Here is a 57,671-nt window from a genome sequence, read left to right as displayed (position 1 = left end):
GTAACTCGAAGCGAAGCGCTCTCGGATCTCGCAACTAAGCTTCTATCTTTTCCGAGAGACGAGCAACGAAGTGCCCGACAAACGAGTCACGTTTTTTCTTCTTTTTTATCCTTGCTTCAATATCTCATCCCAACCAATACTCTCATCACCCAACACAATAAAGTTCGGATTTTCTAACGTATCACGTTCGTTATACGACAACGGCTCTAAGCGAGTAGTGAGAATTCGGCCACCAGCTTCTTCTACGATACATTGGGTTGCTGCGGTATCCCATTCTCCAGTTGGTCCTAAGCGGATATAGCAATCCACCGCACCTTCTGCAACTAAACAGGCTTTTAAAGCGGCCGAGCCTAGTGGTACTAATTCATAATTACGCGCTGGAGAAAGCTTTTCCGTAATACGGTTGATATTTTGGCGACGACTGATCGCAATGGCAATCGGTTGTTCAGGTTGTTCGTGCTTTAAGGTGTGGATACGTAAGCTGTCATCCATTTCAGGGATCTTCCAAGCCCCTTTACCTTGATAAGCAAAATAGGTCACGCCTGAAACGGGTGCGTAGACCACGCCCATCACTGGATGATTATTTTCAATTAGCGCAATGACCGTTGCGAAATCACCACTACGGGCGATAAACTCTTGAGTACCATCAAGTGGGTCAACTAACCAATATCTCTGCCATTGTGAACGTTTTTTGAGGCTAATATCGGCATCTTCTTCTGATAGAATCGGGATGTTTGGCGTCAATTCAGCCAATTGTTGCATAATGATTTTATGGGCAGCTAAATCGGCGGTCGTGACGGGCGTATCATCGGCTTTGGTGAATTCCTGATATTCTTTATTTTGATAAATTTCTAAAATTCGCTGACCGGCTTCGCGGGCAATGCTGATCACTTGAGGAATAAGATGAGAGAGATCGCTTTGCGTTGCAGCCATGATTAGCCTTCCTTATTTTTATCACTTGAGAGTATTCGTAGTGCCAGCATTAAAGCCGTGATGCTGCGAGCTTCGCAAAAATCCATATGAGTCAGTAACTCTTCAGCTTGTTTCAATGGCCAACGGATCACTTCTAATTCTTCAGGTTCATCACCTTGTAAGCGTTCTGGGTATAAACCTGTGGCGAGAAATAGCGTCATTTGACTAGAAAAATAGGATGGCGCTAAAACGACCTGTTTAAGTGGTACGAATTTTTCTGCCCCCATGCCGATTTCTTCTTTTAATTCACGATTCGCTGCTTGCTCTGGCGTTTCCCCCGGATCAATTAACCCTTTAGGAAAGCCTAACTCATAACGATCGGTTCCAGCGGCATATTCACGAATCAACAATAAATCACCTTGCTCTGTAACCGGTACTGTCATGACACCACCTCGGTTACTTGGCTTCATACGTTCGTAAGTACGCTCTTCACCATTTGAGAAACGAAGCTCTAAGGATTCAATGGCAAATAAACGTGATTGTGCCACCACTGAACTTGATAAGATCTCTGGCTTTTTATGCTTTGTCACTTCATCTCTCCATTATAATTTTCCGGCAAAACTAAATTGATAACGGCCTTGTGCATTCGGCTCACCTAACCATTTTAGTTGCTCTGTCATTGATGATGGGAATTCAGCACCCGGCTTAAACCATGCCAAAGATTCATAACGAGCTTGCTCATTTAAACTCGCTTTAAACTCACTCATCACTTGCGGATTATTTTGCTTACCCAGCACTTCAATGTTTTGTGCCTGGCAAGTAATGTCTGCAATCACTGGGCCGGGCGTTAATTGACCAATCGGTGAGATAATGTCACTACCAGTCCAAGCAAGACTACCGGTCGCTTCTTCACACCATGGTTGTGCATACTTTAGTGAGGCAAGTGATAACTCTAAACGGCCTTTTAGCTCTACCGGTACTTGAGTTGGTATATAAGCCAGTACTTGCTGTATCGGTAATGACGCTAGAACATTATTAGCATACACACCAGAAAAACCAACCCCAACAAAACCTTTTCCATCCAGTTTAATGCTACTACCTCGGCCAAAGCGAATTTGGTATTCCAACTTAGCGGCCAATAATTTACTGGCTTGAAAATCCCAAGAAAGGCTACCGTATGATTGACGGTTTATTTTAAGTTGTTGAACTTGTCCCTGCCAAATCGTACCACTAATTCCAGTCACTTCTACGCCACGTTGAGCTGGCAATTGAGCGTAAACCCAAGACGCAGGAATATGTACCACTAAACTTGTAATCAGCATCAATACAAAAACCAGTAGGTACCATTTCATACTTTTCACAAATCTAATCCTTTCACAAACGTATCGCTATTAGCTATGTTTACAAGAGCTCTGAATACAAGAGCCATGCAAAAGCAGCTAACCACGCTGAAACTGTAAGCGGTTGACTTCAACCATACCGGCTTTATCTGAACGGTTAATATCTAAAAATAACACTTGTAGGCCATACTGATCACGCAGCTGAGCTAACCAATTGATTAAGTTATTAAATGGCACCGGTTGAATCCATACTTGCAGCATATCATCACGCGGTTGCATACGGATAAGTTCGATATTAAAACGAGTAGCGGTCGATGAAACCACTTGGTTTAATGGTTGACTACGTTGTACACCTTTAGAGCCAGTTTGCGCACGCAATGTGACAATATGATTGGCAGATTGAGTCACCCAACCCAACAATTGTTTTTCATTATTTAAACGCATCTGAGCTTGTTCTGTACGATCACTTAATGGTTGTAAGATCCCCCAATACAGAAAGCCTACAGCAAATAATCCACAGCAAACTAATACGAGTCGTTGCTCCCTAACAGAAATACTGTGCCACCAGCGAAGTACCGGAGTTATAAGAGCGGTTAATTTGTCATTCATGAGCCACTCCCTTTATTTTTAATGACATAGCTGCCTTGAACTAAATCACCATTTTTATTCAATTGACCTTGGCTTACTTCAAACTGCTTAGCCAACTCTACTCTCAAACGCTCAAATGATTGGAAATCATCACTTTGGGCATTTAAACGAATTTCTTGACGAATACCATCAAATTGCACGCTTTGTATTGTGACCGATTTAACAGTCTGTAATGCTGGCGGCAACTTGGCCATCCAACCCAACATAGAAACCCCGCCGCCTCCAGAACCCGATAAAGCATTCTCTTCATCTTGCATTAAACGTTTTAAATAGCTAACGGTTGGAATGCGTTGTCTATCAGGAAATACGCTACGAAAAATCCGTTCACTCTCGGCTCGATAAGCTTGAGTTTGCGCTTCTATTTGTTGAACTTGCACCGTTTGCTGCACCAGCAATAATACCAATAGAATACTCGCGGCAATCGCCACCTTACGCCACACTCGTATATGCTTAAACCATGACGATTGTGCTTTAAATGATCCCGTTAATAAGTTGGCTTGTGATTGAATGGCTCCTTGCGCTAACGTCAACATTGCCATCTCTTGCGGTGCAGAAATCCACCGCCCCGGTAAATCGGCATGTTGCTCAGGCAGTTCGCTATAACTATAAATAGTGAAATGCTCACCGGTAGAATGGACATGCTCTAAAGCATCAACACTAGACTGTGCTTCCGCAATAATTTCTTCGCTCGATAACATAGCATTGTCAGCAGAGTCACCATCTTGCGCTTGATCCTCAGGTTGCTCACTATCTTGCAGTAAGTTTTCAAAACTTAACGCATCACCATCGGGATCGAGCCAACCTGACGCTAAAAATACATCTAACCAATCATCATCAACCGCCGCACCCTTCACATCGCTTTTACGCATTAGCCATTGATGATTAATGTGCATTGCGCTGATGTAGTTATCTTTTAATGGTAAAGCTAGGCAATCTGGCAGTACTTTTTTCAGCTCAATACCATGCGATTTAAATTCATCAACCCAATCAGCCAAATATTGCTGCTCAATCGTGGCAACAATCGCCTGATCTCCTTGCTTTTTAATCACACTAAAGTGCATACGCTCAATATCTTGCGTTAGCTCATCTTCCATTAAGAATGGCAACATCGATTGTAATTGACGCCCAGCACCCGATGGAATTTGAATCGGGGTAATTAATACATCACTACTTGGCAAGAGCGCGATCACACTACGTTGAACGCTATAATCGACTAATTCACCTAATTGCTCTCGGTTAGATAATTCACCCGAAGCAATCACTTCTTGTAAGCTTGGCGACCAAACTAACCAAGGTATTGGATCAGTTGGATTACTGCTCAGCTTGATTGTCAGAAACTCGTTCACTGATCCCTCCGAAACGACGACGTATTACTTGCGTCGTTTTTTTATCTGAACTGTAGATTAAGCTACGCAGCCTAACCCTTGAATCTTCTACTTTAATTTGCGCATCTAACTCAAAATATTGACTAGTCACCGAGAGAAAAGGACTGACTTCACCGGTAATATTGGCAGGTACTCGGGTAATTTGTGGCTCATTTAAGAAGCTTTCCACATCTTGCCAACCGTCATGTGGTCGATTTTCAATGAGTTGTTGCGCGTCACTTAGGCTCAATGAAGGTTGAAACATCCCAGCGAGCAACAAGGCTTGCTGAGGCTTTAAGGTATTCACATTAATATACAAATCGGTACTCGGTAGTGCGCAAGCCACTCGATTTAAAATCCTCATCGCCGGAGCGGTAACTTGATTAACGGCTCTTAATTCACTGCTATCAGCAATCAGGCCATCTGGAGCATCATAGCTAGGTTGAAACCCTTGATAGGTAGCACCTTCCACACCACTTTGAGTACTCACTTGACTATCACTATCGACATACTCTTTAATCGAATCAGCGATCACTTCCGCTTGGTAATTATCAATGCCTTCTTCTTGCAGCATGTAGGCCAATGCTTTTAGTAAATATGGTCGCTCGGAAGTATTGGTTGCAGGCAATGCCGCTAGCGCATTAACATTAAAGCACGCCTGTTTATCCACTATGCTACCGAGTGCCTCGCCATTTTCTAATGGATACCGAGTATCTTCAATTGCCCAAGCCTGACTTAAATTAATATTATCATCACTGTCTTTATAACTTTCTTCGATGGCAACTTGAGCAAGTGCTTCTACTCCCATGCTATACCAGTAAGCTTGTTGGTGATTTAATAAGTTGCTGGCACGATAAAATTGTGTCGACATTCTTTCTGTCATGGTTGCCGCAATTGCTACTAGCACCGCCACCAGCAATAACACAAATATAAGCGCTACGCCTTGCTGACGCTTAATACTCCTAAATGAACTACGGCCAAATGAACCTCGGCTAGATAAATTACGAGAAGAAACCAACATTATTGCGTTACCTCCTCATCCGAACTATTGGCTGTTGAAGCCTGACCTTGCGCGGTTAAATACACCCGTCGGATCTTGGTGTAATCCTTTAACTCCAGCGTGACTTCCACCGCTTGTGGCAGTTTGTCTTCTACTTGCCAAGTTTCTTGCCAGGTATTGTTATCGCTGCCGTAAAAACGAAAACTTAATTCTTCAACATCGGCTAATAGTGATTTATGTAATGGCTCTTGCCCTTCTGGTGTATCAGGATAACGCCACCATACTCGCTCTAATTGGTTGTCTACCACCCGATAACCAACCTTAACAATCTCACCTCGAGGGAAAGCTTGCTGAGGGTTCTGCCAACCAAGCCGTGTAAACAAAATCCCTTGTGATTGAGAATCCAATAAATATTGATCGGCATACAATAAACGGTTGCCATTTGAATTAGCGCGTCCTTTAAATGAACGGGCCACCATTTGGCGAAAGTCACTGTCCATAATAATCATCGCTCGTTGCATTTCTTGCAGACGAGCTGTTTTCTCAGCCGACTGTTGATTACTACGTTGAACTTGATTCACTACTTGATAGGCTGCAATGCTCAAACTAGCAAACACCATGATGGCAACCATCACTTCTATCAAGGTAAAGCCCTTGTGGAATGCTTTATGGTTTAACTTCTTCTTACGGCTTAACATAAGTCCTCACCGTCATCAGAGTATTTTTACGCTGTGGATCCAAAGAAACACTCACATCCACCGCTTTGATTAAATCTAATCCTGTTTTAACGGGAGTTGCTGTCCAATACCAGGTTTGTCCGGCAAATTCTTCTTCGCCCTTTTTTGTCGCAGTAAACGATTCGGACAAATGCACCATCGCTAGTTGGTTATCTACCACCATACTGGCAAAGGTTTTTTCTTCTAAGTAGCTTAGAGTATTGATATGTTGAGTCACCGCACGAATTACACTAATCGCGGCAGTGGCGAATATCGCCAACGCAATCAAGACTTCCAATAAAGTCATGCCTCGAACTTGCTTACGACGATTCATTACCCTCTCCCGGCGCCAATAGTTGCACGACCCCTGCTTCTGAAACTTTGACTCGCCAAGTTTGCTCTGATTTTTGATTAGGCTCTGAGGTGAAAGTTAATAAAAATGGTGTCACATCACCACTAGATAATACATAGACTTGTGGTGGTTTAGATTTTTGTTCAGCATCTTCAAAACGGTCTTCGTAAAAATCCTCTTGCTTAAAAAGGCTATCGCTATCGCCCCACGCTTCACTACCTAACTCAAAACTAAAGGTTAAGTCTTCTGGCAATGTGGTTTCAGTAAAATATTTACTGTTTTCTACTTTCTGCCACCCGTCTTCACCTAATTGCATGTAGGTATAAGTCCGTTTTTTCTCATCGAAACGTAAACCATAATCTTGGCCATTGAGAATCGCATCATCACTGAGTAACTGCAGCCGTTGGAAGAATCGTGAAGCCTCTTCCTTAGCTTGGTCGTTATTACTCTGCGGTAAAGTTTGCACCACCGCTAACGCACTTAGTGACATTAACACCACGACTAACAGTACTTCGAGTAAAGTAAAACCACGCTGACGCTGCATTGTGTTCCTTAGGTTTTGTTGCGGTTTTTTAGCCGTCATTCTATGCATGAGCCTAAGCGAAGAAGATACGGAATCTTCCTACAGCAGTTGATAAACAAAATGTTGTAGGAGATCCTGAACTACGCTCCTACGTCGCTTTTCAGGATGACGGATTCGAGCTACGAGAAGAGAAGCGACCGTAACCCGAGCAACCGTTTTATAATTACTGAAAATCTTGAATATTCCAGTTACCAATATCTTTTTGTGAGCCATCATCACCGCCTTCTTGACCATCTGAACCTAGAGTAAAGATATCAACCGTACCGTGATCGCCCGGGCTTAAATATTGATAATCGCCACCCCATGGATCACTAGGAAGACGCTTAATATAGCCACCTTCGCGGTAGTTACGTGGCTCAGGGCTACCAGTTGGTTTACTCACTAGTGCATCCAAACCTTGATCGGTAGTGGGATAAACGCTGTTATCTAACTTGTACATATCCAAGGCATTTTCTAGCGCCACAATATCCGTCACGGCTTTTTGTTGATCAGCTTTTTCTTTGTTACCTAATAGATTCGGGACAACGAAGCTGGCTAAAATCCCCAAAATAACGACGACAACCATCACTTCAAGTAAGGTGAAGCCAGATTGTTTTTTCGTCGATAAATTTAATTTTTTACTCATAATGACTCCTAAATAGATGAGTTTATTTCTCAAATTTTGATTTTCGTAATTCGTATTGCGTCTCTCGTGATGTAAATAAAAGTTCCTAGTTTCGAGTTCCTAGTCCCTAGAAAAAGCAGACCGTGATCGTTGTTGCTTGTACACCTGACTGACAACACCTCATAATCTTTTCGTCTCCCGATCGCAGCGTCGTAGAGCCTCGATTCAATGCTCTACCTAGAAACTAGGGACTAGGTACCAGGAACCGCTCTTTATTTTACTTAGTCACCAAATTATTCAATTCCAATATTGGCATTAAGGTTGCGGTAACGATAAACAGTACAATACCCGCCATAGCAACAATCAATAATGGTTCAAAAATACCTAAGGCCATATTGACCAAAGATTCAAAGTCTCGATCTTGGTTGTCAGCGGCGCGAATCAACATAGGCTCAAGTTCGCCACTTTGTTCCCCACTGGCGATCATGTGTAGCATCATCGGCGGGAATAAACGAGTATTCTCAAGAGATTTACGCAAGCTCGTCCCTTCACGAACTTTATCCGCGGCATCTAAAATCTGCGCTTTAAAATATTGATTGCTCATCACATCTGCCGCCACTCGCATCCCATCTAAGAGAGGAATCGCACTCGATGAACAAATCGCTAAGGTTCGAGCAAAACGAGAAGTATTCAGCCCTTTGGCCACTTTGCCAATAACAGGTAGGGCTAATATTCGTTTATCCCATGCCATACGAAAATCAGGTTTCTTCAATGCAACTTTTAAGCCTATGATCATCAAGACAATCAAGCCAAGAACTAATAAGCCCCAATGTTGCACAAAGTTACTGGCAATCAGTAAAAACTCTGTCGACATTGGCAAGCCTTGGCCCATTTGCACAAATTGGTCGACAATTTTAGGCACAACTGCCGCAAGTAAGAATGCCACTACGCTAATAGCAATTAACGTCAGCATCATAGGGTAGATCATGGCTTGTTGTAGCTTAGAGCGCATCTTTTGACGATTTTCAGCGTAGTCGGCTAAGCGATCAAGAATTGCATCCAAATGACCCGATTTTTCACCTGCTGCAACCATGGCACAAAATAGATCATCAAATACCGCAGGGTACTCAGCCATGCTGTCTGATAAGGTATAACCCTCAACGACTCGTGAACGAATACTAACCAACATATTACGAATATGGGGCTTTTCTGATTGGTCGGCTACTGCACGAATGCACTCTTCTAGCGGCATGCCCGCTTGTACTAGGGTGGATAATTGACGAGTAACTAAAGCTAATTCATTGGTACTGATACCACGTTGAAAACTAAAACTACTTGATTTTGTTCGTTGTGATTTGGCTTTAGTTTCAATCACCTCTGTCGGCATTAAACCTTTTTCTTTAAGGCGTTGACGCACTTGGCGAGCATTATCCCCTTCCAGTACGCCTTTCTTCTGCTTACCTTTTGCATCGAGTGCTTTATATTCAAACGCCGCCATTGATTACACTTCCTTGGTCACGCGTAGCACTTCTTCCAAAGTGGTCATTCCGCGACGTACTTTAGCTAAACCATCGTCACGAATACTTGGCGTTTTGGCGCGAACCGCTTTTTCGATCACTTGTTCGCCCGCTTCCGCGTGAATCAATTCTTGGGTTTCATCATCAATTAGCAATAGCTCATGAATACCAGTACGGCCACGATAACCTTTATGGTTACAATGCTCACAGCCATGTGGTTTATAAAGCTCTAATGGCTCATCGGCACTCACCCCAAACAACTGCTTTTGTTGGCTATCAGCTTGGTAAGGCTGTTTACAGCTTGGACATAGAGTCCTAACCAAACGCTGCGCTAACACACCGAGTAACGAAGAAGAAATTAAGAAAGGTTCAATCCCCATATCACGTAAACGGGTGATCGCACCAATCGCGGTATTGGTGTGTAGTGTCGACATAACTAAGTGGCCCGTTAAGGAAGCTTGTACTGCTATTTGCGCCGTTTCTAAATCACGTATTTCGCCGACCATCACCACATCTGGGTCTTGACGTAAGATCGCACGCAAACCACGAGCAAAGGTCATATCGACTTTTGGGTTTACTTGAGTTTGACCGATTCCATCAATATCAAATTCAATCGGATCTTCCACGGTTAAAATATTACGTTCACTACTGTTTAACTCTTGCAAACCAGCATACAAAGTCGTTGATTTACCCGAACCCGTAGGACCGGTCACCAAAATAATACCGTGTGGCCTAGCAATTAAATGACGAAATGCCTCGTGGTTTTTAGGGGTCATGCCTAGGCTATGTAAATCTAAGCGAGTGGCGTTTTTATCCAATAAACGCATTACTACTCGTTCACCATGGGAAGATGGCATAGTCGATACACGTACATCAACCGCGCGGCCACCGATGCGCAATGAGATCCGGCCATCTTGTGGGACACGCTTTTCAGCAATATCAAGTTTAGACATAACCTTAACGCGAGAGACCAAAATCGGCGCGAGTTTACGGCTCGGCGATAATACTTCACGCAACACACCATCAACTCTAAAACGAATCGATAATACTTTCTCGAAGGTTTCAATATGGATATCTGAAGCGCCTTCTTTAATCGCTTCACCTAGCATGGCGTTAATCAATTTAATGATAGGTGCATCATCTTCTGATTCTAATAAGTCTTCGTTCTCTGGCAATTCTTCTGCTAATGAAAAGAAATCATCATCCGCACCGATATCTTCCATCAACTGACGAGCTTCTGATGAATCACGTTGATAAGCATCCGTCAGTCTATTTTCAAACTCATTGGCTGTCAGTTTCTGTGGCTTAAATGATTGCCCAGAAGCACGGCGTATTTCGAGTAACACTTGCGGAGTAAGCGCCCCACAATAATACAAAATACTTTGTTGTTGCTTGTTATAATCCAACACCACTTGATGACGTTTAGCATAAGCAAAAGGCAGACGAAACTTAGGACGAGAGTCTTGCTCATCCATCAACTCTGGCGCCATATCTTGTGCTGAATCGACCATTATTGATTACCCTCAGCCTGAGTGCTTTCACTGTCATTCAATTGTTCAAGGAAAGCTTGAATTTCAGCAGGTTGACGACCACCTTGACCAAATTTAGGCAACACAGGTGTTTCCGCATTTGGAAGCAATTTTAAGCCTTTTTGCGCTTTATATAGCTGTTCAGCGCGGATGTAATTGTATTTACGGCGCGACAGACCATCGATCGACATTCCGTCGCGAATAATGGTTGGCTTAATAAACACCATTAAGTTCTTTTTCTCTTTGGTGGTATTGGTATAAGAGAATAATACGCCTAAATAAGGAATATCCCCGAGTAGTGGCACCTTCGAGACGCTCTCTTGCGCTCGTTCATCAATCAAGCCACCAAGTACAATCATTTGTCCATCCTGCACCATGACAGAAGTATTAATTTGGCGCTTAGCAAAACGCACATCCACTGCACCATTCGCACCGAGTACATTGGAAACTTCTTGCTCAATTTGCATTTGAATCGAGTCACCTTCGTTAATTTGAGGTGTCACTTTGAGTTTGATACCCACTTCTTTACGATCAACAGTTTGGAATGGGTTTGAGTTATCAGAGCTTGCGGTCGAGCCCGTCACTACAGGAACTTCTTCACCGACAATAAAGGATGCTTCACTGTTATCTAATACCGTAATACTTGGAGAAGACAGAATATTAGAGTTACTGCTGGTCGCCACCGCACTGATCAAAGCAGTCCAATCACCTTTTACAATACTCAAGGCTGCGCCATTCACACCACTTAATGCTGCGGCTAAAGTTGAGAAGTCACCTTGTGTATCAGGGTTAACGGTTGTATTACCATTAGAATCAATAACCGTTGAACCTGGTACATCTTGCGCTTCTTTAATACCCACTGCGACTTGACCAATCTTGGCATTTGCATTGGAGTACTGCACCATACTGCCAGTTTCTAAATTACCGTATTGCACACCGAGATCGATACCTTCACCTTCAGCAAGTTCAACAATTAAAGCCTCAATCAATACTTGCGCCCGGCGAATATCCAATTGGCTAATCACCTCTTGAAGTGCTTTCATAATATCTGGCGGAGCGGTTAGTACTAAGGCGTTGGTGCCTTTATCTGCCGTAATCATGACTTTGGTTTTACTGGTACTGCCAGCACCAGCTTGAGAATCTTTTTCTGCTTGTAGATTTTCAGATACTCCAGTTAATACATCCACTAAGTCTTCAGCTTTGGCATAGCGCAAATACACCACGCGATTATTACCTTTACTGGCCATTTCAACATCAAGTTGGCTGATCAGTTTTTTCAAACGCTGACGAACTTTCGGATCACCAGAAATCAAAATTGAGTTAGTTCGCTCATCGGCGACTAATTTAGGTTGTAATAATTCAGGCGTATTCTTGGCATCGGCACTTTTACTGAGAGAATCAACAATACGCACCATTTCAGTAGCTGAGGCGTTCTTTAGCTCCACCACTTCGACTTCTTTGTCACCCGCTTGATCAACTCGTTTAATAATTTCCGCTAAGCGATTGACTACCGACGCTCGGCCCGTTAAAAGAATAATATTCGATGGATCGTAGTGCACAACGTTACCGGCACCAGCGTTATCATTTAGCTGACGTAAAATGGGAGAAAGCTCTCGAACTGAGACATTTTTTACAGGTACGACACGAGTGATTACTTGGTCGCCAGAAATTGTCGAATCATTTCCCACCACGGGCACCGCCGCTGTTTTGGCATCTTTATCTTTAATCACCTTTAAAATGCCATTATCCATTTCGATTACCGCATAACCGTAAACTTCCAACACATTTAAGAAGAATTTGTAATATTGCTCTTGGTTGAGCACATCATAACTGCGCACATCAATTTTTCCGCGTACCGACGGATCGACAATAATCGTCTTTTGTAAATTACGCCCGACAATATTAATAAACTCTTGGATATCGGTCCCTTTAAAACTGGCACTAAAATCTTCTGCAATAGCAGATACCGATACCAAACTTGTCATTACAATTAGCGAGACTTTGCTCAACCACTTTTTCACACCATGCTCCTGCTCACCTGAGGTGACGTTGCCATACTCTTCGTCGCTAAATGAGTTTTAGTCACGAATTGAGAATCCATTTTAAAATTGAATATAAATATCATGAGTCTGACCATCTCTTTCCACGGTTAGGTTCCATTCCATAGACTCTAAAGCCGTTTTCCATAGTGCCGCCATTTGCGACTGGTCAGTAAGATCTTGTCCGTTTAATGCTGTAGCAATATCACCATCTTGTAGCCCTACCTGATCAAACAATGCTCTTTCACTGCCCGGGCGTACTCGATAGCCTTTTAATTGCCCTTCATCCATTACTTGTGAAAGGCGAATATATTGAAATATTTTTTGTGGATCTGAGGAAATCTCTTGGCGAATACTATCTAAGTCTGCCACATCATCTTTCGCCACTTGATTCTCAGCAGGTTGACGCACTACCGATTGAGGCGATTTATTATAATCAATACCTTGTAGCATCAAGGTTTCATCACGCCCTTGATTACTTATAATTACTCGATCTACATACACCGCACTTAACGTCACTCGTGTACCATCAATGGTTTCGCCAATTCCGTAGGTCGCTTGTTTACCTTGATTAGCAATAATCGCTAGGCTTAATTTATCGTTGCTACTGGCGACCGCCCCCACTAACGTTAAATTCAAACGAGTTTGCGGGGCATCTTGGGCAACTTGTTGTTTTTGGGTTGGCGTTTGAGTATATAAGCCAAATAAATTAGCACTTAAGAGTGGGGATAATGTATCGGTTTGACTATTAGAAGTAGTTTGAGAAGCAATTACATTCGGTGCCGACCAACGAGCAACATGAGAGGCTGGAGACAATAAACCCCATAATAAGATGCCGACTACCCAAGCAATCAGAGCCGTTAACAGCAAAGTCATTAAAAAGCTTAATTGAGCTTGATTTTTTATCCAACGATTTGCCAATTGCGTCCATTGTTGTTGGATATTGTCTTTTGACACCATTAGAGATGACACCTTAAATTCGATTCCATTCTTATTTACTTTTCGAAGCTTAACCTTAACGGTTTAAAGGGATTAAACCAAATTAATTCATTCGATCATGTGTTAATAATCAACATTTATCGCCATATTATGCAGAATCATTCATTAAGTTAACAATTCTGATAGTTTTATACCCATTGAACCAATGCAGACAACGGAATCGAAAATTATATCCCTAAATTATTACATCTTTCGATGTATACCTTGAAAATGTCAAAAACCACCTCCATTTGACTCATACTATACGTGTATATCTGTTACTCACTTTACTGTTAACCCTTCGAGGTAATATCTCAGAATGAGTTCACAAACTTTATCTGTTCGTTTAGACAAATGGTTATGGGCCGCCCGTTTTTACAAAACACGATCCATTGCCAGAAGCATGGTTGAAGGTGGCAAAGTTCACTATAATGACCAACGTAGTAAACCAAGCAAAATTGTTGAATTAGGAGCGACTATTCGTCTGCGTCAAGGTAATGAAGAAAAGACCGTGATCATCGAAAAGGTTTCCGACCAGCGTCGAGGGGCACCTGAAGCACAAACGTTATATACCGAAACGCAAGACAGTATTACCAAGCGTGAAGAAAACGCTCAAAAACATAAATTGAACGCACTGTATAGCCCAAGCCCAGAACGACGTCCTGATAAAAAACAACGACGTAATCTCATTAAATTTAAACAACAATAAGCCCTGGCTAGGAGTCCCAAACTAATGGCAAATAACCTTTTACATCGCTACTTATTCGAAGATTTGTCTGTTCGTGGTGAATTAGTACAACTTGATACCGCTTACCAACAAATCATTGCCAACAAGGATTACCCACAGCCGTTACAAAACTTATTGGGTGAACTACTTGTAGCAACAAGCTTACTTACCGCAACATTAAAGTTTGAAGGCTCAATTACTTTGCAACTACAAGGCGATGGCCCGGTTTCTTTGGTCGTTATTAATGGCGATCACGACCAAAAAATGCGCGGTGTTGCACGTTGGGAAGGCCAAGTTTCTGATGGCGCAAACCTTCACCAGATGATTGGTAAAGGACATTTAGTGATCACTATTTCTCCCGATAAAGGCGAACGCTACCAAGGCGTAGTAGGCTTAGAAGGAGACACACTTTCAGAAGTATTAGAAAGCTACTTTGAACGTTCTGAGCAATTAAAAACTCGTTTATGGTTCCGTACGGGTGAACATGATGGTCAAGCACATGCCGCAGGCATGTTATTGCAAATCATGCCTGATGGTACTGGCTCAGCAGATGATTTTGAACATTTAGAAAAGCTAACCGAAACTATTAAGAATGAAGAGCTATTCTCACTAGAAGCCAATGACGTCCTTTACCGCTTGTATAATCAAGAAAAAGTACAGTTGTTTGAAGCACAACCGGTTGAATTTTTCTGTGGTTGTTCACGTGAACGTAGCGCGGGCGCTATTGCAACCGTGGCGAAAGAAGAACTAGATGATATTTTAAAAACGGAAGGCGAAGTAGCCCTGCATTGTGATTACTGTGGCAGCACTTACTCTTTCGATGCAGCACAAGTCGATCAAATATTGACCGCAGCGAAGAAAAACCTACATTAATTTATTGTATACAATAAGTTACATGTGACAAACGACAAGCCGACTCAGTTCGGCTTTTTTTACCCCTAAAATCAGCTATTAATTCCACATCTATCTCCATCTTTAAGCACTTATTTTATTCAAGATAATAATCATAGTGTTCTTGACTCCACCTTTTTATGCTCTGAAATTTGCTAAAATCACAATAGAGCTCAAATAAACCACACGAAGAAAGTGGTTATAATGTGTTCATTACCTAAAATTATAATATTCCCTACAAATTTCCTATTAAGGAGCATCTATGACCGTTATGGAAAAGAGCACTACTGTAGCCCAGTTGGATCTCACAACTTACGGCATTACTGGCACAACCGACGTTATTCGTAACCCTAGTTATGAACAACTGTTTATTGAAGAAACCCAAGAAGATTTAAGCGGCTATGAAAAAGGCATTATTACTGAACTCGGTGCAGTTTCAGTTGATACCGGCATTTTCACTGGACGATCACCGAAAGATAAGTACATCGTAAAAGATGATGTTACTAAAGATACACTCTGGTGGTCAGATCAAGGTAAAAACGATAATAAACCCATCACACCTGAAGTGTGGGCTGATTTAAAATCGTTAGTCACCACTCAACTTTCAGGTAAACGTATTTTTGTGGTCGATTGCTTCTGTGGTGCTAATCCGGAATCACGATTAAAAGTTCGTGTGATCACAGAAGTCGCATGGCAAGCTCACTTTGTAAAAAATATGTTCATCCGCCCAACTGAGCAAGAATTGCAAACATTTGAACCCGACTTCATCGTCATGAATGGAGCCAAAACCACCAACCCTAATTGGCAAGCCCAAGGATTGAACTCCGAAAACTTTGTCGCTTTTAACTTAACCGAACGTATTCAAATTATCGGTGGCACTTGGTATGGCGGTGAAATGAAAAAAGGGATGTTCGCCATGATGAACTACCTACTACCGCTTAAAGGTATGGCATCAATGCATTGCTCTGCCAACGTAGGTGAAGACGGTGACGTGGCAATTTTCTTTGGCCTATCAGGCACAGGAAAAACCACTCTATCTACCGACCCGAAACGTCAGCTAATTGGCGATGATGAGCATGGTTGGGATGATGATGGGGTATTTAACTTTGAAGGCGGTTGCTACGCCAAAACCATCAAACTATCGAAAGAAGCAGAACCGGATATTTATAATGCAATTCGCCGTGATGCATTACTAGAGAATGTAACGGTTTCAGAAGATGGCATTATCGATTTTGACGACAACTCAAAAACTGAAAATACTCGTGTTTCTTATCCGATTTACCACATTGATAATATTGTTAAGCCAGTCTCTAAAGCAGGCCATGCACAAAAAGTCATTTTCTTGACCGCCGATGCTTTTGGAGTGTTGCCTCCAGTTTCAAAACTGACGCCAGAGCAAACTAAGTACCACTTCTTATCAGGATTTACCGCAAAACTAGCAGGTACAGAGCGTGGAATTACCGAACCCACCCCAACCTTCTCGGCTGCCTTTGGCGCAGCATTCTTAACCTTGCACCCAACGCAATATGCAGAAGTGTTAGTTAAACGTATGAAAGCTGCTGGAGCAGAAGCTTACTTGGTAAATACCGGTTGGAATGGCAGTGGTAAACGTATTTCAATTCAAGATACTCGTGGCATTATTGATGCGATCTTAGATGGCTCCATTGATCATGCACCAACGAAGGTTATCCCAACCTTTAATTTAGAAGTACCAACTGAATTGCCAAACGTCGATAGCCAAATTCTCGATCCTAGAGATACTTATGTAACGGCGGAGCAATGGCAAGTTAAAGCTGATGAACTGGCGCAACTCTTCATTAAAAACTTTGCTCAATATACTGACAATGATGAAGGTAAAGCCTTGGTTAAGGCTGGGCCTCAACTTTAATACGTTAAACGAAAAGTAACGACATAAACCAAAACGAGATTCCTAATGGTTTCTCGTTTTTTTATACCCACAATCAAAGCAGGAATAATTGTACCTAAACTAATAACTGCTTATACTTCATAGCTCTAACTGCCTCACTAATGGGGATAGGAATACACAGGACGTTACATGAGAAAACTGCTAGCCATTATTGTTGGCTTGATTTCATTAGTGATTGTTGCTCTTTCCGCTTCTTATGCGGCCTTACACACTAAATATGCCGCTCAGGTAGTCAATATTGCTCTTGAATATGCTTACCAAGGTGATATCCAAGTTCGTGAGGTTCACTATTCATATCAAGAGCCTAAGCACCTACAACTTGACGGAGTGTTGCTCAAAAATGGAGATGAGGAACCCATTCTAATCGAAAAGATGGATATTTGGCTCGGAAAGCATGCTTGGATAGACAACCGACTACGAATTGATAATGTGCTAGTTGATGGCCTCACTCTACAAAACGGCTGGCCGAAACTAGGATTTTCGAATTATATCCAATTAAATAAATTATCAATTGCTAACATCGACTTTGCAGATAACAGCTGGGTAGGGCGTGACGTTAATATCCAAATTAAACACCCGAAAAAGCGTGACGATAGACTACTGCCTTTTTATGGTGAGATTCAACTATCCGCCGGGCAATTCTATTGGCAAGGTGAAGCTATCAATAATTTATTCCTTGATGGTGATATAACACCTGAGCATTCCACCTTTTACGATATTCGCTTCCAGTGGCGTAAAGGCCAATTTTCGGCTCAAGCCACAAAAAAACAATCACAAAAGCAATGGCAACTACCCCGTGTAACGATTAACGGACTACGCTTACAGCAAAATAGCCTCGATAATATTAGCCAACAAAGTATTGATTGGTTTAATCAGCAAGCAATGGCAATTGATGATCTAGAAGTCAGCAATTCCAGCATCGAAGTGCCTAATTTTTCAGTTAATAATATTAAGCTAACGGCTGAACAGCTTCACTTACCATTTGCTCTTTGGCAGCAGCAAAATGCCTCTATTTTTGCTACTGCCGATACAATGAGTGCTTTTGGTCAAGCAATTCATTCACCGGCTTTAGATATCAATTTGCAGCCGAATATCGCCAACATCCAAGATGTTTCGTTAGAGATGCTACAAGGCAACCTGCACATTCAAGGTAAAGCCACCCCAACCGGTTTAGACTTGTCACAACTCAACATTAATAATATGAAATGGATTCCAACAGCAGAATCTAAACAGCTGGCACTGGATTATTTAAACCATTTACAGTCTCTCCAAGCCAAGATGCTGACCATTAACAATGTACAGTTTATCGACCTAACTACATCTCCAGCTAAGCAAGCAACGGGGCTAAGCATTGAGGGTGATAACCTTGAAATAAAAAAACAAGGTCACTGGGGTTTATGGCAAGGTGAGTTAAGCATTAGTGCGAATCGAGCTAGCTACGATAGCGTTAACAGTAAGAACCTACTGGTCACTATGCGCAGTGAAAAAGGTCACTTTTGGTTAAATAAACTGTTTATCCCATTAGAAAATGGCTTAGTCAAAGGGTCTGGTGAGATGGCATTTAGCCAAAAAAGTCAGCCTTGGAAGCTTGATGTTGATGCCTCAGGGATCCCACTGCGCTTTTTCTCTCGTTGGTTTGATTTACCAATTCATCTCGATGGTATTACCGATTTCACAGTGAAAGGTGAAGGCCTATATGGCGATCAATTAATCTTCAACCATAGTGTCACCGGACAACTAAATGCGAGTGTGACTCGCGCCACCAGCGATGATGATTTCCAAACATTATGGCTTCGTAATCAAGGTATTAAATTACCACCATTAACACCACCACAAGATCCTACAACAACAGACACGGAAGATAAAACGGCACAAGTAAAACCAGCAAAACCGAAAGATAAAAAAGTCCAGTCAGTCACCATTAGTGACATACATTTAGTGGCTGACCGAGGACGTTTATCACTAAAACCATTTAAGATCGAAGGCAAAGATTTCTCGGCTCACTTAGGTGGTGAATACGACTTTTTATTCCCAGAAAAAGGCAACCTACAATATCGCTTAGAAGGTGAATGCCAAGCTTTGGTGTTTGATTTACTCAGCCATAAAGACTCCGTGTTAGTGGAGAATAATTGCCACTAAATCGATGTAAGCTCAAGTTATATAAATAAAAGGCGGTAATAGTTCAGCTATTACCGCCTTTTTTCATACTTTTTGTTTATAAAGAAGTTGATTGTAGAATACTACTTATCGAAAATTTTCGCCTTGTTCTCAAGCCTTTTTCCTACGCAATTTCTGACCACTTAATTAGTGTGATTGGTATTATTTAACCAGCGGCGCTTCACCTAAAAAGTCAGTCATCAACATATAAGTGCCGGTAAATTCTACCGCCGCTACATCACCACTATAAACGGTGACTTTCACGATCACCCGCGCACGGCGCCCACTGACTAAACGATCTAAGTCACCACTAATACCATCTAAAGACGTCACCGCAACCGGACTTTGTGTCACAGGGGCACGAAAACGCACTTGGCTATCGGCTAAAATAATATCGGCTTCTAAGCCTTTCTCGCGCATTAATAGCCAGGCCATTCCCCAACCGGTTAATGTGGTCAAAGTAAATAATGAACCCGCAAACATGGTTTCATGTGGATTGATATTTGGGTTGAGTGGTGCTGAACATTCAAATTGATAACCGGTATATTGGCTAATACGAATCCCCATCGCAGCACAAATGGGAATTTCTTGTCGCCAGCGTTTTTGTAATTCATCACACCAATCGGGGCGACGAGATACATTGGCGCTCGCTTTCAAACGCTTTAACATTTGTTGGTGGCGCGTTGGGCCTCTTTCATCACTTAACTCACCCTGGCTTTCAAAACCATTTTTGGCGTAAAAATTAATCGCATCTTCACGTGAGTTACACACTAACCGCTTAGCACCTTCCTGCATCGCATACGACTCTAATGCCACTAAGATCAATGAACCTAAGCCTTTACTTCGATGATGAGGATGCACCGCCATATAACGTATTTGCCCTTCACTATTTGGCGTTAAATACATACGCCCTACCGCCATAATGCGGCCTCGACCATCGACAATCATACGATGAGCACTCATTTCATCATATTCATCACGCTCAGAACCTTGTGGCTGATGAAATGGTTCTCGCAGCATTTGCCAACGGAAGTGATAATATTTTTGCAAGTCAGATTCGTTTTTTGGCGTCACTAACTTAAACATGTAAATCCCTTACTATTTAATATTCGTTTATTAGGGCCTGTTGACCTTTCGTTATTATTTTAAACTTGTAGCCAGAAAGTCACAGGACCATCATTAATTAGTGCAACCTTCATATCAGCAGCAAATTGGCCATTTTCAGTATGAACATCAGCTTGCTGACAACACTCAGAGAAATAATGGTATAACCTTTCTGCTTCTTGTGGCTCAGCGCCTTTAGAAAAGCTTGGGCGCATGCCTTTTTGCGTGTCAGCTGGAAGCGTAAATTGCGATACCACTAAGACCTCACCACCCGCTTGCTTTACATTGAGATTCATCTTACCTTGTTCATCTTCAAAAATTCGATAACCTAAAACACGTTCGCTCAAGCGTTTGGCTTTTGCTTCATCATCGCCTTTTTCTACTCCTAGTAGCACCAATAAACCTTGATTAATACTACCGACAATCTCACCATCTACCTTAACACTGGCTTCACTGACTCTTTGAATCAAAGCAATCACACATTATTCCTTTTACGACTAAATTTTTCTTTAAACTTTTGTAGTGGGTGGTATGACTCTTCATCGTACCAATCTTCTCGTTCGCCTAGGCTTGCGGTCACTTCCGCACCAACCAATACAATAAACCAACACAAATACACCCAGACAAATAAAATTGGGATCGCGGCTAATGCACCGTAAATCAATTGATAGGATGGAAACTCTGTAATGTACATCGCAAAGCCTTTTTTCGATAACTCGAATAATAAACCTGCCACCAAAGCACCTGTACATGCATGAAGGAATTTCACCTTAATATTTGGCACTAACATATACAAGACGACGAAAGTCGACATCGACAATATCATTGGCAAAATTCGGTAAATACCACTGACCACTTCTTGGCTCAGGTATCGCTCAGAAGTGATATAAGAACTGATCGCCAAACTGGCCCCCATTAACAAAGGCCCCAAAGTTAGCACCATCCAATACATAGAAAATGAATAGACTAAGCGGCGCTTGCGTTTAACTCGCCAAATGAAATTCAGATTTTGATCGATATTAGAAATTAGCATCATGGCAGTAACAAATACAAAGAAGCCACCTATTGCCGTCATGCTGGAAGTATTCGATATAAAAGTATTGAGGGCATTTTTTACCGCATCACCGGCAGCTGGCATAAAGTTCAGAAAGACGAACTCTTGGATTTGTTCAGTAATACCTTGAAAAACAGGAAATTGAGATAAGGTTGTGACCAGAACTGTCACCAATGGCACCAGTGATAGCAATGAAATATAAGCCATATACCCGGCATTCACCGCTAGACGATCACGAATGATACGATCCTTGAGGTACACCAAATAATGGATACATACACTGATTTTTTTGTCCATCATCACGTCCCTAATGATATTAACTAAGATGGTCACTTTAACAGAATGAAGCACTTTAAATAGAATAATAAAAAAGCCGATGCATTGATAGCATCGGCTTTAATTGCGTATAAACGCTTAATCTAGCATAGCTTACTTAGGAGCACGACCTGCACGTTTACGGTCATTTTCAGTCAAATGACGCTTACGGATGCGGATGCTTTCTGGCGTTACTTCTACTAGCTCATCATCATCAATGAATTCTAAAGCTTGTTCCAAAGTAAACTTAATAGCAGGAGAAAGCGTTTGAGCTTCATCAGTACCAGAAGCACGAACGTTAGTTAGCTGCTTACCTTTCAGACAGTTAACAGTTAAGTCGTTGTTACGGTTATGGATACCGATAACTTGACCTTCATAAACTTCATCGGCGTGTTCTGCAAATAAACGGCCACGATCTTGTAAGTTAAACAATGCGTAGGTTAATGCTTTACCTGTTGCATTAGAGATTAATACACCGTTACTACGTTGGCCAATTACGCCGCCTTTATGGTCGTCATAACGCTCAAACGTATGGTAAAGAAGACCAGAACCTGAAGTTAGCGTTAGGAATTCAGTTTGGAAACCAATCAAGCCACGAGAAGGCATGTAGAAGTCCATGCGGACACGGCCTTTACCATCTGGTGCCATATCAGTCAGCTCACCTTTACGGATACCGATGTTTTCCATGATGCCACCTTGGTGCTCTTCAAGCACGTCGATAGTCACTTTTTCAAACGGTTCCATTAGTTTGCCATCAATTTCTTTCTCAATAACTTCAGGACGTGATACTGCTAGCTCGAAGCCTTCACGACGCATGTTTTCAATCAAGATAGAAAGGTGAAGTTCACCACGACCTGATACTTTAAATTTATCTGGATCGTCTGTTTGCTCAACGCGTAATGCTACGTTGTGCACTAATTCTTTTTCTAGACGCTCAAGAATGTTACGTGAAGTCACGAACTTACCTTCTTTACCCGCGAACGGAGAAGTATTTACTTGGAACGTCATCGTTACTGTTGGTTCATCAACAGACAGTGGCTTCATTGGCTCAACATTGTTCACATCACAGATGGTGTCAGAGATTTTAAGCTCACCAAGACCTGTAATCGCAATGATGTCACCGGCGTTAGCTTGTTCAACTTCATGACGCTCAAGACCTAGGTAACCTAGAACCGTACCTACTTTGCCGTTACGTTTTTTACCATCCGCACCAACGATGGTGACTTGTTGGTTTGGTTTAACGCTACCACGAGTTACACGACATACACCGATTACACCAACATAAGAGTTGTAATCAAGTTGAGACACCTGCATTTGCAGTGAACCTTGAATATCAACATTTGGACATTCAACGTTATCAACGATCGCTTGGAATAGTGGTTCCATGTTCTCGCCAGTTTCGCCTTCTTCTAGGGTTGCCCAACCGTTTAGTGCTGATGCGTAAACCACTTGGAAGTCTAACTGCTCATCAGTTGCACCTAGATTATCAAATAGGTCGAATACTTGATCCATAACCCAATCAGGACGAGCACCTGGGCGGTCAATTTTGTTGATCACAACGATTGGCTTCAAGCCGTGCGCGAATGCTTTTTGCGTTACAAAGCGCGTTTGAGGCATAGGACCATCAACTGCGTCAACGATAAGAAGCACTGAGTCAACCATTGACATGATACGCTCAACTTCACCACCGAAATCGGCGTGTCCTGGAGTATCTACGATGTTGATACGGAAGTCATTCCAGTTAATTGCAGTATTCTTAGCAAGAATGGTAATGCCACGTTCTTTTTCGATATCATTTGAATCCATGACGCGCTCTTCAGCTTCACCACGAGATTCAAGTGTACCCGATTGCTGTAAAAGCTTATCAACCAAAGTCGTTTTACCGTGGTCAACGTGCGCGATAATCGCGATATTTCTTAACTTATCAATCTGTGGAGTAGTCATGGAATTCGATTCACTTATAAAAGACACCCAGACATTGGGCGAACTTGATTAAAAAAACGGTCGTAAATGTACCAGATTTTCCGAAAAAACCTAGGAATATGTCACATTAGCGGCCAAATATTACCCGAAAATGACCATTTTAGTGTAAACCACCTTGATCACTTTCGCTTAATCGTCCACTTATCTTTGACTAAACGTAAAAAATAGCCAACCTAGTCAATGAGATAGCTCAAATATCCCCCTCTATCTTTTAAAGCCGCATAAAAATATATCCCTAAGTGACTTCAAGATGCAGAATTCAGAGCTATCATCCAAACCTTTAGGCAATCTTGAAGTTACTTGGGTATAGGAATAATGCGCTCTACATACCATGTTGCATATTTCCCCTAGTTTTTGCATTGACAAACCGATCAATTCTCGGCTGAATAGAACGAGTTATTTAACCGTTTGCATCACCATGGCGCATAACGCACCAAAATAATGCAACCGACGCCCAAAATGGTGCAACCCAATGCACCCTATTGGCATAAATAATTTTATCTTTATGTTTTTAAAGGATTTATTTTTTTGGCACGATTTTAGCTTTATTCAAAGTATCGTTGATTACTTTTTATAGAATCAAGATCGCTGAAAGCTAGATTCATTCGTTTGAATCACTTTTATCGTTCAAACAGTATTAATAACACCGGAGGTTATCCAAGATGTCAGTAGAAAATGTACTCTCTCTGATCACAGAAAACGAAGTTAAGTTTGTTGATTTACGCTTTACCGATACCAAAGGTAAAGAGCAACATATTTCAATCCCTGCACACCAAGTAGATGCTGACTTCTTTGAAGACGGTAAAATGTTTGATGGTTCTTCAGTTGCAGGCTGGAAAGGCATCAACGAATCAGACATGGTAATGATGCCAGACGCATCAAGCGCAGTACTTGACCCATTCACAGAAGACGCAACGCTAAACATCCGTTGTGACATTCTTGAGCCTGCAACAATGCAAGGCTACGACCGTGACCCACGTTCAATCGCAAAACGTGCTGAAGATTACATGCGTTCAACAGGCATCGCTGATACAGTACTTGTTGGCCCAGAACCAGAATTCTTCTTATTTGATGACATCAAATACGGTAATGACATCTCTGGCGCATTCTTTAAGATTGATGATGTAGAAGCCGCTTGGAACACCGGGACTTCTTATGAAGAAGGCAACAAAGGTCACCGTCCAGGCGTGAAAGGTGGTTACTTCCCAGTAGCCCCAGTTGATTCTTCTCAAGACATTCGTTCTGCAATGTGTCTAATCATGGAAGAAATGGGCCTTGTTGTTGAAGCGCACCACCATGAAGTAGCAACGGCGGGTCAAAACGAAATTGCTTGTCGTTTCAATACGCTAACTGAAAAAGCTGATGAGATTCAAATCTACAAGTATGTAGTACATAACGTGGCTCACGCTTACGGTAAAACAGCAACCTTCATGCCTAAGCCACTCGTTGGCGATAACGGTTCTGGTATGCACGTTCACCAATCTCTAGCAAAAGACGGTGTAAACCTATTTGCTGGTGATAAGTACGGCGGCCTATCTGACTTAGCGCTTTACTACATCGGTGGTATTATCAAGCACGCACGTGCAATCAACGCCTTTGCTAACCCATCGACTAACTCATACAAGCGTCTAGTACCAGGATTTGAAGCGCCAGTTATGCTTGCATACTCTGCACGTAACCGTTCTGCATCAATTCGTATCCCAGTAGTACCAAGCCCGAAAGCGCGTCGTATTGAAGCTCGCTTCCCAGATCCAGCAGCCAACCCATACCTAGCATTCGCAGCATTGCTAATGGCTGGCCTTGACGGTATTAAGAACAAGATCCACCCTGGCGATGCTATGGATAAAGACTTGTACGACCTACCTGCAGAAGAAGCCGCTGAGATTCCAAAAGTAGCAGAATCTCTAGAAATCGCTCTGAAAGCACTAGATGAAGACCGTGAGTTCTTAACTTCTGGCGGTGTATTCTCTGATGACTTCATCGATTCATACATTGCTCTAAAATCAAAAGATGTTGAGCGTGTTAACATGGCAACGCACCCATTAGAGTTTGAACTGTACTACTCAGTATAATCAAACTGGTTTACCTGATCAGATTTACTCTGTAACGGTGTAAACCCAATGAAAATTTTAGGCTCGCCTCTCAGGTGAGCCTTTTTTTTATTGTGGTCGCGTAACCATCAATTAAGCTACTAATAAGCAATCATCAACACAACGATAACGGTGCCCATTATGAAACGGATCCACATACCAGTATTGTTATTTAGCCTGATCATGGGTCAAGCAGCTCTGGCAGGGCAAGTTTACAAATGGACAGATAGTAAAGGAGTGACACACTTCAGTGATACTCCACCACCAGAAAAAGCCAACAGCAAAGAAGTGCTTTCGTTACCAGATATCAAAGCACCGGCGCCAGAGCCTCAATACAGTGATAGCACTCAAGTTGCCCAAGCTCAAAGCTCAGCGACCAGCTTGCTTGATTCACCAAAAGATCAAGATGTACCAGAAACTGAAAATATGGCAAATACCACGCCCCCTGCAACAAAAAGCGAATTAGCTGAAGATAAGCACAACACCACAAAGCAATCAGCAGAAGCGGATAAAAAAATTGCTCTAAAGATTATTAGCCTACAAGACGATCAAACAATTCGCAGTAATCGAGGCTTTATTACAGTGCAAGTCGAGCTCAATAAGAAGTTAGAAATCGGTCAATCACTGCAATTAATGATGGATACGCAACCTTATGGTGCGCCACAAACGCCACCTTTGTGGGAACTAAAAAATATAGATCGAGGCTCACATACATTTTTGGTGAATGTTGTCGAAAGCGGCAAGGTTATTGCATCATCTAATACAATCACAGTGCACCTACATCGAACAACTGTGAAGTAGAAGTATGATCTGCAAAGCATAAGTTGTTAACCCTAGTTAAAATAAGCCACCAGCTTAGCTAACTATTTAAAAACAAGAATTGAAAAGCGTATTTTTGTTTGTGCTCAATTTTATCATGCTCCATACTGAAACGTTCAGGTGCACCTTTTTAGTGCAATACAATGGGTGTGAGCATAATGACCAAGCAAACAATTCAAAGTGATGAGCTGGTTACCACGATTCTTGGTAATATGGTAACGGCAACCTTATTACTCGATGAAAAATTGACGATTCATTATGCCAACCCTGCGGCAGAGCAATTATTTTCTCAAAGCGCTAAGCGACTCCTTAACACCGCCTTATCTCAATTAATACAGCATGCTTCAATGGATTTGGCCTTATTTACCCAACCATTACAAAGTGGCCAAAGTATTACCGATAGTGACGTAACTTTCGTGATCAATGGTAAGCCTATGCTACTTGAAGTAACCGCTAGCCCTGTTTCAGTAAAATCCGATGACAAACAAACGCTAATGCTATTGGTTGAAATCCGCAAAATTGATTCACAGCGTCGCTTAAGCCAAGAGCTTAATCAACATGCACAACAACAAGCGGCGAAACTGTTAGTTCGCGGCTTAGCGCACGAAATTAAAAACCCACTCGGAGGGCTAAGAGGCGCAGCACAGTTGTTAGGTCGTATGTTGCCCGATCCAAATTTAAACGAATACACCCAAATCATTATTGAACAAGCTGACCGCCTACGAGCTTTAGTCGATCGCCTACTTGGCCCGCAAAAGCCTGGAAAAAGAGCCCCGGTCAATTTACATGAAGTGATAGAAAAAGCCCGTCAACTGGTCGAACTCGAATTCGGTAACCAAGTACTTATTGAGCGTGATTACGATCCAAGCATGCCTCATATTGTGATGGATGCTGATCAGGTCGAACAAGCCTTCTTAAACATTACGAGTAACGCGGCACAAATTTTAGCGTCACAACCTGACGGCACCATTACGATTAAAACTCGTACCGTCTACCAAGCAAACATTCATGGTCAACGCCATAAATTGGTTGCTCGTATTGAAATTATGGATAACGGTCCCGGCATTCCAAGTGAATTACAAGACACCTTGTTCTATCCCATGGTTAGTGGTCGAGAAGGCGGTACCGGACTCGGGTTATCTATTTCACAGAATATTATCGACCAACATAACGGAAAAATTGACGTTGAAAGTTGGCCTGGCCATACCGTATTTACCATTTATTTACCGATCCAAACGGTTTAAAAATAGGGAAAGCCAGATGTTGTTTAATTTATCGAACTTGCGCAAGGAATTAGGATATGAGTAAAGGATTTGTATGGGTCGTTGATGACGACAGCTCAATCCGTTGGGTATTAGAAAAAACATTATCATCTGCCAATATCCAGTGTGAAACATTCGCTGATGCGGAAAGTGTAATTTTGGCGTTAGAGCGTGAAACCCCAGATGTTTTAATTTCAGATATTCGTATGTCTGGTATGGATGGCTTAGCATTACTAAAACAAGTACAAACCAGCCACCCGGATTTACCGGTAATCATCATGACAGCACACTCGGATTTAGATGCCGCGGTCAATGCTTACCAAACGGGTGCATTTGAATACCTACCTAAGCCATTTGATATTGATGAAACCCTTACCTTAGTTGAGCGTGCCATCACTCATAGCTATGAGCAAAAACATGCGACTAGTGGTACAGAGAACCTAAAAACCGTTACACCGGAAATTCTCGGTGAAGCGCCCGCGATGCAAGAAGTCTTTCGTGCTATTGGCCGTTTATCTCGTTCTTCCATTTCAGTATTAATCAACGGTGAATCAGGAACCGGTAAAGAGTTAGTCGCTCATGCCTTGCATCGCCATAGTCCACGCTCAAAAAATCCATTTATTGCTTTGAATATGGCCGCTATTCCTAAAGATCTCATTGAATCAGAATTATTTGGTCATGAGAAAGGCGCATTTACTGGTGCCAATAGCGTCAGACAAGGGCGCTTTGAGCAAGCCAATGGCGGTACTTTATTCTTAGATGAAATTGGCGACATGCCTCTGGATATTCAAACTCGTTTATTAAGGGTGTTGGCGGATGGGCAGTTTTATCGAGTAGGTGGCCATGCTCCGGTTAGCGTCGATGTACGTATTATTGCTGCCACACACCAAAATTTAGAAAAGCTAGTCAACCAAGGTGATTTTCGCGAAGATTTATTCCATCGTCTAAATGTCATTCGTGTTCATATTCCAGCATTACGTGAGCGTCGCCAAGATATCGAAAAACTGGCTTCTCACTTTTTAGGCCGTGCAGCCGATGAGTTAGGCGTTGATATGAAAACCCTTCACCCAAGCACGGTTGAAACCTTAAACCGACTTCCTTGGCCTGGTAACGTACGCCAACTAGAAAACATCTGCCGTTGGTTAACTGTCATGGCAAGTGGCAGCGAAGTTCTTCCTAACGATCTCCCTTCTGAACTGATCAATGAAAAGCGCCCAACAGAGCAAGACGGCAGCAGCGGATCGTGGCAACAACAATTAGAAAGTTGGGCTCGTTCAGCTTTAGCCGCCGGAGAATCAGAACTGTTGAATATTGCTCAACCTGAATTTGAGCGTATTTTATTGCAAACCGCGCTAACCCATACTAATGGTCATAAACAAGATGCAGCAAAATTATTGGGTTGGGGACGCAATACTTTGACCAGGAAATTAAAAGAACTCAATATAGATTAAACTCAATAATCACTCTTTAATAATTGAGTGGTTGATGTGTTATAAAAAACAAACAACTCATCAATCACTCAAATGACAACTGAATAACTATATTCACAAAGGTAATAAAACCTGCATAAGTACGCTATTTTATTAAAAAATACATACTCGATAACCAGTTTTGATTTATAATTATGGGCTATCTTCTACATACATTGGCTCAGATGAAAGCACCACGTTTATCACTACGCACTGCTATTATTTTACCTCTGACTCTCATCTTATTTGCGATGAGTGCGCTAATTTTTGTCATTCAGTCAATTAGCTACCAAAATACTTTAGAAGACATCAGTAAAAAAGAGCTAACCACCCTTGCGCAAACTGTGAGAACCAACTTAGGAAATTACCTCTACCCTTCTTTTATTATCAGTTCTACCTTGAGCCAATCAGTTATTCATCACTTTCAAGAACCAATTAGCACTTCGGCAGATAAAACGAGCTTTCTATTTGATACCTATCAAAGCATTAAAAATCAGCTCCCTCAACTTGATACTTTAAATATTGGTGTTGATAAAACAGGTTATTATTACGGCTTTCGTAAAGAAAGTGACCACTCTTTGTCTTTATTATTAAAAGATGAAACGACCAATAATGATCTTGTCGTTTTTGATGGTAATACAAGAGACGCCAAGGAGCTATATCGAGTCAAAGATTACAATATGCACCCACGTCCTTGGTATGCACCTGTTGCGTTTTCCCGTAAACAAATGTGGTCTGAACCTTATATCAATAATGATGAGAAAAAAGAGATTACTCTTTCAGCTCTCACTCCCATCGTTGATAAAGGCCAATTGTATGGCGTAATCGCTGCTGATATTAAAACTTCCACTTTTAATCAATTACTTACTGAACAGAAAAGTCAACATAATCGCTCAATATTTATTTTTGATGCCAACCAACATTTAGTCGCTCAATCTGAATCATCAGACGAACTAAGTATTATTAGTGAAGATGCCCCTAAAACCGAGACTAACAATCCACTTTCAATTGAAGGTGGTCGCCGTGCGATATACGCCAGTACCGATCCCGTAATCAAAGCCGCATCAAAAGCCTATTTATCGCAATCAGTTAGTGATGAGCAACTATTTGAATTTTCACTCGATAACAAAAAACATTTTGGTTATGTCATACCCTTTAATGACCAATACGGGCTGAACTGGCATATTGCGATTTCGATTCCGGAATCGGAAGTACTGAGTAAAATGTCTAGCCAGCAGAATATAATGAACCTCACCATTATCGGCAGTACTATCTTTTTGTGCCTAACGGGCTTTATTTTCTTAACTAGAGTCACTTCACCTATCACACAAACAGCTAAAGCTGCGCAAAAGTTGGCCAAAAAAGAATGGAATACTCAATTGCCCGTTTTCGGTCAAACCTTTGAGACTTACACTTTAGTTAAGTCTTTCAATGAAATGGCTACCAATTTACAAGTTGCATTTACTGATTTACATAAACAACTCGCCTTTGACTCTTTAACTGGTCTTTATAGTCGTGAGGGTTTAATTGAATCGGTTAAGAATCACAAAAGACTCAATGGGTTTGTATTTATTATTGGCTTTGATAGCTACCGTAATATCAATGATACTTTGGGTTATAACACGGGCGATCAACTACTTAAAGCGATTGCCGAAACCATCAAAACTATTGCACCCGCTAACAGTTTCCAAGCAAGAGTGGGCAGTAGCGAATTTGCATTAGTTACATTAAATATGGAATCAAATGACAAACAAGATTTGATTAATTTGATTATCCGAACGTTCGATAAACCGATACGCTTAGGCATGGAAAATATCTTATTGTCTCCGGTAATCGGTACTAGCGACATTAATAATAACGCTCTAGAGCAAGCACTTCGTCAGGCAAGTATTGCCTTAAGCCATGCAAAAAAGAATCACGCAAAAGAAACCACTTATTCACCTGAAATCGAAGAATATTCACTAAAACGTACTCAAACTATCTTACAAATTAGTGAGGGATTAAAAGGCCGCGAATTTGTACCTTTCTACCAACCTTTGGTTGATCTAGAAAGCGGTAAGATTATTGGTGCAGAAGCACTGGCTCGCTGGTTATCACCAAGCAAAGGTTTGATCCCACCAATGAAATTCATTCCGATTGCAGAAGAAACTGGCTTGATTCATCAAATCGGTTATCAAATTTTATTACAGTCATGCCAAGATACTCAAAATGAAATTGATGCTGGCCGTTGGCCTGAAAACTTCCATATCCATGTCAATGTAGCAGTCGATCAGCTCGCTTCCGAACAATTTATATCTGAATTAAAATACATCTTAAAAAAGACCAAACTCTCGCCAAATAACCTGATGTTAGAAGTGGTAGAAAGTAACTTAATTGATGATAACCCACTATTACTGGAAAATATTAAGACCATTCGCTCAATGAATGTCGGTATTGCTATCGATGACTTTGGCACTGGTTACTCTTCACTAGCTTATCTACAGACGATTCCATTTGATTGCTTGAAGATTGACCGAGCCTTTATCAAAGACTTAACCGAAAAAAATGGTCACAACTCAATTGCTGCCGCAATCTTATCATTAACTCGTGATATGAATATCGAAGTAGTCGCAGAAGGCATTGAAACTGCAGAACAAGCGAAAGTCTTGGCTGAATTAAAATGTGGACAGGTACAAGGCTTCTATTATGGCCGCCCCTCTCCACTCAAAGAATGGGCCATTAACTTCCCACTTAAATAAACTAAGCTAAAGTTAATTGCGATGAAAAAATGCCGCGACTCCAATGGGATCGCGGCATTATTGTTTATAAGACACCCTGTTTCTAAAATATGTTGTGTCTAGATCATATGATGACTAATACCAATTCCGATAAATAAGTGGTCTAAATTAGCGTAGGAAAAAAGCTTGATAATAAGGCACAAAATTTCTATTAGTAGTGGTTCTACATACAAATTTTATAACGCAGTTAGCGAGTTTTTTAACAAGCTAAGATGATCAGTTATTTGTTGGAATTGGTATAACACTGCCACTAAAGGATTTTTAATTAAATCACACGAGAGAACTGCTGCTGACGAGCACGAGTTCGTAGGTAAGTATCAAAGCACATACAAATATTACGAATCAATAAACGGCCACGTAAGGTCACCGTAATATGCGAATCGGTAACTTCAACCAACTGGTCATCAACAAAAGTTTTCAGTAATGCCAAGTCTTCTTTAAAATACTGATTAAAGTTGAGGTTAAACTCTTTTTCTATTCCAACTTTATCGAGAGTAAAGTTACAGATCAGTTGCTTAATCACTTCACGACGAATCAAGTCATCTTGGTCTAATACCACACCGCGCCATAACGCATGACGTTGCTCATCAACTTGAGCATAGTATTTTTTCAGCTCTTTTTGGTTTTGTGCGTAACTATTACCAACCATAGAAATCGATGACACACCAAAACCAATCAAATCGCAATCACCTTGAGTGGTGTAACCTTGGAAATTACGGTGCAATACACCCGCTCGTTGAGCAATCGCCAATTCATCATCTGGCAGAGCAAAGTGATCCATACCAATAAATTGATAACCAGCATCGGTAAGGGTTTTAATCGTATATTGCAGAATCGCCATTTTTTGTTCTGCGCTCGGCATATGCTCTTCTTTGAGCTTAGCTTGAGCAGCAAATAACTGTGGCATATGCGCATAGTTAAAAATCGATAATCGACCCGGTTTCATGGCTAACACTTTTTCTAGTGTATGCGAGAAGGTCGCAAGTGTCTGTTTCGGTAAGCCGTAGATTAAATCTAGGTTAGTAGAACGGAATCCCAATTCTTTGGCTCTTGCAACCATGGCAACAATGAAATCTTCATCTTGCTCACGATTCACCAATTGCTGAACTTCTTTATCAAAATCTTGCACACCGATACTCAGGCGATTAAAACCTTCAGCGCGTAAATGATCGAGCATATCTAGCTCAATTTCACGTGGATCAACCTCAATACTAATTTCAGCATCATCCGTAAAGGTAAATTCGGTACGTAGAGCGGTCATAATGCGCGTCATTTGGATTTTAGTTAAGAAAGTTGGTGTTCCTCCCCCAAAATGCAATTGACTTACCTGGCGTTGCTGAATCAGCGGTGCTCGCTCACGGATTTCTTGAATTAATACTTGTAAGTAATCATCGGCTTTATGTTGATGACGAGTAATGACTTTATTACAGCCACAGTAGTAGCAAAGCTTATGACAAAATGGGATGTGAATATAAAGTGAAAGTGGTCGCTCTGGATAATCAGCACAAGCCATATCGAGATCAGAGATAGTGAACGCTTCATGAAACTCAACCGCAGTTGGATAGGACGTATAACGAGGGCCAGAATAGTTATACTTTTCCAGCATTGCTTGATCCCACACGATTTGTTCTTTTAACATCATGACTTCCACTTATTATTTCAACAACACTTATTGAATATGCCTTAGTCACTTAGACTTTAAGCTATGCAATATCGACAAGCTATCAATACCGATTGTGACCCAATATTAATATACCCACAAAGGCTAAAAACGAGCCTAGTTTGTTCTACATCATTTTTATTGGAATTTGATTATTTAGCGGTGCGATTCGTTCTTTAAGAGAAGAAAGCTCAGCAATAATTTGATCGGTTAAGCGCGCTTCGGCTTTCTGACGCGCTAGATTTTGTTTCATTCGATCTTGTTTGGCGAGCTTTTGTCTATCTTCACCGCGGGCCATATCTTTCACGACATCATACAATTCATAAATCGCAGGATAATCCAGAGCAAAGTCGATACGTTGATCACCCTGGACATAATCCATGATGCAATACACTCGAATCACGATTTCAGATAAATCACATTGCTCATGAATACCTGCCATACATAAGGTATTCACATTTTCAAAGATATTGGCGTTACGCTTTTCAATTGCTCTTTGTTGTTGAATTTCAATCAGTTGCTTCTGCTTTTTCATTTTGATCAGCAAAAAACCAGCATAGCTGGCTAAAGCAACAATAATGATGGCTCCAACAATGGCTAACAATACGATCGGCATAAAATTCCTTCCGCTAAACACCCTGCTGGATCTAAGTCAGCAGCAGGGTTATACATTATTTAAAATCGTTTAAATCTAGATCTTCAAATTGTGAAAGTAAATCATCATCTGAAGCGGATTTTTTCGATTTCTTAGATACAGGTTTGTCATCCACAGCCTGCTCTTCTGGCTCAGATTCTACCATGTCATCTTCATCAAAAATGCCAAGTTGCTTCATTAATGCTTCTAAACGGTCTAATTTTTGATCGACATAGGTCTGCAAGCCTGCACCTAACTTCTCACCGTTGTCTAAACGGTCGATCAATACATTCAATTGAGGATCATTTTGGATCGCTTCAAGTTCTTGCTCGGCATTCAGCTTACGCTGTTGCTTCGACGGTTTTGCTTTCGCTTCCACAATCAAAGGAATCGGTTTTTTACTTCCATGGCGAGGATCTTTAGAACCGCCTTGACTACGTTGGTTATGTGCACCAGAACCATCTGAATGACGGCTACCAGTTTTCAAACCTTTACGTTTGTTGAGACGTTTACGTAAACGACCTTCCACATCGGATTCTGAGCGGTTACGAGTAACAATGATTTCTTCAGAACCAGTTGAGCCAGGTTTTCTAGATTTTTTCTTACGAGACATTCTTTTTTCCTATTTTAAAGCCGAAATTTATTACTCGGCCTTTTTCAGTAACATGACATCATTACCGATAAATTCAAGTTGCAGTTGGTCACGATTGGCTAAGAACTCAAAGGTTTCTCGGCTAAAAAACACCACATGAGTAGGATCATGTCGATAATGCCAATTTGCAAATGCATCTACATCTTTGACTAACTTCGTCATCACACCAAGCCAACCACCCGGCTTTAACATATCCAGCCACTGTTGCCACACTAGGTTGGGAGTAAAGAGATGTTCAATAACTTCCGTTGCGGTAATGAAGTCATATTGTTGATGTAGAACCTGCTTATTAGGGTAATAGTAAAGATCATACAACGCCAATTGATGGCCTTTTTCTTCTAGCATCATAGCTAACGCAGGACCCGGTCCACATCCAAAGTCTAAGCCTTGCGATTGCGGAGCGATACGTTGTAGTAATGGGTCTGCCATACGTGATAAAAAGCGACGGTAGCCCTGATCTTGAGGGTCATTTTCATGCAAATCATACACCGCTTTTTCAGCTTCAGCATCGACACGCTGCTCTGGATTTACAAATACCAAAACACACTGTTGGCACTGTAAATACTGACGACGGTTATCCTGATAAAAGATATCGATTTGGCTACTTTGGCACAATGGACAGGTATGCATAAAATCACCCCTTAGATTAAGGATGCGCAACATACCAGAAATGGCGGTTAGAGTGGAGTTTTATTAAGCAATTTCGCGAAAGATTTTTTCTTAGAAAAGCAAAACCCTCAACAAATTTACACTTGTTGAGGGCTTAATAATTTATGTCGCCAAGCTCATGTTAGAGCTTAATGCAAACCACCGATGTACTTAGACAAAATATCAATGTCTTCATCGCTTAGATTCTTAGTGACATCTTGCATCATGCCATTTAAATCATTACTACGATCAGCGGAACGGAATTTTTCTAATTGAGCTTTGGTATATTCAGCATGTTGGCCTGAAATTTTTGGGAAGCCGCCTAATTCCATACCATGTCCACGAGGACCGTGGCATGCAGCACAAGCGGTAATACCTTTTTCAGCATTACCCGCAAAATAAAGTGCTTTGCCTTTTTCCACTACATTTTCAGGTGTTGAACCTTCACTTTGTGGCAATGAGGCGTAATAAGCTGAAATATCAGCAATGTCTTCTTCAGTCAATGGCATCGCCATAGCACTCATCACAGGATCATAACGACCTTGTTTACCACCGCTGCTCATACCTAATTTAAGGTCATGCAGCTGCTTTTCTAAATACTTAACATGTTGACCGGCTAGCTTAGGGTATTGAGTCACCACGCTATTACCATCGGCACCATGACAAGCAGCACAAGTTGCAGATTTTTCTTTCCCTGCTTCAATATCACCTTGTGCCCACACAGAGCAGCTGGCAACTAAACTAATAATGAATACTAATTTTTTCATGACATTCCATTTATAATTATTCAGCTTCCACTACCACGATACATAAGCGTTCATGGTACACTATGTCTAACGGTTACTTGGGGATACTTATTTTAGTCTTGCCCAGACAAGTAAACCAATTGTACACAATTATACATAAAAGCAATCATTCCTCTACAAAAGTGGAGATGGAGTTAACAAATATGGAAAAAATCCATTATCAAAATACCCACTTTATTACGAGTGCCCCAGATATTCGCCATCTTCCTGAAGACGAAGGCATTGAAGTTGCTTTTGCAGGTCGTTCTAATGCTGGCAAATCCAGCGCATTAAACCGATTGACTAATCAGAAAAACCTAGCGAAAACCAGTAAAACGCCGGGTCGAACTCAGTTAATAAACTTATTTAAAGTGACAGAAAATTGTCACATTGTCGATCTACCTGGCTATGGCTTTGCTCAAGTGCCAATTGAAATGAAAAAGAAGTGGCAGAAGTCACTTGGTGAATATTTACAAAAACGCGAATGCTTAAAAGGTCTCGTGGTATTAATGGATATTCGTCATCCGATGAAAGATCTCGACCAACAGTTAATTTACTGGGCAGTAGAAGTCAATATTCCGGTTCAAGTTCTTCTGACCAAAGCCGATAAATTGAAACAAGGCCCACGTAAAGCGCAATTGCTAAAAATCCGTGAAGCATCGATGGCTTTCTGCGGTGACGTACAAGTTGACGTATTCTCTTCTTTAAAAGGAATTGGGGTCGATCAACTACGTAACAAACTCGATTCATGGTTTGCTCCAGCTTTAATGAGCGAGCAAGTGCTTGAGCAACTACATCGCGAAGAGCTTGCTGCCGAGTTTGCGGCTGAAGATGAGGTCATCATTACCAACCCTGAAATTCAGGATGATATAAGCAAAAGTTAACACCGACTAAATATTCACTTAAGGCAGCCCGAGGAAACTTTGGCTGCTTTTTTATATCGGATGATATCTGTCAGAATTCAGATAAAAGAAATCCCCAAAAGCATGGCGGCCAGTGGGGAAAATGGGAGAGAAATGGAGGTTTTCTAATTGTGTTTTATACCCAAGTAACTTCACTTGAATAATAGAAGCATTGACCAAGAGCATAAAAAACACAAGATTAGCGCCATCCCAACCTCTTAACCTTGAAGAGTATCCAGATAACTACCCCCACCAATCATCTAATTTTCACAAAAGTTACAAAAAATTTCCGAAGCAATTCACAATCTTGTTTTCATTGGTAAATTAAATCAGTAATAGCATCAAGAAGTGGTGATTTATTCTGTTATTTTACTACAGAATGAATTTTGCTCTGGAGTGAAGAGAGATAAAGCTTGCTCATCAGAATATTCTCGATGAGAAATTGAGACTAGCACAGGGCCTTTAATTGAGAGTGTATAATTTTATTACGTTTACTTTCAGGTAGTTAATTGGTTTTATTTTTCCTTTTCCACAAGAAAAAACGCCCCAGTCAAAAACTGACTGGGGCGGCTGAAACAGCCTAATCCAATAACGTGAAACAAAAGGTCTAAAAGATAGAACATCTTACCTCTGTACCCTACGCCTCTTAATCTACCGGAAATGATACTCAGATCAAGCTTTTTCTGTACTAAATTTTCATCTTTTTTGTGAAAATTACAAATTAACAAACAAAATCAAAACTTTATTTCGAATAAAAAAAAGCCACCTAGTGAGGTGGCTCATAGAAATAAATGTAAATGAAACAGTAAGCGGTTAGTGGGCTTGATCCCAGTTGTCTCCATGGCCAAATTCCGCCACTAATGGCACATTCAACTCAGCAGCAGACTCCATTAGCTCCTGTATTTTTATTTCAATACGCGCTAATTCGCTTTCTTTCACTTCAAACACCAATTCATCGTGTACTTGCATCAACAGTTTCACATCGCCATTGCCTTCTGCTTGGATCCACTGATCAACAATCAGCATGGCTTTTTTAATGATATCTGCCGCTGTTCCTTGCATTGGTGCATTGATTGCCGCACGCTCTGCCCCTTTACGACGCATTCCATTACTTGATTTAATTTCTGGTAGGTGTAAACGACGGCCAAATAAGGTTTCAACATAACCCTGCTGCGTTGCTTGTGAACGAGTATCTTCCATATACTGCATCACTCCAGGGTAGCGCTCAAAGTAAACATCCATATATTGCTGTGCTTCACCACGCGGAATACCTAGTTGCTTAGCGAGACCAAAGGCGCTCATGCCATAAATCAAACCAAAGTTAATCGCTTTAGCACGGCGACGCTGTTCGGACGTGACTTGTTCGATGCTGCATCCCATGACTTCAGCGGCGGTGGCAGAGTGAATATCTTTACCTTGAGCAAACGCATCTAATAACGCTTTATCACCAGATAAGTGTGCCATGATACGTAATTCAATCTGCGAGTAGTCGACTGCTAAAATTTTCCAGCCATGTGGCGCAACAAACGCTTGGCGAATACGGCGACCTTCTTCATTACGGATTGGAATATTTTGTAAGTTTGGATCGGTTGATGATAAACGTCCCGTTGCAGTGACCGCTTGATGATACGAAGTATGCACACGCCCGGTTTGCGGGTTGATCATCTTAGGCAATTTATCAGTGTAGGTTGATTTCAATTTCGCTAAACCACGATTTTCTAAAATCAACTTAGGTAGAGGATAATCTAATGCTAACTCTTGCAATACTTCTTCATTGGTTGATGGTGCTCCAGATGCGGTCTTCTTGACCACTGGCAAACCCATTTTTTCAAACAAAATCGCTTGTAATTGTTTTGGTGAATTAAGATTAAATTCTTGTTCAGCCAATTCAAATGCTTTCGCTTTTAGCTCTTCAAGACGTACTTCTAACTCTTTTGATTGAGCATTCAGCAACATGTCATCAATCATTACGCCGGTACGTTCAATACGAGAAATCACGGGTACTAGAGGCACTTCTATATCTTGATAGATAGATTTCAAGCCTACATCTTGCTCTAAAGCGGCTTGCAAACGGTTATGCAAACGTAGTGTCACATCCGCATCTTCCGCTGCATAAGGTCCGGCTTCTTCAATATCCAACTGGTTAAAGGTCAGTTGCTTTTTACCTTTACCTGCCAATGATTCAAAAGAAATACAGTTATGCTGTAAGAAGCGGAACGCTAGGCTATCCATATCATGTTTACCACCAACGCTGTTAAACACGTAAGAAGCTAACATGGTGTCAAAACGAATGCCTTTCATCTCGATATCATAACGAGCGAGCACGCTGGCATCGTATTTCAGGTTCTGACCGACCTTAGCTTGTGAATCATCTTCTAGAATCGGTTTAAGCTGTTCAAGTACCCAATTGCGATCCAGTTGTGTTGGCGCATCAAGGTAATCATGGGCAACCGGTACATAAGCCGCTTCTCCTTCTGCAACCGCAAAAGACAAACCAATTAAATTGGCTTCCATGTAGTTCAAGCTATCGGTTTCAGTATCGAATGCAAACACATCAGAAGCTTTCAATTTATCTAACCAAACAAGGAAAGTGTCTTGATCAAAAATGATTTCATAATTGCTGCGATCAATATTAGCTGGACTCATATCAACTTCGAGAGCATCTGCGGTGGTCGCCGATTTTGTCATGCTTTGATTAGCACCGCCGCGCTGTTCTGCTTTAACTTGTGCGAGTCCATCGACTGCAGCAATTTTACCGTCGCCACCTTCAAGTAATTCGTTTAACCAAGATTTAAAGGTCAGCTCACCAAATAGTTTCATCAGCTCATCTTTGTTAGGTTCAGCTTTGCAAAGATCTTGCGGCTGACAATCGAGCTCCACATCCAGTTTGATGGTTGCTAGCAGATATGAAAGATCCGCGTTTTTTTTATTTTCTAGCAGCTTTTTAGCCATGGTTTTCGAACCACGGAAAGAAAGATCGGCGATCTTATCTAAATTTTGGTAAATGGTTTCTAAACTACCTAGACCTTGCAACAAAGCGACAGCAGTTTTATCACCGACACCTGGTACACCCGGAATGTTATCCACTTTATCGCCCATCAACGCGAGATAATCGATAATAAGCTCTGGTGGTAATCCAAACTTTTCAATCACCCCTTCTCTATCCATTACGACATTGGTCATGGTATTGATCAGCGTAACATTATCATCCACTAGCTGAGCCATATCTTTATCACCAGTACTGATTAATACTGGCATACCTTGCTTAGAAGCTTGTGAAGACAAAGTACCAATCACATCATCAGCCTCAACACCCGGCACACAAATCAACGGCAAACCCATTGCACGAATAATGTTATGCAAAGGCTCAATTTGATCGCGTAACTCTTGCGGCATCGAAGGACGGTTCGCTTTATATTCAGAGTACATTTCATCGCGGAAAGTTTTGCCTTTGGCATCAAAGACCACGGCAATACGCTCAGAAGAAAACTGCTTCATCATACTGCGTAGCATGTTAACCACACCATACACAGCGTTAGTTTGAATGTTGCCGTTATTCATACTTTCAGGATAAGCGTGAAAAGCACGATATAAATAAGAAGATCCATCAATAAGAATCAAGGAGTTGTCAGCGATTGTTGCCATAGTGTCTAGTACCCAAGCTGATGAGAAACATACGATCCGCCTAGAATGCCACGTCTGGCTAAATGAATCTATTCATATGTCTGTTCTAGATATTAACCAACTGTGGATAACTTTGTTGTTAACTTTTCAAATGACATTTTAAAAAAATCAAGATCATTATTAAAAAATAAAACTAATTTTTTATAAACAATAACTTATGACTTATTAGATCATGGCAGGATAAAAAGAAGCACAAGGATCTTTTGTGGAAAACAATTAATCACAATGGATCCTATGTTAATTGACAATAATAACGATAGGTAAAGTTAGCTCACTAAATCATAGGCAAAAAGAAAGCGACACCGAGTGGGCGTCGCTTAGCAAAAAGTGGCTAGATGTAATACTTGATGCACCTACCACGAAAGCTTAAATACACTGGAAGCAATGTGAGCAATGTCGTGTCTTAAAGAAACCAAGAATCTCATGCTGTTGCGTTTGATTCTCTTTTTCCCTTCGACGTGGTTAATAATAATCATTCTCATTAAATGATCAACCCCTAAATGAGAAAAAGTATCATTTATTTTCGAGAAGAGTGAAAGGAGGAATTTAAGTGATTGATTTTAAATGCTTATTTTATATGGGATTCTAGAAGGGATTTTATCGACGATCGGGCGCTACGCTGCTCGTGGCTTGAAAAAAGAGGTTTCTAGTTAAGAGTACCTAGTTTCTAGGAAAGGGCGTTTCGTTACTCGGAAAAGATTGAGTTCGTGATAGAAAATCGTCATCCTGAAAAGCGACGAAGGGCGCAGTTCAGGATCTCCCACCACGATTTGAGTCTCAAGATTTCGTTATCCACCTCTCGGGCTTTTCACTTTTCGGAGAAACGAACAGCGCTGCGCCCGAGCAACGAGATACCTTTATCTCTATACTTTTAGTTCTTGCTGACACTGCCTATCAGATACTGTCGTTAACTTTTTCATTAAATAATTGAGTAATACGCCATACATAGGCACAAATAAACCTAAGCTAATAATCAGTTTTACGCTGTAATCAACCAAAGCAATTTCGGTCCAATGCTCCGCCATAAATGGATCGCTACTCATGTAAAAGGCTATTGAGAAGAAAGCGATGGTATCAAGCGCATTACCAAATAGTGTTGAACAGGTTGGCGCAACCCACCATTGCTTTAACTGACGTAAGCGGTTAAAAACATGTACATCCATAATCTGGCCAAGTAAATACGCCATAAAGCTAGCAATCGCAATACGGGCAACAAACAAGTTAAACACTCCCAATTGAGCCATACCCTGAAACTTGCCTTCAAAGAACATTACCGATAACACATAAGAAATAGCCAGTGCAGGTAGCATCACCCAGAAGATGATTTTACGTGCCATACCTGCGCCAAAAATGCGTACCGTTAGATCAGTGGCAAGGAAGATAAATGGGAAAGTAAATGCGCCCCAAGTGGTATGTAAACCAAAGATGGTAAAAGGTATTTGGACTAAGTAATTACTGGATGCAATCACTACCAAATGGAAGATAACCAACCAAAACAATGCCTTGTTTTGTTGTTGATCAGTATATTGAACAGACGAGAACGCCGCCTGCGAAGCAGATTTTAAACGAGTCATATTGTGACCTTTTTTTAATATATGGGGGCGAGGGAACCCATAATTGCAAATGAATAATATTCTATATTTGACTAATTAGTCAGATATTAAGGCGAGCGATTATACAGAAATGATCGCCCACTTCAACTGTTCGTTTTTCAAGCAAAGTTTCGAGTTTCGAGTTTCGAGTTTCGAGTTTCGAGTTTCGAGGAGGATTGAGTTATCCGATGCCCGTGGCAAATAATTTCGCTAAATATTGTAGCTCTTCATCCGCCAGGCTCGGTGCCATTGCTTCTAACCACATAGTCTCAGAATAATGTTCAGCACGTAAAAATAACTGGCAGCCTTCAAAGTCAATGAGCCATGAATGTAGATCAGCATCATTTTGTTTTTCAATAATAGAAGCCGATAACAGTTTCACCAGCTCTGAGCCTAATACTGGAAAGGAGTCATAATCAAACCTAGGATTAAGTAAGATCACTCGTCCGGCCTGTGCATCAAATTCTCTTAAGCTATATTTGGCCATAACCTACCCTTCACCATTGGTTAAATGCTCTTGAATCACATCTAAAAAAGCATCGGCATATTTTTCAAGTTTACGTTGACCAACACCATTGACTGCCAGCATTTCACCATACGAAGTCGGTAGAATATCCGCCATATCAACTAATGTAGCATCACTGAACACTACGTACGGCGGCAAGCCATCTTCATCGGCAATCGCTTTGCGCAACTTACGTAATTTGGCAAATAACTTCTTATCGTAATTCTTAGTGACTAACTTGTCGTTTTTAGCTGAGCGTACTGCAGTATCTAAACGCGGCACCGCCAATTCAATCGACATTGCACCGCGTAATAAAGGACGCGCTTCTTCGGTTAACTGCAAGGTAGAGTTACGAGTGATGTTTTGCGTCAGCAGCCCTTTATGAATTAATTGGCGCATAATACTAACCCAATAATCATGGCTATGCTCTTTTCCAATACCATAGGTGCTGATCTTATCGTGGCCGTTATCGCGCACACGAATATTTTGCATACCACGTAAAACTTCGACCACATAACCAACACCAAAACTTTGATTGACTCGATAAACACACGACAAGGCTTTTTGCGCCGCTTCAGTGCCATCAAAATGTTTCGGTGGATCTAGGCAGATATCGCAGTTACCGCATGCTTTATGGCTGTACTCACCAAAGTAATTGAGCAGTACTTGGCGACGACAAGTTTGCGCTTCAGCAAAGGCACTCATCGCATTCAATTTGTGGCTTTCAACTTGTTTTTGCGGACCATCATCTTTTTCATCAAGCATGCGGCGCAGCCACCCCATATCGGCAGGGTCATATAACATCACCGCTTCCGCAGGCAAGCCATCACGCCCTGCTCGTCCGGTTTCTTGATAATAAGATTCAATGTTACGCGGAATATCAAAGTGCAGTACGAAGCGCACATTAGGCTTATTGATACCCATACCAAATGCCACTGTAGCCACTACGATTTGAATATCGTCTTTTTGAAAGGCTTCTTGCACATAAGCGCGTTCATCGTTATCCATACCGGCATGATAGCCTGCCGCACGAATATGGTTATTGCACAGCTTCTCGGTCACCATTTCGACTTTTTTACGGCTGCCACAATAAATGATACCGCATTGCCCTTTTTGGGTGGCAAGGTAGCGGATCACTTGCGAAACGGGCTTATGTTTTTCTAATAATGTGTAACGAATATTTGGTCGGTCAAAGCTACCTAAATATTCCAAAGGTTGATTCAGTTGTAGGCGAGAAATGATGTCTTTACGGGTCGCATCATCAGCTGTAGCGGTTAGCGCCATCACAGGAACATGGGGAAAACGCTGCTTTAATTGGCCAAGTAGTGCGTACTCAGGGCGAAAATCATGGCCCCATTGAGAAATACAATGTGCTTCATCTACCGCAATCATGCTGATCGGTAGATGCTCTAACCGCTCACTAAAGTCTCGACTTAAGATTCGTTCGGGCGAGATGTAAACCATCTTTAACTGACCGTTGTTCATGCGGTTATACACCCGGATCAATTCCTCTCTTTCCATACTGGAATTGATGCATTCTGCTGCTACACCATTAGCTTTTAATTGGTCGACTTGGTCTTTCATCAAGGAAATTAAAGGGGAAATAACGATGGTAAGGCCTGAGTGCAGCAAAGCGGGAACTTGATAGCACAAAGACTTGCCGCCACCGGTTGGCATAATCACTAAGCTATCTTGCCCTGCGAGCACACTGTCGATCACCTCTTGCTGACCAACACGAAAGTTTTGATAACCAAACACATCTTGCAGAGTTTGAGCTGGTGTCGGTGTTGAATGCAAATGCACTTGTGCAGCGTCAGTGGTGGGCATGCCTATCTCAATACAAAAAGTGAACCTAAAATCAGCCGCCCATTGTAGTGTTGTTTGGATATGATTGAAACATGAGGATCGGGCAATTTACTTATTCCAGTAATTCATTAGGTAAATCTCTTGCTTGATTTTATACTTGTTGACTTTTCTAATAATAAAAAGATAAGCCTTTTATGGATGATGAATTAAAACGTACTCAGCAAGGTGTATTACTTGCTGTTCTTGCCTATTTGATGTGGGGAATTGCCCCTATCTACTTTAAAGCCCTCGGTGATGTTCCCCCTTTTGAAATCCTTTGTCATCGCATCATTTGGTCTTTTGTTTTTCTTGCAGCATTACTGTATTTCACTAACGGTTGGCCGACCGTTAAGGAAACATTACGCTCCAAAACCAAAGTCACTTATTTATTGATCACTTCCGTCACGATTGGTGCGAACTGGCTAGTGTTTATTTGGGCGATCAGCATTGGTCACATGCTCGATGCCAGCCTAGGGTATTACATCAATCCTTTATTTAATGTCATCTTAGGGATGATTTTTTTAAGCGAGAAGTTACGTAAACTACAATGGTTTGCCGTCGCATTAGCCACGGCTGGAGTATTAGTTCAATTGATAGTATTTGGCTCAGTACCAATCATTGCCATCATGCTGGCGTTCACTTTTGGCATGTATGGCTTATTACGTAAAAAGGTCAATTTGGATGCCTTTACTGGGTTATTTATTGAAACCTTAGTATTACTGCCAGTAGCCTTTCTTTACTTATTTGCTTTGGCCGATACCGCGACCAGCCACTTAGGCGCCAACAGCCTGACACTCAATGTATTACTCATTTCTGCCGGTATTGTCACCACCTTACCTTTATTATGCTTTGCTGGTGCGGCAGTACGCTTACGTCTTGCCACTCTGGGTTTTATTCAATACATAGGCCCAAGCCTAATGTTTATCTTGGCAGTATTTGTGTATGGCGAAGCCTTTACTGCCGATAAAATCATCACCTTTGCTTGTATTTGGGCAGCCTTGATTGTATTTACTTGGGATGGATTAAAGAACAACTCTAATAATAAGAAACTGGCGGCAGCGCAGAGAAAAGAAGCGTTAGAGATCGACATTACTAATGAAACTTTGACACAGGATTTAAATCAAACTGATCCGCGGCGCTAATCTATACCCAAGTAACGTCAATATGCAGACTTACTACCTCACCCTTGTGCGAGATCTCGCACAAAATAGTGAGAAAACTAACATTAACGAATAATAAAAACTGCCACAAACACACCTAAGTCATTGATAAACAATAAGACATGTCATATTTGTGTTATTTTTTATGAAATAATTTGAACTCACACCATTGTTCCGTTTTGGTTTATGCGTAATATTAACCCTGTCGGAAGGATGCTGACAGGAACAGGAAAGACCCAAGGATAGGTCATCTTCAGGACGAAGATTTGGTTACTTAGGATGAGTAATCAGCATGGAGCAAACGGACATTGAATGGACGCAATCATTACTAGGATGGTAATGACTAAGGAAAGACAATGGACACCTCAGGATTGAGGCATGGAACACACGTCAGGATGATGTGAATGGACACCGCTCATGGAACAAGTGATGCGCGCTAATTAGGATGAATTAGCTGGCTAGGATAAGGCCAAGGACACCGCTAGGATGGCGATGAAAAGGAATACGCTGAAGGAAACAGCACTGCTATCAAGGATTTGATGCATGGAGCACTTATAGTAGCCGGATTGCTGCGAGTAAGACTATAACCCCGATGGGCTTTTGCCCTCGGGGTTTTTCTTTTTTAACGCTTTCTAAACAAAAAGACGACCAAGTAGGCCGCCTTTTGATTGGAGTTGGTATGATGCACTATTAGTATTACTCTGCTTTCGGGCCTTTTTTATCCATACGGTCTTTCATTTTTTCCCACTTTTCCATGCACTGTTGGTGTTTCTCACCTGATAACTTAGTAAATTGCTCTTTTTGCTCAGGAGTTAACACGCTAAACATATCATGACGTGATTTAGCCATTTTAACTTGGCCTTCTACACGTTGGTTTGCCATGTCTTGAGCAAGACTTGTCACAGCGGCTTGGTCAAAATTATCCGCCATCACTAACTGTTGCATTTTCTCGTGGTTGGCTTTCATTTCATCTCTATGATCTTTAAAGCCTTCTTTCATTGCCTGACGATCTTGCTGGCGCAATTCTTTTAACTGATCTTTTTGAGCGTCAGTTAAGTCTAATTTATTCCAAATACCACGTTCCATTCCCATGCCGCATTGTTGATTATGCTTACCACCATGTTGTTGACCACCATGAGGAGCAGCTAATGCAGACATTGAACCGAATGCTAATGGTGCAGCGATTAAAACAACAAGAGACTTTTTCATAAATGCTTTCATAACACGTTACCTTTCATTATGGAGAATTTGAGCCGCCATTTCTTGGTTAGCGACCGATGACAAATAGAATAAACCTTGCAATGTAAAAGGGTGTATTGCTTACGTAAAACAATGTAAAGCGCTGTCAAATTAGTCGTTTTTCTTACTAAAACAGAGATAATGCTATTATTGCATTCGATATCTATATCTAAATAAGGCCCTTTATGACCCACATTCTATTAGTTGACGATGATACTGAACTCACTGCGTTACTTGAGGATATTCTGACTTTAGAAGGCTTTACTATCTCACAAGCACACAATGGTATTGATGGCCTACAAGCCATAGATAACAGTGTTGATCTGATCTTGCTGGATATTATGATGCCGAAAATGAACGGTATGGAAATGCTTAAAGTGTTAAGGCAGCAGTGGCAAACCCCGGTATTGATGCTGACCGCAAAAGGCGAAGAAGTCGATCGAGTGATCGGCCTTGAACTCGGTGCAGATGATTACCTACCCAAACCATTTAGTGATCGTGAATTAATGGCACGCATTCGTGCTATTTTACGTCGCACTCAACCCCATCAACCTGAGCCAACAGAATCGAGCACTCCTCATGGTCTGCAAGTATTTCCAGGTAAACAAGAGGCTTATTGCCAAGGCACATTATTAGATCTTACCACCACAGAATTTTCTTTATTAGAGTACTTTTTAAATCACATGGGTGAATCCATCAGCAAAGAAGATTTGAGCTTGGAAGTACTTGGAAAGCGCCTCAGCCCATTTGATCGAGCAATCGATATGCATGTTTCGAACTTACGTAAAAAACTGTCTGAGCACCATGAGCAAACCTTAATAAAAACCTTACGAGGTAAAGGCTACTTGATGGTTGAGGATAAATAATGAATTTACCTAAGTTTTCTAGCTTATACGGTCGTATTTTTGCCATATTCTGGCTCACCATGTTATTGGTATTAATTACAGTGGTTGCTGCATCTCAACTCGATCCTAGACAGCTTCACGATATTCCGGCTGAACCATTGAAAGAGATGAAGCTAACCGGACAAGATATTAGCCAAACCTACCAAAATGCGTCTTCACTTAAACAAGCACTGATGCATATAAAAATGCACAACGTAGATAAAGGCCGTCTCAATTACTATTTCACTGACACTAACGACCGTTGGCTCAATCCATCTCAAGGAATGAAACAAAGAGCACTGAATAATTTTATTACCCAATCGGACATGTTAGATAAACCTCAGCAACGTTTGTATGGCAGACTCATGATCGCAGGCCCTGTCCCTGTCGTCATTGCCAAACAAAATCTACACATGTACTTTGCTATCCGTTGGCATCAACCGCCGCCATTTCTACTGCAATTACTCGATAGGCCAATTCAATTACTTCTCGTAGTAATGCTGATCAGCACTCCACTCTTACTTTGGTTAGCGTGGGCATTGAGTAAGCCGGCGATGCGCTTAGAGAAGGCGGCACAAAAAGTCGCGCGTGGGGTTATCGAATACGATCCCGAATTAGAAAAAGGCCCGAGCGAATTCAAACAGGCTGGTGCCAGCTTTAACCAAATGGTCAACGCCATTAACAATAAAACCTCTGAACAGCAGCGATTATTATCTAACATTTCTCATGAACTGCGCTCTCCGCTCACTCGTTTGAGAATGGCTAATGCGTTAGCGATCCGTAAGCAAGGCGAAAGCTCTGAACTGACTCGCATTGATACCGAAGCAGAACGATTAGAATTGATGATTAATGAATTATTAGAACTGTCACGCCAGCAAATCGATGCTCATCAAATTCACCAAAATATCTCAGTGCAAGAGCTTTGGGGAGAAACTATAGAAGATGGTAAATTTGAAGCTGAACAACAACAGAAAAAACTCATTTGTGAATCGATTCCCAACGCACATATCACCGGAAACCCCAACCTACTGATTAGTGCCGTCGAAAATGTCATACGGAATGCGATTCGATACTGCGATCAATCCGTTTGGGTGACGTTTAGCCTACAACATGATGGGTTGGCCATTTTGATTGAAGATGATGGTGAAGGGGTTGATGACAGTGAGCTAGATGCAATTTTCCGACCTTTTTATCGCGTATCTACTGCGCGTGATAGGCACAGTGGTGGTGCAGGATTAGGTTTGGCGATAACCCACAATGTCATTATGCAGCACTGTGGTCATATTCAAGCTTCACGTAGTCAACATGGTGGTCTTGCGGTATCGCTGATTTTACCTATCGATTTATGATCGAGGACTGGTATTATGAACACCTCATCAATTAACGGTACATCCACTATGTTCGACATTGCTTTATTTGAACCAGAAATCGCCCCTAACACCGGCAACATCATTCGTTTATGTGCCAACTGTGGCGCTAACTTGCACTTAATTGAACCACTAGGCTTTGATTTAGAAGAAAAGAAAGTTCGTCGTGCCGGTCTGGATTATCATGATTTAGCACGTGTTAAACGTCATAAAGATTACGCAGCGTTTATTGAATACTTACAACAAGAAAAAGGCGATAATTTCCGTATCTTTGCTTGTACGACCAAAACCACTGGCCATCATGTGGACGCGGAATTTAAACAAGGTGATGTTTTGTTATTTGGCCCAGAAACCCGTGGCCTACCGGCTGACACAATTGAAGCCCTGCCGATGGAACAACGCATTCGTATTCCTATGATGCCAGACAGCCGTAGTTTGAATTTATCGAATGCAGTGGCGATTATAGCCTTTGAAGCTTGGCGTCAAATGGGGTTTGAAGGAGCGGTTTAAGAATAAAGGGAACTCGGTTGCTAGTTCCTAGAAAGAGATAAGGAGACCGTAGTGAGAGCTACGGTCTTTTTTCGTTTATCGGGGCTCGGAAAAGAAAAAAGCGAAAAGAAACGCAACATTTTTGCTCCTGCTTTTACTCGCAACTCGAAGCGAAGCGTTCACGTATCTCGTCACTATCTCTTTTCGCTCTTCCTAGAAACTAGGGACTAGAAACCCTTATTTATCTATCCTCTTATCTTCATCGGCTTTCTTTTCAAATTCTCCTTCAAACACATCTCCTTGCTGATCATGCTCTGAAGTATTAAATGGATTTTCACCATGAAACTGCGATGAAGAATGGAACTGAGCCGAAGAACTGACTTTAACTCGCTGCATTAATTGCTTCGCAATCCAGGCGCGAGGGGCCGGTAATAGCACCAACATGCCAAGTGAGTCCGTCATAAAGCCAGGCGTCAACAGTAATACCCCTGATACCGCTAACATTACGCCTTCAATAATTTGCTGTGCTGGCAGTTCACCTTGCTGCATACGTGATTGTACTGACATCAAAGTTTGAATACCTTGACTACGCACCAAAGATGCCCCAACGAAAGCGGTCAATAGCACAATCGCAATAGTCGGCCATAAGCCAATTAAATCACCGACTTGAATAAACAGTGCAATCTCAATAATCGGAACACAAATAAATAAAATAACTAAAATCGGAAACACAAACACCTCCTATAATCTGTTACTCAGTGTATGCCTTCCCGCTTCATACAACAAATGTTAACCATCTCAAAACGTAACTATACCCAAGATCGATGGTACCTAACAATATAACGACCTAAAGATGCCTTATGGCAGAAAATTTCACACTTCAAAAACAATTCATTTGCAAACAGACAGAAACTCTTATTAAGATGCAATACGCAATCAAAAGTTTGATCTATGATCTATTTTTATACCTATAAAGGGGTATTATTGCAGCGTCAAAGATAAGCCATCTGTATGCAGTGAATGGATTCTAAGCAACATCGGCAAAGATATTTTTTTATTAGCGTTCCATGCTTATAGGATCCATCCAATGACTACACAAACTATCGAAACACCTGTTCAACAATTTCGTATTGAAGAAGATTTACTAGGCACACGTGAAGTACCCGCTGAAGCTTATTACGGTATTCATACTATCCGTGCAGTAGAAAACTTTAACATCTCAAATGCCACTATTTCTGACGTACCTGAATTTGTACGTGGCATGGTCATGACTAAAAAAGCAGCCGCATTAGCCAACAAAGAAATTGGCGTATTACCAGCCGATATCAGTGACTACATCATTCAAGCTTGTGACGTAATTCTAAGCACAGGCAAATGCATGGATCAATTCCCGTCAGACGTATTCCAAGGTGGCGCAGGCACTTCTGTGAACATGAATACCAACGAGGTGATTGCCAACTTAGCGCTTGAGCTAATGGGTAAAGAAAAAGGTGAATACGACTTCATCAACCCAAATGATCATGTCAATAAAAGCCAATCAACTAACTGTGCTTACCCTACAGGTTTCCGTATTGCGGTATACAACAGCATCATGAAAACCATTGAAGCGGTTGAATATCTAAAAGGTGCCTTCGATCTTAAGAGCACTGAATTCGACACCATCATCAAAATGGGCCGTACTCAGCTACAAGACGCAGTACCAATGACCGTTGGACAAGAATTCCACGCATGGTCTGTCACGCTAAACGAAGAAGTCCGTAACCTACAATACATTTCAAAACTATTGCTTGAAGTGAACTTGGGTGCAACCGCTATAGGTACTGGCTTAAACGCAGCGCCGGAATACCAAGCGTTAGCTGTGAAACATTTATCAGAAGTGACTGGCCTTGAGTGCGTTCCTGCGGAAGACTTAATCGAAGCGACCTCTGACTGTGGTGCTTATGTCATGGCGCACGGCGCGCTAAAACGCCTTGCGGTTAAACTATCTAAAATCTGTAATGACTTACGTCTATTATCTTCTGGACCTCGTGCCGGCTTAAATGAATTGAACCTACCCGAATTACAAGCAGGTTCTTCAATCATGCCAGCCAAAGTAAACCCAGTAGTACCTGAAGTTGTAAACCAAGTGTGCTTTAAAGTACTCGGTAACGATACCGCTCTTTCTTTTGCGGCTGAAGGCGGCCAATTACAGTTAAACGTAATGGAACCTGTGATTGCACAATGTATGTTTGAATCACTAGAAATCCTGAAGAATGCTTGTGTTAACTTACGTGATAAATGCGTTGACGGCATCACAGTGAACAAAGAAGTGTGTGAAGCATACGTGTTCAACTCCATCGGTATCGTCACTTACCTAAACCCATACATTGGCCATCACCAAGGTGACATCGTAGGTAAAATCTGTGCTGAAACAGGTAAAAGCGTACGTGAAATTGTATTGGATCGCGGCTTACTAACCGAAGAGCAATTAGACGAAATTTTCTCTCCTGAAAACCTAATGCATCCTCAATACAAAGCAAAACGCTATAACTAGTCGTTAATATAATTAAGGGAACGTTTATCGTTCCCTTTCTTTCAATTACTTATCCAAGTTACTTCAAGTGAAGCTAAAAAGGGACAAGTTGTTAGGTATATTCGAAATTAACGCGCATTACAGATTTCTTTTATTACGAAGTCTGCAGTTCAGGTTGATTTTTTAGATTTTAAAGAAGGTAACAACATGTTATTACAACTATTTATTGTATTACTGTTTATTTATATCGGCGCCCGAATGGGTGGGATAGGAATCGGTTTTGCCGGTGGTGCTGGGGTGGTGGTTCTCACCATGTTCTTTGGTGTAGATGCCGGAACCATCCCAATTGATGTTATTTTAATCATTGCCTCCGTAATTACCGCCATTGCCTCTATGCAAGTGGCTGGTGGTATGGATTGGTTAGTACAATTAGCGGAACAATTTTTACGTAAGAACCCTAAACGCATTACTTTCTACGCGCCAATTGTTACTTACTTTATGACACTACTTGCCGGTACAGGCCACACTGCATTCTCAACACTGCCAGTTATCGCTGAAGTGGCAAAAGAGCAAGGTGTTCGACCTTCAAGACCACTGTCTATTGCGGTTATCGCTTCACAAATTGCAATTACCGCTTCACCAATCTCTGCTGCCGTTGTGTACTTTGCTGGTCTTTTAGAGCCACTAGGCATCAGCTACCTACATTTACTCTTAGTTTGTATTCCAACCACATTCTTAGCTTGTATGATTGGTGCTTTTGTTGCCAACTTCATGGGTTGTGAACTCAAAGATGATCCTATCTACCAAGAACGTATGGCAAAAGGCTTAATTCAATTAAAGAAAAGTACCCAAACCCAAGTAACCTCAGCGGCAAAGCTTTCGGTATATATTTTTGCTGTCGCAATTGCGGTTGTCGTAGTTTACGCCACACTAATCAGTGATTCGATTGGCTTAATTACCCACCCTCACATCGACCGTAACCACGCAATTATGGCCATTATGCTAACGGCTGCGGCTGCAATGGTTATATTTTGTAAACTTGACACTAATAAAGTAACGACGGCTGCAACATTCCGTTCAGGTATGAGCGCGTGTATTTGTGTGCTTGGGGTGGCTTGGTTAGGTGATACCTTCGTGTCTGCCCACTTAAATGAAATCAAACATTTTGCGGGTGATTTACTACAACAATACCCATGGATGCTAGCAATTACTTTATTCTTTGCTTCTATGTTGCTTTACTCTCAAGGCGCAACGACAACAGCGTTAATGCCTGCAGCACTTGCGATTGGTGTAGCACCTCTTACTGCTGTCGCATCATTTGCGGCGGTAAGTGCTCTATTTGTATTGCCAACCTACCCAACACTATTAGCCGCCGTTGAAATGGATGACACAGGCTCAACTCGAATTGGTAAGTGGGTATTTAACCACCCATTTATGATCCCAGGTGTGGTAACTATTGCGTCTTCAGTAATACTGGGCTTTTTATTCGGTGGATTAATTCTCTAGTTCATCATTCAATGACAAATCTTCATCAAAACGAGTCTTAGGGCTCGTTTTTTTAAGTCCAGTTTTTTTATCAAACCTTTCTCCCCCCATCAGTCTACACTTTGCGTATATAAAGCGGCCTATTCCTTCGCCAATCTTCCTTGCCTAAAGGTCTGGATGATAGCTCTGAATTCTGCATCTTGAAGTCACTTGGGTATAAATGTCTGTGATATACTCTCGCAATGAAACCAAAACCTCCTTTGTGTGGTCTGATTCTGAGATCCCTTTTTTACATTGACACTTTAATCGGAAGTTGAATTTTTATGGCCGTCATTCGTTGCTTATTTACTTTGCTCGTTAGCTTATTTATTGGTTTTTCGACAACCACTCAAGCGGCCAATTTTGACTCGGCGCAAACTCCTTTAGCCAACTTCACTAATTCAGCATCACCAACCACCAACAATCAATTCGTACCGGTTGATCAAGCTTTTCCATTTAATTTTATTCAACAAGGCAACGCAATCACACTAGATTGGCAAATCAAACCGGGCTACTACCTATACCGCGAGCGTTTTTCTTTCCAAACTAAAAATGCCGAAATAGGTGAAGCGAAGATTCCAGAAGGCACTTTCCATTCTGATGAGTTTTTTGGTGATGTGCATATTTTTACCGAACCTGTCAGTGTTGAAATTCCATTAAAAAACGTAGCAGATAGCGCTGAACTGATCGTCCAATACCAAGGCTGTGCCACTACCGGTTTTTGCTACCCACCAGAAACCCGCATAGTTCCATTAGATAAATTAGTTCAACTAGATCAATTAGGGCCACAGGATCAAATTGGTCAGCCATCGAGTTCAGCAACCAATAGTAATCAAGCAACAGAGAGCACTCAAACAACAGAAAACCGACCTGTAGCAACCATCAACACCAATTCTGCAGATAGCAATATTGCTTCTCAATTAGCAGAACATTGGTGGACACCATTATTATTTTTACTTCTCGGTATTGGTTTAGCCTTTACTCCATGTGTATTACCTATGTACCCAATTTTAACCGGCATCGTACTCGGTGGTGGCCGTTTGAGTGCCAAGAAAGCCTTTAAACTGTCTTTCATCTACGTGCAAGGTATGGCGCTAACCTACATGCTACTTGGCCTAGTGGTTGCTTCCCTGGGTGTCCAATTCCAAGCCGCCTTGCAAGCTCCGGCAGTTTTGATCGGTTTAAGTATCGTATTTGTATTGTTATCGCTATCGATGTTTGGTCTCTACACCATTCAACTACCGAGTCGACTGCAAACTTGGCTAAGTGAACAAAGCAATAAACAACAAGGCGGTAATTTAGCCGGGGTGTTTATTATGGGCGTGATCTCCGGTTTAGTTTGTTCACCATGTACCACCGCACCGCTTTCTGGCGCACTATTGTATGTCGCGCAAAGTGGCGACCTGCTAACTGGTGCCATTGCCCTGTATGCCTTAGCCATAGGTATGGGCATTCCACTGATTGTCGTCGCGGTATTTGGTAATAAGTTACTGCCACAAGCTGGCGAGTGGATGAACCGAGTAAAAGTACTGTTTGGTTTTATCTTGCTCGCAGCGCCAATTTTCTTATTAGAACGCATCTTGCCAGAAGTTTGGGCGCAAGGATTATGGATCGCACTTGGACTCATCAGCTTTAGCTGGTTGTATCATGTTAAACAAACCATGCAGCAAGCGAGTTGGCAGCAAAGCCTTGTCGGTATTGTGGCAATTCTAGGTTTGGTGTTCTCAGCTTATTTCGGTTTGCAAGCCGCTGGGATGATTAATTCAGAACAAAAGCATTCGCAATCATCACAAGCTAATATTGCCTTTACTCGAATAACAACAATAAGCGAACTGGAACAACAACTAGCACAAGCTAAAGCTTCTAATAAACCCGTTATGTTTGATTTCTATGCCGACTGGTGTGTAGCTTGTAAAGAGTTTGAGAAATACACCTTCCACGCTCCAAAAGTTAGCAGTGAGCTTGCTAATTTTGTCCTTATTCAAGCAGATGTCACCGCTGCAACTCCAGATGACATTGCCTTAATGGAAAAAATGAAGGTACTCGGATTACCGACGATAGAATTTTGGGATGCTCAAGGCAAACATATTCCACAAGCTCGTATTACGGGGTTTATGAATGCTGATGACTTTTCTCAACATTTAAAGCAAAACCAGTTGCTATAAAACGTTAAGTTAGACAAAAGTCGGATATGGTTCAGACTTTTGCCTTTGCTCGGTTGAGAGATGCGGTAAACAAGTTGATAATGAATTCATTGTTACTTTAATAGTGAACTTATTGTCATGGATTCGACATACAACATTATCATTGCAGATGATCATCCACTCTTTCGTAACGCCCTATTTCAATCTATTCATATGGCGGTGAGTGGCGCTAACTTACATGAAGCCGACTCTCTCGATGCATTACTGGCATTAATAAAGAAAGTCGATGAACCCGATCTTTTATTACTCGACCTGAAAATGCCCGGCTCAAATGGCATGTCAGGCTTGATTCACTTACGCTCAGAATATCCAGATTTACCGATAGTCGTGATTTCCGCCAGTGAAGAATCTAGCGTGGTCAGTCAAGTGAAAAGCCACGGTGCATTTGGTTTTATTCCTAAATCTAGCGATATGCGCGAACTTAACAGCGCACTCAACCAAGTACTCAATGGCGACCCATTCTTCCCTGAAGGCCTCATTCAAAATAATGATGCTTGTAATGAACTCAGCCAAAAACTGGCGGCCTTAACACCTCAGCAATATAAAGTATTAGGCATGTTGTCAGATGGCTTGCTTAATAAGCAAATTGCTTATGAATTGAATGTTTCAGAAGCGACGATTAAGGCACATATGACAGCAATATTCCGTAAGCTTGATGTCAAAAACCGTACTCAAGCGGTGATCTTACTGCAACAGTTGGAAACAGAAAACTAATAATTACAAGCCATTACTCGCGATCAATAAAATGTATCAATAGCAAAATTATGATACATTTTATTGGTCGCTTTCTTTTTTCCCTTTAGCAACAAAAAGTGAACCCTCATTCACAGCCCTCTGCTAATTCACCCCAATTAAGCGACATATCGAGATAATTTAGCGACTCGACGTATTTTAATGCTAACGCCATTAATCAAAGAGTGCCTTGTATGTTTATAATTGATCAACTTATCTTACTCGCTGCCATTTTAATTGCCTTTGGTATCCTCTCAAGCAAGGTTTCTGCACGTTTAGGCTTACCTGTATTGGTGATGTTTCTAATTGTTGGCATGCTGGCTGGAGAAGATGGTCCTGGTGGCATTGATTTTGATAATGCCCTTATCGCTCATTCATTAGGTACCTTAGCGCTGGCTATCATCTTATTTGATGGTGGCTTAAACACCCCAATGGCATCTATTAAATCAGTCTGGAAGCCGGCCTCTTTATTGGCCACTCTCGGAGTTTTATTCAC

General features: G+C 41.5%; 48 protein-coding genes and 1 pseudogene (1 of these 49 only partly in view). 19 read left to right on the top strand and 30 right to left on the bottom strand.

The genetic code is table 11. The annotated features are described in order from the left end of the window. Positions 1 to 105 precede the first annotated feature (105 nt). From cysQ to gspC, 14 genes are all read right to left on the bottom strand, one after another. Complete coding sequence (cysQ, locus tag QQJ93_RS00480; protein ID WP_089124674.1) at positions 106 to 933, bottom strand: 3'(2'),5'-bisphosphate nucleotidase CysQ; 828 nt, start codon at positions 931 to 933, stop codon at positions 106 to 108. 2 nt (positions 934 to 935) lie between these two features. Next, a complete protein-coding gene (gene nudE / locus QQJ93_RS00475) occupies positions 936 to 1,502 on the bottom strand; it encodes an ADP compounds hydrolase NudE (RefSeq protein WP_089124675.1) in 567 nt (188 codons plus the stop codon). A gap of 12 nt (positions 1,503 to 1,514) precedes the next feature. Beyond that, positions 1,515 to 2,264 (bottom strand): type II secretion system protein N, encoded by a 750-nt coding sequence (locus tag QQJ93_RS00470; protein WP_089124766.1) that lies wholly within the window; start codon positions 2,262 to 2,264, stop codon positions 1,515 to 1,517. An 87-nt stretch (positions 2,265 to 2,351) separates the two neighbouring features. Next, a complete protein-coding gene (locus tag QQJ93_RS00465) occupies positions 2,352 to 2,861 on the bottom strand; it encodes a type II secretion system protein M (RefSeq protein WP_089124676.1) in 510 nt (169 codons plus the stop codon). Further along, a complete protein-coding gene (gspL, locus tag QQJ93_RS00460; RefSeq protein ID WP_089124677.1) occupies positions 2,858 to 4,246 on the bottom strand; it encodes a type II secretion system protein GspL in 1,389 nt (462 codons plus the stop codon). Before gspL ends, QQJ93_RS00465 begins: the two co-directional genes overlap by 4 nt. After that, positions 4,212 to 5,285, bottom strand: a complete 1,074-nt coding sequence (gene gspK / locus QQJ93_RS00455) for a type II secretion system minor pseudopilin GspK (RefSeq protein ID WP_089124678.1) — start codon at positions 5,283 to 5,285, stop codon at positions 4,212 to 4,214. Before gspK ends, gspL begins: the two co-directional genes overlap by 35 nt. Next, complete coding sequence (gene gspJ, locus QQJ93_RS00450) at positions 5,285 to 5,962, bottom strand: type II secretion system minor pseudopilin GspJ (protein WP_089124679.1); 678 nt, start codon at positions 5,960 to 5,962, stop codon at positions 5,285 to 5,287. Before gspJ ends, gspK begins: the two co-directional genes overlap by 1 nt. After that, the gene (gene gspI / locus QQJ93_RS00445; protein WP_089124680.1) at positions 5,949 to 6,314 is read right to left on the bottom strand and encodes a type II secretion system minor pseudopilin GspI; all 366 of its coding nucleotides are present in this window, start codon (positions 6,312 to 6,314) and stop codon (positions 5,949 to 5,951) included. The genes gspJ and gspI overlap by 14 nt, the downstream gene beginning before the upstream one ends. Further along, positions 6,301 to 6,876, bottom strand: coding sequence for a type II secretion system minor pseudopilin GspH (gene gspH, locus QQJ93_RS00440; protein ID WP_089124681.1), 576 nt, complete (start codon positions 6,874 to 6,876; stop codon positions 6,301 to 6,303). The genes gspI and gspH overlap by 14 nt, the downstream gene beginning before the upstream one ends. Before the next feature lie 202 nt (positions 6,877 to 7,078). Then, positions 7,079 to 7,540, bottom strand: coding sequence for a type II secretion system major pseudopilin GspG (gspG, locus tag QQJ93_RS00435; protein ID WP_089124682.1), 462 nt, complete (start codon positions 7,538 to 7,540; stop codon positions 7,079 to 7,081). A gap of 256 nt (positions 7,541 to 7,796) precedes the next feature. Further along, positions 7,797 to 9,017, bottom strand: coding sequence for a type II secretion system inner membrane protein GspF (gspF, locus tag QQJ93_RS00430; RefSeq protein ID WP_089124683.1), 1,221 nt, complete (start codon positions 9,015 to 9,017; stop codon positions 7,797 to 7,799). Positions 9,018 to 9,020: 3 nt separating this feature from the next. Then, the gene (gspE, locus tag QQJ93_RS00425) at positions 9,021 to 10,511 is read right to left on the bottom strand and encodes a type II secretion system ATPase GspE (protein ID WP_431313582.1); all 1,491 of its coding nucleotides are present in this window, start codon (positions 10,509 to 10,511) and stop codon (positions 9,021 to 9,023) included. Positions 10,512 to 10,546: 35 nt separating this feature from the next. After that, positions 10,547 to 12,550 (bottom strand): type II secretion system secretin GspD, encoded by a 2,004-nt coding sequence (gspD, locus tag QQJ93_RS00420; RefSeq protein ID WP_089124768.1) that lies wholly within the window; start codon positions 12,548 to 12,550, stop codon positions 10,547 to 10,549. Between the two features lie 117 nt (positions 12,551 to 12,667). Beyond that, positions 12,668 to 13,564 carry a type II secretion system protein GspC gene (gspC, locus tag QQJ93_RS00415; protein ID WP_089124684.1) on the bottom strand — a complete coding sequence of 299 codons (897 nt, stop codon included), beginning with the start codon at positions 13,562 to 13,564 and terminating at the stop codon, positions 12,668 to 12,670. Between the two features lie 337 nt (positions 13,565 to 13,901). Here gspC and hslR point away from each other — a divergent pair, with 337 nt between their 5' ends. The 4 genes from hslR (at position 13,902) to QQJ93_RS00395 (ending at position 19,266) form a co-directional block, all read left to right on the top strand. Beyond that, positions 13,902 to 14,291 carry a ribosome-associated heat shock protein Hsp15 gene (gene hslR / locus QQJ93_RS00410; protein ID WP_089124685.1) on the top strand — a complete coding sequence of 130 codons (390 nt, stop codon included), beginning with the start codon at positions 13,902 to 13,904 and terminating at the stop codon, positions 14,289 to 14,291. 24 nt (positions 14,292 to 14,315) lie between these two features. Further along, the gene (hslO, locus tag QQJ93_RS00405; RefSeq protein WP_089124686.1) at positions 14,316 to 15,182 is read left to right on the top strand and encodes an Hsp33 family molecular chaperone HslO; all 867 of its coding nucleotides are present in this window, start codon (positions 14,316 to 14,318) and stop codon (positions 15,180 to 15,182) included. A gap of 280 nt (positions 15,183 to 15,462) precedes the next feature. Next, a complete protein-coding gene (pckA, locus tag QQJ93_RS00400; RefSeq protein WP_089124687.1) occupies positions 15,463 to 17,088 on the top strand; it encodes a phosphoenolpyruvate carboxykinase (ATP) in 1,626 nt (541 codons plus the stop codon). A 168-nt stretch (positions 17,089 to 17,256) separates the two neighbouring features. Continuing rightward, complete coding sequence (locus QQJ93_RS00395; protein ID WP_089124688.1) at positions 17,257 to 19,266, top strand: AsmA family protein; 2,010 nt, start codon at positions 17,257 to 17,259, stop codon at positions 19,264 to 19,266. A 180-nt stretch (positions 19,267 to 19,446) separates the two neighbouring features. Here QQJ93_RS00395 and QQJ93_RS00390 read toward each other — a convergent pair whose 3' ends face one another. From QQJ93_RS00390 to typA, 4 genes are all read right to left on the bottom strand, one after another. After that, positions 19,447 to 20,370: a bifunctional GNAT family N-acetyltransferase/hotdog fold thioesterase gene (locus QQJ93_RS00390; RefSeq protein ID WP_089124689.1), complete on the bottom strand. Its 924-nt coding sequence runs from the start codon at positions 20,368 to 20,370 to the stop codon at positions 19,447 to 19,449. A 59-nt stretch (positions 20,371 to 20,429) separates the two neighbouring features. After that, the gene (gene dtd, locus QQJ93_RS00385) at positions 20,430 to 20,867 is read right to left on the bottom strand and encodes a D-aminoacyl-tRNA deacylase (RefSeq protein WP_089124690.1); all 438 of its coding nucleotides are present in this window, start codon (positions 20,865 to 20,867) and stop codon (positions 20,430 to 20,432) included. Next, the gene (locus QQJ93_RS00380; RefSeq protein WP_431313580.1) at positions 20,864 to 21,739 is read right to left on the bottom strand and encodes a virulence factor BrkB family protein; all 876 of its coding nucleotides are present in this window, start codon (positions 21,737 to 21,739) and stop codon (positions 20,864 to 20,866) included. The genes dtd and QQJ93_RS00380 overlap by 4 nt, the downstream gene beginning before the upstream one ends. A gap of 132 nt (positions 21,740 to 21,871) precedes the next feature. Beyond that, entirely contained in the window at positions 21,872 to 23,701 is a 1,830-nt protein-coding gene (typA, locus tag QQJ93_RS00375) for a translational GTPase TypA (RefSeq protein WP_089124692.1), read from the bottom strand. Between the two features lie 701 nt (positions 23,702 to 24,402). Between typA and glnA the strand changes: the two genes are divergently transcribed. The 5 genes from glnA to QQJ93_RS00350 all read left to right on the top strand — a co-directional run bounded on the left by glnA (position 24,403) and on the right by QQJ93_RS00350 (position 32,118). Further along, positions 24,403 to 25,812, top strand: coding sequence for a glutamate--ammonia ligase (gene glnA / locus QQJ93_RS00370; RefSeq protein WP_089124693.1), 1,410 nt, complete (start codon positions 24,403 to 24,405; stop codon positions 25,810 to 25,812). A 159-nt stretch (positions 25,813 to 25,971) separates the two neighbouring features. Then, on the top strand, positions 25,972 to 26,631 hold the full coding sequence (locus tag QQJ93_RS00365) for a DUF4124 domain-containing protein (protein WP_089124694.1): 660 nt from the start codon (positions 25,972 to 25,974) through the stop codon (positions 26,629 to 26,631). A 176-nt stretch (positions 26,632 to 26,807) separates the two neighbouring features. Then, on the top strand, positions 26,808 to 27,893 hold the full coding sequence (gene glnL / locus QQJ93_RS00360) for a nitrogen regulation protein NR(II) (RefSeq protein WP_089124695.1): 1,086 nt from the start codon (positions 26,808 to 26,810) through the stop codon (positions 27,891 to 27,893). A 56-nt stretch (positions 27,894 to 27,949) separates the two neighbouring features. Beyond that, positions 27,950 to 29,362 carry a nitrogen regulation protein NR(I) gene (gene glnG / locus QQJ93_RS00355; RefSeq protein ID WP_089124696.1) on the top strand — a complete coding sequence of 471 codons (1,413 nt, stop codon included), beginning with the start codon at positions 27,950 to 27,952 and terminating at the stop codon, positions 29,360 to 29,362. A gap of 173 nt (positions 29,363 to 29,535) precedes the next feature. After that, positions 29,536 to 32,118, top strand: coding sequence for a bifunctional diguanylate cyclase/phosphodiesterase (locus tag QQJ93_RS00350; protein WP_089124697.1), 2,583 nt, complete (start codon positions 29,536 to 29,538; stop codon positions 32,116 to 32,118). A 304-nt stretch (positions 32,119 to 32,422) separates the two neighbouring features. On the opposite strand, the gene hemN is transcribed toward QQJ93_RS00350, so the two are convergent. The 5 genes from hemN to QQJ93_RS00325 form a co-directional block, all read right to left on the bottom strand. Beyond that, positions 32,423 to 33,796 carry an oxygen-independent coproporphyrinogen III oxidase gene (hemN, locus tag QQJ93_RS00345; RefSeq protein ID WP_179949228.1) on the bottom strand — a complete coding sequence of 458 codons (1,374 nt, stop codon included), beginning with the start codon at positions 33,794 to 33,796 and terminating at the stop codon, positions 32,423 to 32,425. A 148-nt stretch (positions 33,797 to 33,944) separates the two neighbouring features. Continuing rightward, positions 33,945 to 34,433 carry a DUF2489 domain-containing protein gene (locus QQJ93_RS00340; protein WP_089124699.1) on the bottom strand — a complete coding sequence of 163 codons (489 nt, stop codon included), beginning with the start codon at positions 34,431 to 34,433 and terminating at the stop codon, positions 33,945 to 33,947. Positions 34,434 to 34,488: 55 nt separating this feature from the next. Continuing rightward, positions 34,489 to 35,064 (bottom strand): Der GTPase-activating protein YihI, encoded by a 576-nt coding sequence (gene yihI / locus QQJ93_RS00335; RefSeq protein WP_089124700.1) that lies wholly within the window; start codon positions 35,062 to 35,064, stop codon positions 34,489 to 34,491. 30 nt (positions 35,065 to 35,094) lie between these two features. Continuing rightward, positions 35,095 to 35,733, bottom strand: a complete 639-nt coding sequence (locus QQJ93_RS00330) for a class I SAM-dependent methyltransferase (protein WP_089124701.1) — start codon at positions 35,731 to 35,733, stop codon at positions 35,095 to 35,097. 167 nt (positions 35,734 to 35,900) lie between these two features. Further along, a complete protein-coding gene (locus QQJ93_RS00325) occupies positions 35,901 to 36,518 on the bottom strand; it encodes a c-type cytochrome (RefSeq protein ID WP_089124702.1) in 618 nt (205 codons plus the stop codon). Positions 36,519 to 36,700: 182 nt separating this feature from the next. On the opposite strand from QQJ93_RS00325, the gene yihA reads away from it, so the two are divergent. Continuing rightward, positions 36,701 to 37,420, top strand: a complete 720-nt coding sequence (yihA, locus tag QQJ93_RS00320; protein ID WP_222104088.1) for a ribosome biogenesis GTP-binding protein YihA/YsxC — start codon at positions 36,701 to 36,703, stop codon at positions 37,418 to 37,420. Between the two features lie 596 nt (positions 37,421 to 38,016). Here the strand turns inward: yihA and spfP are convergent. The 5 genes and pseudogenes from spfP to recQ form a co-directional block, all read right to left on the bottom strand. Continuing rightward, positions 38,017 to 38,061: pseudogene (gene spfP, locus QQJ93_RS16470) on the bottom strand (small protein SpfP); the annotation flags it as partial. 190 nt (positions 38,062 to 38,251) lie between these two features. Then, positions 38,252 to 41,083 carry a DNA polymerase I gene (polA, locus tag QQJ93_RS00315; RefSeq protein ID WP_089124704.1) on the bottom strand — a complete coding sequence of 944 codons (2,832 nt, stop codon included), beginning with the start codon at positions 41,081 to 41,083 and terminating at the stop codon, positions 38,252 to 38,254. 902 nt (positions 41,084 to 41,985) lie between these two features. After that, positions 41,986 to 42,696: a 7-cyano-7-deazaguanine/7-aminomethyl-7-deazaguanine transporter gene (locus QQJ93_RS00310; RefSeq protein WP_089124705.1), complete on the bottom strand. Its 711-nt coding sequence runs from the start codon at positions 42,694 to 42,696 to the stop codon at positions 41,986 to 41,988. Positions 42,697 to 42,895: 199 nt separating this feature from the next. Continuing rightward, positions 42,896 to 43,201 (bottom strand): DUF3630 family protein, encoded by a 306-nt coding sequence (locus tag QQJ93_RS00305; protein ID WP_089124706.1) that lies wholly within the window; start codon positions 43,199 to 43,201, stop codon positions 42,896 to 42,898. A gap of 3 nt (positions 43,202 to 43,204) precedes the next feature. Beyond that, positions 43,205 to 45,046: an ATP-dependent DNA helicase RecQ gene (gene recQ, locus QQJ93_RS00300; protein ID WP_089124707.1), complete on the bottom strand. Its 1,842-nt coding sequence runs from the start codon at positions 45,044 to 45,046 to the stop codon at positions 43,205 to 43,207. Positions 45,047 to 45,219: 173 nt separating this feature from the next. Between recQ and rarD the strand changes: the two genes are divergently transcribed. Then, positions 45,220 to 46,206, top strand: coding sequence for an EamA family transporter RarD (rarD, locus tag QQJ93_RS00295; protein ID WP_089124708.1), 987 nt, complete (start codon positions 45,220 to 45,222; stop codon positions 46,204 to 46,206). Between the two features lie 714 nt (positions 46,207 to 46,920). Here rarD and QQJ93_RS00290 read toward each other — a convergent pair. Next, complete coding sequence (locus tag QQJ93_RS00290) at positions 46,921 to 47,445, bottom strand: CpxP family protein (protein ID WP_089124709.1); 525 nt, start codon at positions 47,443 to 47,445, stop codon at positions 46,921 to 46,923. Positions 47,446 to 47,648: 203 nt separating this feature from the next. Between QQJ93_RS00290 and QQJ93_RS00285 the strand changes: the two genes are divergently transcribed. From QQJ93_RS00285 to trmL, 3 genes are read left to right on the top strand one after another with little or no spacing between them, the layout of a single operon-like run. Further along, entirely contained in the window at positions 47,649 to 48,329 is a 681-nt protein-coding gene (locus tag QQJ93_RS00285; RefSeq protein WP_089124710.1) for a response regulator, read from the top strand. Continuing rightward, entirely contained in the window at positions 48,329 to 49,696 is a 1,368-nt protein-coding gene (gene cpxA / locus QQJ93_RS00280) for an envelope stress sensor histidine kinase CpxA (protein ID WP_089124711.1), read from the top strand. Before QQJ93_RS00285 ends, cpxA begins: the two co-directional genes overlap by 1 nt. Positions 49,697 to 49,744: 48 nt before the next feature. Beyond that, positions 49,745 to 50,224, top strand: coding sequence for a tRNA (uridine(34)/cytosine(34)/5-carboxymethylaminomethyluridine(34)-2'-O)-methyltransferase TrmL (gene trmL / locus QQJ93_RS00275; RefSeq protein ID WP_089124769.1), 480 nt, complete (start codon positions 49,745 to 49,747; stop codon positions 50,222 to 50,224). A gap of 216 nt (positions 50,225 to 50,440) precedes the next feature. Here the strand turns inward: trmL and QQJ93_RS00270 are convergent, their stop codons facing one another. Then, positions 50,441 to 50,935, bottom strand: coding sequence for an FxsA family protein (locus QQJ93_RS00270; protein ID WP_089124712.1), 495 nt, complete (start codon positions 50,933 to 50,935; stop codon positions 50,441 to 50,443). Between the two features lie 355 nt (positions 50,936 to 51,290). Between QQJ93_RS00270 and aspA the strand changes: the two genes are divergently transcribed. The 5 genes from aspA to QQJ93_RS00245 all read left to right on the top strand — a co-directional run. Next, positions 51,291 to 52,736, top strand: coding sequence for an aspartate ammonia-lyase (gene aspA, locus QQJ93_RS00265; protein ID WP_089124713.1), 1,446 nt, complete (start codon positions 51,291 to 51,293; stop codon positions 52,734 to 52,736). Between the two features lie 186 nt (positions 52,737 to 52,922). Next, positions 52,923 to 54,221 (top strand): anaerobic C4-dicarboxylate transporter, encoded by a 1,299-nt coding sequence (locus tag QQJ93_RS00260; RefSeq protein ID WP_089124714.1) that lies wholly within the window; start codon positions 52,923 to 52,925, stop codon positions 54,219 to 54,221. Between the two features lie 311 nt (positions 54,222 to 54,532). After that, positions 54,533 to 56,404, top strand: coding sequence for a protein-disulfide reductase DsbD (locus QQJ93_RS00255; RefSeq protein ID WP_431313581.1), 1,872 nt, complete (start codon positions 54,533 to 54,535; stop codon positions 56,402 to 56,404). Between the two features lie 117 nt (positions 56,405 to 56,521). Then, on the top strand, positions 56,522 to 57,157 hold the full coding sequence (locus QQJ93_RS00250) for a response regulator (RefSeq protein ID WP_089124716.1): 636 nt from the start codon (positions 56,522 to 56,524) through the stop codon (positions 57,155 to 57,157). A gap of 212 nt (positions 57,158 to 57,369) precedes the next feature. Then, positions 57,370 to 57,671, top strand: the 5' portion of a protein-coding gene (locus QQJ93_RS00245; protein WP_089124717.1) for a potassium/proton antiporter. 1,420 nt of this gene lie beyond the right edge of the window; the window shows 302 of its 1,722 coding nt (coding positions 1-302); the start codon lies at positions 57,370 to 57,372; the stop codon falls past the right edge of the window.

The sequence above is a fragment of the Vibrio algivorus genome (assembly GCF_030161215.1).
Lineage (GTDB): Bacteria > Pseudomonadota > Gammaproteobacteria > Enterobacterales > Vibrionaceae > Vibrio > Vibrio algivorus.
The sequence above is the reverse complement of the archived record's forward strand: the minus strand, read 5'-3'. Positions and strand labels throughout refer to the sequence as shown.

What these genes read in the sequence shown, in the direction of transcription:
- recQ (WP_089124707.1), bottom strand. Translation starts at nt 45,046, where the DNA reads ATGCCCACCACTGACGCTGCACAAGTGCATTTGCATTCAACACCGACA.
- hemN (WP_179949228.1), bottom strand. Translation starts at nt 33,796, where the DNA reads ATGTTAAAAGAACAAATCGTGTGGGATCAAGCAATGCTGGAAAAGTAT.
- gspI (WP_089124680.1), bottom strand. Translation starts at nt 6,314, where the DNA reads ATGAATCGTCGTAAGCAAGTTCGAGGCATGACTTTATTGGAAGTCTTG.
- typA (WP_089124692.1), bottom strand. Translation starts at nt 23,701, where the DNA reads ATGACTACTCCACAGATTGATAAGTTAAGAAATATCGCGATTATCGCG.
- QQJ93_RS00310 (WP_089124705.1), bottom strand. Translation starts at nt 42,696, where the DNA reads ATGACTCGTTTAAAATCTGCTTCGCAGGCGGCGTTCTCGTCTGTTCAA.
- gspC (WP_089124684.1), bottom strand. Translation starts at nt 13,564, where the DNA reads ATGGTGTCAAAAGACAATATCCAACAACAATGGACGCAATTGGCAAAT.
- gspJ (WP_089124679.1), bottom strand. Translation starts at nt 5,962, where the DNA reads ATGTTAAGCCGTAAGAAGAAGTTAAACCATAAAGCATTCCACAAGGGC.
- gspE (WP_431313582.1), bottom strand. Translation starts at nt 10,511, where the DNA reads ATGGATGAGCAAGACTCTCGTCCTAAGTTTCGTCTGCCTTTTGCTTAT.
- QQJ93_RS00340 (WP_089124699.1), bottom strand. Translation starts at nt 34,433, where the DNA reads ATGCCGATCGTATTGTTAGCCATTGTTGGAGCCATCATTATTGTTGCT.
- gspF (WP_089124683.1), bottom strand. Translation starts at nt 9,017, where the DNA reads ATGGCGGCGTTTGAATATAAAGCACTCGATGCAAAAGGTAAGCAGAAG.
- QQJ93_RS00390 (WP_089124689.1), bottom strand. Translation starts at nt 20,370, where the DNA reads ATGTTTAAGTTAGTGACGCCAAAAAACGAATCTGACTTGCAAAAATAT.
- aspA (WP_089124713.1), top strand. Translation starts at nt 51,291, where the DNA reads ATGACTACACAAACTATCGAAACACCTGTTCAACAATTTCGTATTGAA.
- yihI (WP_089124700.1), bottom strand. Translation starts at nt 35,064, where the DNA reads ATGTCTCGTAAGAAAAAATCTAGAAAACCTGGCTCAACTGGTTCTGAA.
- cysQ (WP_089124674.1), bottom strand. Translation starts at nt 933, where the DNA reads ATGGCTGCAACGCAAAGCGATCTCTCTCATCTTATTCCTCAAGTGATC.
- glnG (WP_089124696.1), top strand. Translation starts at nt 27,950, where the DNA reads ATGAGTAAAGGATTTGTATGGGTCGTTGATGACGACAGCTCAATCCGT.
- yihA (WP_222104088.1), top strand. Translation starts at nt 36,701, where the DNA reads ATGGAAAAAATCCATTATCAAAATACCCACTTTATTACGAGTGCCCCA.
- gspK (WP_089124678.1), bottom strand. Translation starts at nt 5,285, where the DNA reads ATGTTGGTTTCTTCTCGTAATTTATCTAGCCGAGGTTCATTTGGCCGT.
- QQJ93_RS00250 (WP_089124716.1), top strand. Translation starts at nt 56,522, where the DNA reads ATGGATTCGACATACAACATTATCATTGCAGATGATCATCCACTCTTT.
- QQJ93_RS00325 (WP_089124702.1), bottom strand. Translation starts at nt 36,518, where the DNA reads ATGAAAAAATTAGTATTCATTATTAGTTTAGTTGCCAGCTGCTCTGTG.
- trmL (WP_089124769.1), top strand. Translation starts at nt 49,745, where the DNA reads ATGTTCGACATTGCTTTATTTGAACCAGAAATCGCCCCTAACACCGGC.
- glnL (WP_089124695.1), top strand. Translation starts at nt 26,808, where the DNA reads ATGACCAAGCAAACAATTCAAAGTGATGAGCTGGTTACCACGATTCTT.
- hslO (WP_089124686.1), top strand. Translation starts at nt 14,316, where the DNA reads ATGGCAAATAACCTTTTACATCGCTACTTATTCGAAGATTTGTCTGTT.
- QQJ93_RS00285 (WP_089124710.1), top strand. Translation starts at nt 47,649, where the DNA reads ATGACCCACATTCTATTAGTTGACGATGATACTGAACTCACTGCGTTA.
- QQJ93_RS00350 (WP_089124697.1), top strand. Translation starts at nt 29,536, where the DNA reads ATGGGCTATCTTCTACATACATTGGCTCAGATGAAAGCACCACGTTTA.
- hslR (WP_089124685.1), top strand. Translation starts at nt 13,902, where the DNA reads ATGAGTTCACAAACTTTATCTGTTCGTTTAGACAAATGGTTATGGGCC.
- polA (WP_089124704.1), bottom strand. Translation starts at nt 41,083, where the DNA reads ATGGCAACAATCGCTGACAACTCCTTGATTCTTATTGATGGATCTTCT.
- gspD (WP_089124768.1), bottom strand. Translation starts at nt 12,550, where the DNA reads ATGACAAGTTTGGTATCGGTATCTGCTATTGCAGAAGATTTTAGTGCC.
- pckA (WP_089124687.1), top strand. Translation starts at nt 15,463, where the DNA reads ATGACCGTTATGGAAAAGAGCACTACTGTAGCCCAGTTGGATCTCACA.
- gspG (WP_089124682.1), bottom strand. Translation starts at nt 7,540, where the DNA reads ATGAGTAAAAAATTAAATTTATCGACGAAAAAACAATCTGGCTTCACC.
- QQJ93_RS00465 (WP_089124676.1), bottom strand. Translation starts at nt 2,861, where the DNA reads ATGAATGACAAATTAACCGCTCTTATAACTCCGGTACTTCGCTGGTGG.
- rarD (WP_089124708.1), top strand. Translation starts at nt 45,220, where the DNA reads ATGGATGATGAATTAAAACGTACTCAGCAAGGTGTATTACTTGCTGTT.
- QQJ93_RS00365 (WP_089124694.1), top strand. Translation starts at nt 25,972, where the DNA reads ATGAAACGGATCCACATACCAGTATTGTTATTTAGCCTGATCATGGGT.
- QQJ93_RS00330 (WP_089124701.1), bottom strand. Translation starts at nt 35,733, where the DNA reads ATGCATACCTGTCCATTGTGCCAAAGTAGCCAAATCGATATCTTTTAT.
- cpxA (WP_089124711.1), top strand. Translation starts at nt 48,329, where the DNA reads ATGAATTTACCTAAGTTTTCTAGCTTATACGGTCGTATTTTTGCCATA.
- QQJ93_RS00380 (WP_431313580.1), bottom strand. Translation starts at nt 21,739, where the DNA reads ATGGACAAAAAAATCAGTGTATGTATCCATTATTTGGTGTACCTCAAG.
- glnA (WP_089124693.1), top strand. Translation starts at nt 24,403, where the DNA reads ATGTCAGTAGAAAATGTACTCTCTCTGATCACAGAAAACGAAGTTAAG.
- QQJ93_RS00305 (WP_089124706.1), bottom strand. Translation starts at nt 43,201, where the DNA reads ATGGCCAAATATAGCTTAAGAGAATTTGATGCACAGGCCGGACGAGTG.
- QQJ93_RS00470 (WP_089124766.1), bottom strand. Translation starts at nt 2,264, where the DNA reads ATGAAATGGTACCTACTGGTTTTTGTATTGATGCTGATTACAAGTTTA.
- QQJ93_RS00260 (WP_089124714.1), top strand. Translation starts at nt 52,923, where the DNA reads ATGTTATTACAACTATTTATTGTATTACTGTTTATTTATATCGGCGCC.
- QQJ93_RS00290 (WP_089124709.1), bottom strand. Translation starts at nt 47,445, where the DNA reads ATGAAAGCATTTATGAAAAAGTCTCTTGTTGTTTTAATCGCTGCACCA.
- gspH (WP_089124681.1), bottom strand. Translation starts at nt 6,876, where the DNA reads ATGCAGCGTCAGCGTGGTTTTACTTTACTCGAAGTACTGTTAGTCGTG.
- QQJ93_RS00395 (WP_089124688.1), top strand. Translation starts at nt 17,257, where the DNA reads ATGAGAAAACTGCTAGCCATTATTGTTGGCTTGATTTCATTAGTGATT.